Origin of the sequence: Streptomonospora sp. PA3 (assembly GCF_009728995.1) — a bacterium.
Taxonomy (GTDB): domain Bacteria; phylum Actinomycetota; class Actinomycetes; order Streptosporangiales; family Streptosporangiaceae; genus Streptomonospora.
Genome location: NZ_VTZW01000016.1, coordinates 476,074 through 533,744 on the forward strand (window position 1 = coordinate 476,074; position 57,671 = coordinate 533,744).

General features: G+C 70.7%; 45 protein-coding genes, 1 tRNA gene, 1 pseudogene and 2 riboswitches (1 of these 49 running past the window's edge). Of the genes and pseudogenes, 19 read left to right on the forward strand and 28 right to left on the reverse strand.

The window, feature by feature from the left end:
- Positions 1-56 precede the first annotated feature (56 nt).
- Both FZ103_RS18585 and FZ103_RS18590 read left to right on the forward strand, forming a co-directional pair.
- Positions 57-1,448 (forward strand): cobyrinate a,c-diamide synthase, encoded by a 1,392-nt coding sequence (locus FZ103_RS18585; protein ID WP_343233603.1) that lies wholly within the window; start codon positions 57-59, stop codon positions 1,446-1,448.
- Complete coding sequence (locus FZ103_RS18590; RefSeq protein WP_255430097.1) at positions 1,445-2,029, forward strand: GNAT family N-acetyltransferase; 585 nt, start codon at positions 1,445-1,447, stop codon at positions 2,027-2,029. The genes FZ103_RS18585 and FZ103_RS18590 overlap by 4 nt, the downstream gene beginning before the upstream one ends.
- A gap of 796 nt (positions 2,030-2,825) precedes the next feature.
- Here the strand turns inward: FZ103_RS18590 and cobO are convergent.
- Both cobO and FZ103_RS18600 read right to left on the reverse strand, forming a co-directional pair.
- The gene (cobO, locus tag FZ103_RS18595; RefSeq protein ID WP_156002838.1) at positions 2,826-3,428 is read right to left on the reverse strand and encodes a cob(I)yrinic acid a,c-diamide adenosyltransferase; all 603 of its coding nucleotides are present in this window, start codon (positions 3,426-3,428) and stop codon (positions 2,826-2,828) included.
- A 75-nt stretch (positions 3,429-3,503) separates the two neighbouring features.
- Positions 3,504-5,597, reverse strand: a complete 2,094-nt coding sequence (locus FZ103_RS18600) for a putative cobaltochelatase (RefSeq protein ID WP_186356499.1) — start codon at positions 5,595-5,597, stop codon at positions 3,504-3,506.
- 58 nt (positions 5,598-5,655) lie between these two features.
- Positions 5,656-5,785: riboswitch (cobalamin riboswitch) on the reverse strand.
- Positions 5,786-6,060: 275 nt separating this feature from the next.
- Here FZ103_RS18600 and FZ103_RS18605 point away from each other — a divergent pair.
- Positions 6,061-7,485, forward strand: a complete 1,425-nt coding sequence (locus tag FZ103_RS18605) for an amidase (RefSeq protein WP_156002839.1) — start codon at positions 6,061-6,063, stop codon at positions 7,483-7,485.
- 131 nt (positions 7,486-7,616) lie between these two features.
- Positions 7,617-8,960 carry an APC family permease gene (locus FZ103_RS18610; protein WP_156003006.1) on the forward strand — a complete coding sequence of 448 codons (1,344 nt, stop codon included), beginning with the start codon at positions 7,617-7,619 and terminating at the stop codon, positions 8,958-8,960.
- A gap of 28 nt (positions 8,961-8,988) precedes the next feature.
- Here FZ103_RS18610 and FZ103_RS18615 read toward each other — a convergent pair whose 3' ends face one another.
- Complete coding sequence (locus FZ103_RS18615) at positions 8,989-9,258, reverse strand: DUF6504 family protein (RefSeq protein ID WP_343233595.1); 270 nt, start codon at positions 9,256-9,258, stop codon at positions 8,989-8,991.
- 266 nt (positions 9,259-9,524) lie between these two features.
- Here FZ103_RS18615 and FZ103_RS18620 point away from each other — a divergent pair, with 266 nt between their 5' ends.
- Together FZ103_RS18620 and FZ103_RS18625 are read left to right on the forward strand one after the other, a co-directional pair.
- Complete coding sequence (locus FZ103_RS18620; RefSeq protein ID WP_343233596.1) at positions 9,525-11,810, forward strand: protein kinase; 2,286 nt, start codon at positions 9,525-9,527, stop codon at positions 11,808-11,810.
- Positions 11,811-12,124: 314 nt separating this feature from the next.
- The gene (locus tag FZ103_RS18625; RefSeq protein ID WP_156002841.1) at positions 12,125-13,090 is read left to right on the forward strand and encodes a quinone oxidoreductase; all 966 of its coding nucleotides are present in this window, start codon (positions 12,125-12,127) and stop codon (positions 13,088-13,090) included.
- A gap of 35 nt (positions 13,091-13,125) precedes the next feature.
- Here FZ103_RS18625 and FZ103_RS18630 read toward each other — a convergent pair whose 3' ends face one another.
- From FZ103_RS18630 to cobN, 3 genes are all read right to left on the reverse strand, one after another.
- The gene (locus FZ103_RS18630; protein ID WP_156002842.1) at positions 13,126-14,244 is read right to left on the reverse strand and encodes an SPFH domain-containing protein; all 1,119 of its coding nucleotides are present in this window, start codon (positions 14,242-14,244) and stop codon (positions 13,126-13,128) included.
- A gap of 70 nt (positions 14,245-14,314) precedes the next feature.
- Positions 14,315-14,755 (reverse strand): NfeD family protein, encoded by a 441-nt coding sequence (locus FZ103_RS18635; RefSeq protein WP_156002843.1) that lies wholly within the window; start codon positions 14,753-14,755, stop codon positions 14,315-14,317.
- A gap of 164 nt (positions 14,756-14,919) precedes the next feature.
- Entirely contained in the window at positions 14,920-18,729 is a 3,810-nt protein-coding gene (gene cobN, locus FZ103_RS18640) for a cobaltochelatase subunit CobN (RefSeq protein WP_186356500.1), read from the reverse strand.
- Positions 18,730-18,796: 67 nt separating this feature from the next.
- Positions 18,797-18,883: riboswitch (cobalamin riboswitch) on the reverse strand.
- A 173-nt stretch (positions 18,884-19,056) separates the two neighbouring features.
- Between cobN and FZ103_RS18645 the strand changes: the two genes are divergently transcribed.
- On the forward strand, positions 19,057-19,617 hold the full coding sequence (locus tag FZ103_RS18645; RefSeq protein WP_156002844.1) for a hypothetical protein: 561 nt from the start codon (positions 19,057-19,059) through the stop codon (positions 19,615-19,617).
- A 75-nt stretch (positions 19,618-19,692) separates the two neighbouring features.
- On the opposite strand, the gene paaK is transcribed toward FZ103_RS18645, so the two are convergent.
- From paaK to FZ103_RS18670, 5 genes are all read right to left on the reverse strand, one after another.
- A complete protein-coding gene (paaK, locus tag FZ103_RS18650; RefSeq protein ID WP_156002845.1) occupies positions 19,693-21,039 on the reverse strand; it encodes a phenylacetate--CoA ligase PaaK in 1,347 nt (448 codons plus the stop codon).
- Positions 21,036-21,485, reverse strand: coding sequence for a hydroxyphenylacetyl-CoA thioesterase PaaI (paaI, locus tag FZ103_RS18655; protein WP_394350120.1), 450 nt, complete (start codon positions 21,483-21,485; stop codon positions 21,036-21,038). The genes paaK and paaI overlap by 4 nt, the downstream gene beginning before the upstream one ends.
- Before the next feature lie 596 nt (positions 21,486-22,081).
- Positions 22,082-22,552 (reverse strand): hypothetical protein, encoded by a 471-nt coding sequence (locus tag FZ103_RS18660; RefSeq protein WP_156002846.1) that lies wholly within the window; start codon positions 22,550-22,552, stop codon positions 22,082-22,084.
- Positions 22,553-22,889: 337 nt separating this feature from the next.
- Complete coding sequence (locus FZ103_RS18665) at positions 22,890-24,422, reverse strand: cobyric acid synthase (RefSeq protein ID WP_156002847.1); 1,533 nt, start codon at positions 24,420-24,422, stop codon at positions 22,890-22,892.
- Entirely contained in the window at positions 24,422-25,429 is a 1,008-nt protein-coding gene (locus FZ103_RS18670) for a cobalamin biosynthesis protein (protein ID WP_156003009.1), read from the reverse strand. The genes FZ103_RS18665 and FZ103_RS18670 overlap by 1 nt, the downstream gene beginning before the upstream one ends.
- 648 nt (positions 25,430-26,077) lie before the next feature.
- Between FZ103_RS18670 and FZ103_RS18675 the strand changes: the two genes are divergently transcribed.
- Together FZ103_RS18675 and FZ103_RS25640 are read left to right on the forward strand one after the other, a co-directional pair.
- Positions 26,078-26,150, forward strand: a tRNA-Arg gene (locus FZ103_RS18675).
- Between the two features lie 70 nt (positions 26,151-26,220).
- Positions 26,221-26,352 (forward strand): hypothetical protein, encoded by a 132-nt coding sequence (locus FZ103_RS25640; RefSeq protein WP_255430098.1) that lies wholly within the window; start codon positions 26,221-26,223, stop codon positions 26,350-26,352.
- Here the strand turns inward: FZ103_RS25640 and FZ103_RS18680 are convergent.
- Complete coding sequence (locus FZ103_RS18680) at positions 26,345-28,549, reverse strand: AfsR/SARP family transcriptional regulator (RefSeq protein WP_222936782.1); 2,205 nt, start codon at positions 28,547-28,549, stop codon at positions 26,345-26,347. The genes FZ103_RS25640 and FZ103_RS18680 overlap by 8 nt on opposite strands.
- A gap of 581 nt (positions 28,550-29,130) precedes the next feature.
- Between FZ103_RS18680 and FZ103_RS18685 the strand changes: the two genes are divergently transcribed.
- Positions 29,131-29,547: a hypothetical protein gene (locus FZ103_RS18685; protein WP_156002849.1), complete on the forward strand. Its 417-nt coding sequence runs from the start codon at positions 29,131-29,133 to the stop codon at positions 29,545-29,547.
- 411 nt (positions 29,548-29,958) lie between these two features.
- On the opposite strand, the gene FZ103_RS25645 is transcribed toward FZ103_RS18685, so the two are convergent.
- Entirely contained in the window at positions 29,959-30,336 is a 378-nt protein-coding gene (locus FZ103_RS25645; RefSeq protein WP_255430153.1) for a hypothetical protein, read from the reverse strand.
- 13 nt (positions 30,337-30,349) lie between these two features.
- Between FZ103_RS25645 and FZ103_RS18695 the strand changes: the two genes are divergently transcribed.
- Positions 30,350-31,339 carry a hypothetical protein gene (locus FZ103_RS18695; RefSeq protein WP_343233597.1) on the forward strand — a complete coding sequence of 330 codons (990 nt, stop codon included), beginning with the start codon at positions 30,350-30,352 and terminating at the stop codon, positions 31,337-31,339.
- Here FZ103_RS18695 and FZ103_RS18700 read toward each other — a convergent pair.
- Positions 31,264-31,803: an IS3 family transposase gene (locus tag FZ103_RS18700; protein ID WP_156002852.1), complete on the reverse strand. Its 540-nt coding sequence runs from the start codon at positions 31,801-31,803 to the stop codon at positions 31,264-31,266. The two genes, FZ103_RS18695 and FZ103_RS18700, sit on opposite strands and share 76 nt — an antisense overlap.
- A gap of 1,129 nt (positions 31,804-32,932) precedes the next feature.
- Between FZ103_RS18700 and FZ103_RS18705 the strand changes: the two genes are divergently transcribed.
- Entirely contained in the window at positions 32,933-33,154 is a 222-nt protein-coding gene (locus FZ103_RS18705) for a DUF2188 domain-containing protein (RefSeq protein WP_156002853.1), read from the forward strand.
- A gap of 96 nt (positions 33,155-33,250) precedes the next feature.
- Here FZ103_RS18705 and FZ103_RS18710 read toward each other — a convergent pair.
- A pseudogene (locus FZ103_RS18710) lies at positions 33,251-33,635 on the reverse strand (tyrosine-type recombinase/integrase); the annotation flags it as partial.
- 213 nt (positions 33,636-33,848) lie between these two features.
- Here FZ103_RS18710 and FZ103_RS18715 point away from each other — a divergent pair.
- Together FZ103_RS18715 and FZ103_RS25650 are read left to right on the forward strand one after the other, a co-directional pair.
- Complete coding sequence (locus FZ103_RS18715; protein WP_156002854.1) at positions 33,849-37,232, forward strand: NACHT domain-containing protein; 3,384 nt, start codon at positions 33,849-33,851, stop codon at positions 37,230-37,232.
- A 227-nt stretch (positions 37,233-37,459) separates the two neighbouring features.
- Entirely contained in the window at positions 37,460-37,594 is a 135-nt protein-coding gene (locus FZ103_RS25650) for a hypothetical protein (RefSeq protein ID WP_255430099.1), read from the forward strand.
- 155 nt (positions 37,595-37,749) lie between these two features.
- Here FZ103_RS25650 and FZ103_RS18720 read toward each other — a convergent pair whose 3' ends face one another.
- Positions 37,750-38,862 carry an FAD-dependent monooxygenase gene (locus FZ103_RS18720; protein ID WP_156002855.1) on the reverse strand — a complete coding sequence of 371 codons (1,113 nt, stop codon included), beginning with the start codon at positions 38,860-38,862 and terminating at the stop codon, positions 37,750-37,752.
- Positions 38,863-38,952: 90 nt separating this feature from the next.
- On the opposite strand from FZ103_RS18720, the gene FZ103_RS18725 reads away from it, so the two are divergent.
- Positions 38,953-39,624, forward strand: a complete 672-nt coding sequence (locus FZ103_RS18725) for a TetR/AcrR family transcriptional regulator C-terminal domain-containing protein (RefSeq protein ID WP_222936783.1) — start codon at positions 38,953-38,955, stop codon at positions 39,622-39,624.
- Between the two features lie 1,384 nt (positions 39,625-41,008).
- Here the strand turns inward: FZ103_RS18725 and FZ103_RS18730 are convergent.
- Both FZ103_RS18730 and FZ103_RS18735 read right to left on the reverse strand, forming a co-directional pair.
- Positions 41,009-43,312, reverse strand: a complete 2,304-nt coding sequence (locus FZ103_RS18730) for an NACHT domain-containing protein (protein WP_186356501.1) — start codon at positions 43,310-43,312, stop codon at positions 41,009-41,011.
- Positions 43,313-43,691: 379 nt separating this feature from the next.
- Complete coding sequence (locus FZ103_RS18735) at positions 43,692-44,534, reverse strand: NAD(P)-dependent oxidoreductase (RefSeq protein WP_222936784.1); 843 nt, start codon at positions 44,532-44,534, stop codon at positions 43,692-43,694.
- 842 nt (positions 44,535-45,376) lie between these two features.
- Here FZ103_RS18735 and FZ103_RS18740 point away from each other — a divergent pair.
- The 3 genes from FZ103_RS18740 (at position 45,377) to FZ103_RS18750 (ending at position 47,578) form a co-directional block, all read left to right on the forward strand.
- Positions 45,377-46,624 (forward strand): Nramp family divalent metal transporter, encoded by a 1,248-nt coding sequence (locus tag FZ103_RS18740; protein WP_186356503.1) that lies wholly within the window; start codon positions 45,377-45,379, stop codon positions 46,622-46,624.
- Positions 46,625-46,875: 251 nt separating this feature from the next.
- Positions 46,876-47,100 (forward strand): hypothetical protein, encoded by a 225-nt coding sequence (locus tag FZ103_RS18745; RefSeq protein ID WP_155998804.1) that lies wholly within the window; start codon positions 46,876-46,878, stop codon positions 47,098-47,100.
- Positions 47,101-47,215: 115 nt separating this feature from the next.
- Positions 47,216-47,578 (forward strand): hypothetical protein, encoded by a 363-nt coding sequence (locus tag FZ103_RS18750; protein ID WP_156002858.1) that lies wholly within the window; start codon positions 47,216-47,218, stop codon positions 47,576-47,578.
- A 219-nt stretch (positions 47,579-47,797) separates the two neighbouring features.
- Here the strand turns inward: FZ103_RS18750 and FZ103_RS18755 are convergent, their stop codons facing one another.
- A complete protein-coding gene (locus FZ103_RS18755; protein ID WP_156002859.1) occupies positions 47,798-48,643 on the reverse strand; it encodes an MOSC domain-containing protein in 846 nt (281 codons plus the stop codon).
- Between the two features lie 195 nt (positions 48,644-48,838).
- On the opposite strand from FZ103_RS18755, the gene FZ103_RS18760 reads away from it, so the two are divergent.
- Complete coding sequence (locus FZ103_RS18760) at positions 48,839-49,198, forward strand: signal peptidase I (protein WP_343233598.1); 360 nt, start codon at positions 48,839-48,841, stop codon at positions 49,196-49,198.
- An 87-nt stretch (positions 49,199-49,285) separates the two neighbouring features.
- Here the strand turns inward: FZ103_RS18760 and FZ103_RS18765 are convergent, their stop codons facing one another.
- The 9 genes from FZ103_RS18765 to FZ103_RS18805 form a co-directional block, all read right to left on the reverse strand.
- Positions 49,286-50,302, reverse strand: coding sequence for a FomB family phosphonate monophosphate kinase (locus FZ103_RS18765; RefSeq protein WP_156002861.1), 1,017 nt, complete (start codon positions 50,300-50,302; stop codon positions 49,286-49,288).
- A gap of 8 nt (positions 50,303-50,310) precedes the next feature.
- On the reverse strand, positions 50,311-51,099 hold the full coding sequence (locus FZ103_RS18770; protein ID WP_156002862.1) for a hypothetical protein: 789 nt from the start codon (positions 51,097-51,099) through the stop codon (positions 50,311-50,313).
- A 386-nt stretch (positions 51,100-51,485) separates the two neighbouring features.
- Positions 51,486-52,082: a helix-turn-helix domain-containing protein gene (locus tag FZ103_RS18775; protein ID WP_156002863.1), complete on the reverse strand. Its 597-nt coding sequence runs from the start codon at positions 52,080-52,082 to the stop codon at positions 51,486-51,488.
- A 168-nt stretch (positions 52,083-52,250) separates the two neighbouring features.
- On the reverse strand, positions 52,251-53,489 hold the full coding sequence (gene pgk, locus FZ103_RS18780; protein WP_156002864.1) for a phosphoglycerate kinase: 1,239 nt from the start codon (positions 53,487-53,489) through the stop codon (positions 52,251-52,253).
- Positions 53,479-54,579, reverse strand: a complete 1,101-nt coding sequence (argC, locus tag FZ103_RS18785) for an N-acetyl-gamma-glutamyl-phosphate reductase (protein WP_186356505.1) — start codon at positions 54,577-54,579, stop codon at positions 53,479-53,481. Before argC ends, pgk begins: the two co-directional genes overlap by 11 nt.
- Positions 54,580-54,609: 30 nt before the next feature.
- On the reverse strand, positions 54,610-55,644 hold the full coding sequence (locus tag FZ103_RS18790) for an alcohol dehydrogenase catalytic domain-containing protein (RefSeq protein ID WP_186356506.1): 1,035 nt from the start codon (positions 55,642-55,644) through the stop codon (positions 54,610-54,612).
- Entirely contained in the window at positions 55,641-56,363 is a 723-nt protein-coding gene (locus FZ103_RS18795; RefSeq protein WP_186356507.1) for a thymidylate kinase, read from the reverse strand. The genes FZ103_RS18790 and FZ103_RS18795 overlap by 4 nt, the downstream gene beginning before the upstream one ends.
- Complete coding sequence (locus FZ103_RS18800) at positions 56,357-57,124, reverse strand: HAD-IA family hydrolase (protein WP_156002866.1); 768 nt, start codon at positions 57,122-57,124, stop codon at positions 56,357-56,359. Before FZ103_RS18800 ends, FZ103_RS18795 begins: the two co-directional genes overlap by 7 nt.
- Positions 57,121-57,671 carry the 3' portion of a glycosyltransferase family A protein gene (locus FZ103_RS18805; protein ID WP_186356508.1) on the reverse strand. It continues 424 nt past the right edge of the window, so 551 of the gene's 975 nt are visible here — the last part of the coding sequence; its start codon lies beyond the right edge, outside the window — the gene reads right to left on this strand; its stop codon occupies positions 57,121-57,123. The genes FZ103_RS18800 and FZ103_RS18805 overlap by 4 nt, the downstream gene beginning before the upstream one ends.

A 57,671-nucleotide genomic window follows, 5' to 3' on the forward strand; every position in this document is an offset into this window, starting at 1 on the left:
GGTCCGGTGATGCCGCGAGTGCGAGGAGGACGAGGCGCGTGCCCGTGATACCGCGTGTGGTGATCGCGGCTCCGGCGTCCAGCAGTGGGAAGACCACCGTCGCCACCGGCCTCATGGCCGCGCTGGCGGCGCGCGGCGACCGGGTGTCCGGGCACAAGGTGGGCCCCGACTACATCGACCCCGGCTACCACGCGCTGGCCACCGATCGGCCGCCGCGCAACCTGGACCCGGTGCTCTGCGGCGAGGAGCGCGTCGTGCCGCTGTTCCTGCACGGGGCGGCCGGCGCCGACATCGCGGTCGTCGAGGGCGTGATGGGGATGTTCGACGGCGCGGCCGACTCCGCCGGCTTCGCCGGCCCCGGGGACCCGGGCTCCACCGCGCATGTGGCCGCGCTGCTCGGCGCGCCCGTGGTGCTGGTGGTCGACGCCTCGCGCAGCGCCAGGTCGGTGGCGGCCCTGGTGCACGGCTTCTGCACCTACGACCCGCGCGTGCGCGTCGCGGGGGTCGTGCTCAACCGCGTGGGCTCCGACCGCCACGAGCGCATCCTGCGCACCGCGCTGGAGGACACGGGCACCGAGGTGCTTGGGGCGGTCCGGCGGCGTGCGGAGGTGCACACGCCCTCGCGCCACCTCGGTCTGATCCCCGCCGCCGAGCGGGCCGGCGAGGCGCGCCGGGCCGTGCGGGAGCTGGGCGCACTGGTGGCCGCGTCCTGCGATCTGGACGCCGTTGCGGCCGTGGCCCGCGCGGCCCCTCCCCTTGTCGGCGAGCCGTGGGATCCCGGCGCTGCGGCGGCGGAGGCCGCGGGCGCGGCGGAGGCGCGTGCGGGCTCGCGCGCGCCGCGCGTCGCCGTCTTCGGCGGTCCGGCCTTCACCTTCGGCTACACCGAGCAGGAGGAGCTGCTGCGCGCCGGCGGAGCCGAGGTGCGCACCGTCGACCCGCTGAGCGATGAATCGCTCCCCGAGCCGACGGACGCGCTTGTAGTCGGCGGCGGGTTCCCCGAGGTGCACGCCGCCGAGCTGTCGGCGAACGCGGCGCTGCGCTCCGAGGTCGCTGCGCTGGCCGCGCGCGGCGCCCCGGTCGCCGCCGAGTGCGCCGGGCTGCTCTACCTGTCGCGCAGCCTGGACGGGGCGCCGATGTGCGGCGTGCTGCCCGCCGACGCCACCATGAGCGGCTCCCTGACGCTGGGCTACCGCTCCGCCGTGGCGGTCGCCGACACCCTGCTGGCGCGGGCGGGCACCCGGGTGCGCGGCCACGAGTTCCACCGCACGGTGGTCGAGCCGCGTTCGGGGCCCCGGCCGGCGTGGCAATGGAATTCCCGTGGCGGCGAGGGGTTCGCCTCTGACACCATCAGCGCTTCCTATCTGCACGTCCACTGGGCCGGGAATCCCGCGATCGCCTCCCGGTTCCTGCGGGCGGCGCGCGCCCACAGCGAGGGGATGTCCCGATGAACGACGCGGCCGAATCGCCGATCATGCCTTCGGTGGTGCTGCGCACCGACCGGCTCCTGCTGCGGGCGCACACCCGCGACGACATCGAGGCGGTCTACCGCGGCATCACCGACCCCCAGGTGCAGCGCTGGCTGCCGCTGCCCCGCCCGGGAGCGCCCTACACCCGCGCCGACGCCGAGAACTGGTGCCTGGTGGGCGCGCCGCAGGCCCGGGTGGGCGGCGACGGCCAGCAGTGGGCCGTCATCGAGGCCGGGACCGGCTCCTACGCCGGCTCGATCGGCCTCACCCGCACCCTGTGGCGCGCCCGCTCGACCGAGGTCGGCTACTGGCTGGCGCCGTGGGCACGGGGACGCGGCCTGGCCACCGAGGCGGTCGTGGCCGTCTCCCGGTGGGCGCTCAACGACCAGAACTTCGAGCGGGTGGAGCTGAAGGCGGCCGCGCCCAACACCGCGTCGCGGCGCGTGGCCGAGAAGGCCGGGTTCACCTACGAGGGAACCGAACGCAACGCGATGCCCCTGCATGAAGGCCGCAGCGACCTGGCCGTCTACAGCCTCGTCCCCGCGGATCTGGCCGCCGGGTAGGCCGTGTTTCAGAACGGCGGGGGCGCGGCTTCCGGGAACCCACCGGATACCGCCTGGGGCGGCCGCCATCGAAGCCGTGCCACCGATGGCCGGCCTCCGCGACAAAGGTGCACCGTGCGCTCGGCGGCAAGCCGGCTCTGAATAGGTACGTGGCGCGAAGCGCCTCCGTTAGGTCGTGTTCATGACCGGCAGCGCCGCTTTCCAGGAACTCACCGGGTACCACGTGGGGCGGCCACCATCGGGGTTGCGGCAATGGGCGCGCCTCGCGTAGCGCGGCCCGCCCGTCAGCCCGCCACCACCCCAACGGAGACGCTTCGCGTCACGTGTTTTCTTGCCGCCGAGCGCACGCAGTCCCTCCCAGGTGGAGCCGCACCACCGGTGGCGGGCCTCCAGTACAAAAGTGCGCCGTGCGCTCGGCGGCAAGCTGGCGCCCAGCGCTGCGCGCATCACAGCCCCATTGCCGCAACCGCTGTGGTGACCGACTCCCTAAACAGGACGCAGGGGCAGTCACGGGCGACAGGCAGACAAGCACGCGGCGCGAAGCGCCTCCGTCAGGTGCGGCGGCGGGTGACGGGTGGGGTTCGCGCAACCCGGCCTCCATTGCCACAACCGCTGTGGTGACCGACTTCTTAAAGACGTAGGCGCGACGCCGTTCGGTCGACGCTGAGCGGTCGCGCCGAGCGTGGGCGGGCAGGCGCTCTCGACGGCGGAGCCGAGATCGGAACGCCGGCAACCGTGCCGCGGCGGTGGGGCGGGCGGCGGCATCCGGTACGGGCGGGACCGCCCCACCGCCACATCACCACTCGATGCCGCGCTGGCCCTTCTGCCCGGCGTCCATGGGGTGCTTGACCTTGGCCATCTCGGTGACGAGGTCGGCGGCCTCCAGCAAGCGCGGGTCGGCGTCGCGGCCGGTGATCACGACGTGCTGCTGCCCCGTGCGCCCGGTCAGAGTCTCGACCACATCGTCCACGTCCACCCAGCCCCACTTCATGGGATAGGTGAACTCGTCGAGGACGTAGAGCCGGTAGGACTCGGCGGCCAGGTCCCGCTTGATCTGGGCCCAGCCTTCGGCGGCGTCGGCGGCGTGGTCCTGCTCGGTACCCGGCCGCTGGATCCACGACCAGCCCTCGCCCATCTTGTGCCAGTCGACGCGGCCGCCCTCGCCGGACCCGCCGAGCACGCGCAGCGCGCGCTCCTCCCCGATGCGCCACTTGGCCGACTTGACGAACTGGAACACGCCGATGTCCCAGCCCTGCGACCAGCCGCGGGTGGCCAGTCCGAACGCGGCGGTCGACTTGCCCTTGCCAGGACCGGTGTGCACGATCAGCAGCGGCCGGTTGCGGCGCTGCCGGGTGGTCAGCCCGTCGTCGGGCACGTAGGCGGGTTTGCCCTGCGGCATGCGTTCTGTTCTCCTCGGTTCTCAGGTGATCGGCCGACGCGCGGCCGAGGGAGCGGGTCCTTTGCCCGCCGGTGTTCAGGCGGCGCGGCGGGTGGAGCGCACCAGGCCGCTCAGCGCGTCGGCGCCCAGCTCCTCCAGGCGCACCGACTCGCCGCCCATCTCGGCGGCCAGGCGCGCGGCCAGGCCCAGGCGCACCGGCCCGGACTCGCAGTCCACGACGATGCCGTGCACGCCGCGGGCGCCGATCCGCGCTCCGGCGCGCAGCGCGTCCTCCAGCCCCCCGCGGGTGGCGCGCCCGTCGGTCACCACCACCAGCAGGGGGCGGCGGCTGGGGTCGCGCAGCCGTTCGACGCGCAGCACGTCGGATGCGCGCATCAGGCCCGCCGCCAGCGGAGTGCGCCCTCCGGTGCGCAGCTCGCGCAGCCGGCGCGCGCCGGCCTCGACCGAGGAGGTCGGCGGCAGCTCCACCTGGGCGCCCGCGCCGCGGAAGGTGACCAGCCCGACCTTGTCGCGCCGCTGGTAGGCGTCCGTCAGCAGGCTCAGCACCGCGCCCTTGACGGCGCGCATCCGCTCCCGGGCGGCCATGGAGCCGCTGGCGTCCACGCAGAACAGCACGAGGTTGCCTTCGCGCCCCTCGCGTACCGCCTCGCGCAGGTCACCCGACCGCACGAGCAGGCCGGGATCGGTGCGGCCGCGGGCGCGCTGGTGGGGTGCCGCCGCGCGCAGGGTCGCCGTCAGGTGCAGGCCGTGCACCGCGGAGCGGGGCACGCGCGCGCCCGAGGTGCGGCCGTAGGGGGTCTCGGCGCGGGAGCGGCGGCCCGGCGCGCCCTGGCCGACGCCGCTGAGGCTGAACAGGCGCGGGCGGTAGGTCTCGCCGACCTCCGCGCGCCGCCCCTGGTCGGGGTCCTGCGGCCGCGGCTGCCGCTGCTCGCCGGTCCCGGTGTCCTCACCGGCCCCGCCCTCATGCGGCCGCTCGGGGCCGGCGGGGTCGTGCTCGGCTTCGCCGGGCCGCTCGCCGGGGGCCTGCTCGCCCGCGCCGGATTCGGTTCCCTCGGCCTCGGCGCCGCCGGAGCCCCGGCCGCCACCGCCGCCGGGGTCGTCGTCGGGGCCGTCACCCTCCGGCGGCTCCCCCTGGCCTTTTGGGTCGGCATCACCCGCCTGGTCCAGCGCCTCCTGGAGCCGGTCCTCGTCCAGGTCGGGCGCGTCGAAGGGATCGCGCCTGCGGCGGTGCGGCAGCGCCAGGCGGGCGGCGTCGCGCACGTCGTCGGCGGTGACCTCCGCGTGGTCGCGCCAGGCGGCCAGCGCCATGGCGGCCCGCGCGGTGACGATGTCGGCGCGCAGCCCGTCGACGTCGAAGGCCGCGCAGACCGCCGTGACCTGGCGGAGTGCGGCGTCGGTCAGCACCACACCGGGCAGGCGCTTGCGGGCGGCCAGGATGCGGCCGGCGAGCTCGGCCTCGTCCCGGGCGTAGCCGGCGGCGAATCCCTCGGGGTCGCTCTCGAAGGCGAGCCGGCGGCGCACCACGTCGGCGCGCAGCTGCGGGTCGCGGGTGGCGGCGACCTCCACGGTGAGCCCGAAGCGGTCCAGCAGCTGGGGCCGCAGTTCGCCCTCTTCGGGGTTCATGGTGCCCACCAGCAGGAACCGGGCGGCATGGCGCACCGAGACGCCCTCGCGCTCCACATGGGAGGTGCCCATGGCGGCGGCGTCCAGCAGCAGGTCGACGAGGTGGTCGTGCAGCAGGTTGACCTCGTCGACGTAGAGGACGCCGCGGTGGGCTTCGGCGAGCAGGCCCGGTTCGAACGCCTTGACGCCCTCGGTCAGCGCCCGCTCGATGTCCAGCGAGCCCACCAGCCGGTCCTCGCTGGCGCCGACCGGCAGCTCCACCAGCCGCGCCGGGCGTTCCGCGGGCACCGCGGAGTCGGCGTGCGGGCCGTCGGGGCACTCCGGGTCGGGGTCGGCGGGGTCGCAGCCGAACCGGCAGCCCTCGACGACGTCGAGGTCGGGCAGCAGCGCCGCCAGCGCGCGCACCACCGTCGACTTGGCGGTGCCCTTCTCGCCGCGGACCAGGACGCCCCCGACGGCCGGGGAGACGGCGTTGACCAGCAGCGCGAGTTTCAGGTCGTCCATGCCGACGACCGCACTGAACGGGTAGCGAGCAGGAGCGCTCACGCGGTTCACGATCCTTCCTCGGGAGTCCACGCCCATAGGGGTCTTGCCCGGTGCCGCGCAGTCTCCTGGCTTCCAGATCACCGCTTGCCCGCCGCCTTCCCACCGGAGTTCTCCGGCAGTGGCGCTCGTTGCGGGGCCGCTTCCTGGTCACAGTGGCGGGACCGCCCCGGATTCGCACCGGGTTCCTGCGTGCTGCGGCGGAGCCGGGAACACCCCGGCGTTCCGCTCTCGGCGTCGGCACCGCCCATAAGAGTCTCATACCGCGCCGAGGCCGCCCGCACCGCATGGGTCCGCCGCCGGCGCACCGCTGCGTCGGCGAGATCCGCCCACCGCCGCCGGCGTGTTCGGTGGACGATCACCCTTGCGGCGGCCGCCGGATCGGTATGGGATGGCCGCACCCGGCCACCAGGCCGTCCGCCTGCGCCGGTGGAGGGCACCGACGACCCGGAGGGCAGCGCCGCCGATGGACCACGACGACATCGCCGACATCACCTACCGACCGGCCCGCGAGCTCGCGCGGATGCTGCGCGAACGCGAGATCTCCGCCCGCGAGGTCGTGGAAGCGCACCTGGAGCGCATCGAGGCGGTGAACCCGCGCGTCAACGCCGTGGTCACCCTCTGCGGCGAGCGGGCCATGGACGAGGCCCGCGCCGCCGACGAGTTCCTCGCCGGCGGGGGTGAACCCCCGCCGCTGCACGGGCTGCCCGTCGCCCATAAGGACACCCACGAGACCGCCGGCGTGCGCACCACCTTCGGCTCCCCCGTCTTCGCCGGCAACGTGCCCGACCGCGACGAACTGGTGGTGGCGCGCATCCGCGCGGCCGGGGCGATCACCCTGGGCAAGACCAACACCCCCGAGTTCGCCGCCGGCTCCCACACCTTCAACCCGGTCTTCGGCCTGACCCGCAACCCCTACGACACCGGGCGCTCGGCGGGCGGCAGCAGCGGCGGCGCGGCCGCGGGGCTGGCGGCGGGCATGACGGCGCTGGCCGAAGGCTCGGACATGGGCGGCTCGCTGCGCAACCCCGCCGCGTTCAACAACGTGGTGGGGCTGCGGCCCTCGCCGGGGCGGGTGCCCCAGCACCCGGCTCCGCTGGGCTGGTCGGCGCTGTCGGTGCAGGGGCCGCTGGCCCGCGACACCGCCGACGCCGCTCTGCTGCTGTCGGTGCTCGCCGGACCCGATCCGCGCAGCCCCATCGCCCTGGAGGAGCCGGGGTCGGCGTTTCGGCTGCTGCCCGAGACGGACGTGCGCGGGCTGCGCCTGGCGTGGTCGCCGGATCTGGGCGGCTCGGCGCCCTGCGAGCGGGCCGTCGCCGACGCGCTGGAGCCCGCCCTGGAGGTCTTCGCGCAGCTCGGCTGCGAGGTGGCCGAGGACGCGCCGGACCTCTCCGGCGCCGACGACGTCTTCCGCACCCTGCGCGCCTGGCAGTTCGAGGCGACGCTGGGCGGCCTGCTGGACCGGGCGCGCGAGTGGATCAAACCGAGCCTGGTCTGGAACATCGAGGAGGGCCGCAAGCTCTCCGGCGCCGACGTGGCCCGCGCCGAGCTGGAGCGCACCCGCATCTTCCACCGGGTGCGGGAGTTCTTCGAGCGCTACGACGCCCTGCTGCTGCCGGTCAGCCAGGTGGTGCCCTTCGACGCCGGCCTGGAGTACCCCGCCGACATCGACGGCGCGCAGCAGCAGACCTACCTGGACTGGATGCGCTCCTGCTACCACATCACCGTGACCGGCTGCCCGGCGCTGGCCGTTCCGGGCGGGTTCACCCCGGGCGGCCTGCCGGTGGGCCTGCAGATCGTCGGCCCGCACCACGCCGATCGGCGGGTGCTGCGGATCGGCCGCGCCTTCGAGCAGGCCACCGGCCACGGCCGGCGCCGCCCCGCCCTGTAAATCGGCGGCCCCACCCCCTTCACCCCCTCCTCCCCGACAAAGAAAGCGCAGGTGCACGAAAAGTGACGGCTGACAGCGGTTTCCTGCGGGTCCTCGGGCGCGGAGACGTCCTCGCCCTGGCGTTCGGCGCCATGATCGGGTTCGGCTGGATCGTGCTCACCGGCGAGTTCATCGACGGCGCCGGCACCCTGGGCGCGGCACTGGCCTTCGTCATCGGCGGCACCGTCGTCGCCCTCGTGGGCCTGACCTACGCCGAACTGACCTCGGCGATCCCTCACGCCGGCGGCGAGCACCACTACGCACTGCGCGCCCTGGGCGCGCGGGGTGCGTTCGTGGCCTCGTGGGCGATGGTGCTGGGCTATGTCTCGGTGGTGGCCTTCGAGGCGGTCGCGCTGCCCCACACCGTGGCCTACCTGGTGCCCGACATGCAGGCGGGCCACCTGTGGACGGTCGCCGGCTACGACGTCCACGCCACCTGGGCGGCGGTGGGCGTGGCCGGCGCGATCGCGGTGACGGCGGTCAACTACCTGGGGATCCGCCCGGCGGCCGTCTTCCAGATCATCGCCGTGGCGTTCCTGCTGGCGGCGGGCGCGGTCCTCATCGCGGGCGCCTTCACCGGCGGCTCGGCCCAGGACATGCGCCCGCTGTTCACCGGCGGGGCAGCGGGCCTGGTGGGGGTTCTGGTGGCGGTGCCGTTCCTGTTCGTGGGCTTCGACGTGATCCCGCAGTCGGCCGACGAGATCCGGGTGCCCTACCGGCAGGCCGGGGTGCTGCTGGTGATCTCGGTGGCCTGCGCCGCCGCCTGGTACGCCATGATCATGCTGACAGTGGGCTCGGGGCTGCCGGCGGAGCGGCTTGTGGAGTCCGAGCTGGCCTCGGCCGATGCCATGGCGGCGCTGTGGAACAGCCAGGCGGTGGGCAACCTGCTGGTCCTCGGCGGGATCGCGGGCATCATGACCAGCTGGAACGCCTTCCTCATCGGCGGCAGCCGGCTGCTCTACGCCATGGCGGTGTCGCGGATGGTCCCGGCCTGGTTCGGCCGGCTCCACCCCCGCTACCGCACGCCCGCCAACGCGGTGCTGTTCATCGGCGCGCTGTCGGTGGCGGCGCCCATGTTCGGCCGCCCGATGCTGGTGTGGCTGGTGGATGCGGGGGGCGTCAACATCGTCGTCGCCTATGTCACGGTGGTGCTGTCCTTCCTGGTGCTGCGCAGGCGCGAGCCCGACATGGCGCGCCCGTTCCGCGCACCGGCCGGTACGGCGGTGGGCACGCTGGCGCTCGTGTGCTCGCTCGGACTGGGTGTGCTCTACCTGCCCGGTATGCCCGCGGCGCTGATATGGCCCTACGAATGGATCATCGTGGGCGCGTGGTGGGTCGTGGGGGCGGTGTTCCTGTGGCGGCTGCCGCGGGTCGGGCCGGGCGCAGACGCCGAGGAGCGCCTCGTCTCGGCCGTGCGTCAGCGGCGCGGCGCCTAGGCGCGCACGCGCCCGCCGCCGCGCAGGCTCAATCCCAGACGCGGGCCAGCAGCCACTGGCCCGAGACGGAGTCGTGCTGCAGCTCGTAGACCCCTCGCGCGCCCGGTGAACCGGCCTCGACCCGCCAGTGGGCGCGCTGGGGCAGTTCCTCGTGGACCTCGGGCGACCAGTCGGCGCGCAGGGTGATCCAGTGGTCGATGATGTGCCGGACGTTGTAGACCCGTCGCTCCCAGACGAAACGCACCGGGCGCCCCTCGTGCGCTGTGACGGCGACCGGCACGCCATAGACGTGGCCCACTGGCGACACTCCCCTCAGCTGCGGCTTTCCTGGTGGCGGAAGACCTCGGCCTGCGGGGAAGAACAGGACCGTCGTTCGAACGTGTGTACTAATCGTAGCGGATCCCCGGACCGATCGGAACCGGGACGCGGTCCCGCCGGTCTGAGATCCCGGGACGCCCGCCCTCCGGCAACGGCAAAGCCCTGCGAATCGGACCCATGCGGCCGTCTCCGGGGCGTCTGTACGCTATGAGCGCGAATCCACGCCGGCCTAAGGAAAACAGCACTGTGACGGACAACGGGCACGAGCGCGCCAGACCCCTCCGCACCGGCGACCCCCGCGAGCTCGGCGACTACCGGATCGAAGGCCGGCTGGGGCGCGGCGGCATGGGCACCGTCTACCTCGCCCGCGACCCCGCGGACCGCCTGGTCGCCGTCAAGCTCATCCACCCCGACCTCAGCGACGACCCCGACTTCCGCCGGCGCTTCGCGCGCGAGGTCGCATCCGCGCGCAAGGTCGCGCGGTTCTCCACCGCCGGAGTGCTCGACGCCCGCCTGGAGGGCGACCCCCTGTTCATCGTCTCCGAGTACGTGCCCGGCCCCAATCTCGCCCAGGCCATCAGCGCCGAGGGGCCGATGAGCGGCGGCACCCTGGAGAGCCTGGCCATGGGCGTGGCGGCGGCGCTGACCGCCATCCACCGCGCCGGGGTCATCCACCGCGACCTCAAACCGGGCAACGTGCTGCTCTCGGCGGTGGGGCCCAAGGTCATCGACTTCGGCATCGCCCGGGCCATGGACGACGACAGCGCCGTCACCCGATCCAGCCAGCTGATGGGCACGCCGTCCTACCTCGCCCCCGAGCTGATCGCCGGCGGCCCGATCACCGCGGCCTCCGACATCTTCTCCTGGGGCTGCCTGGTGGCCTACGCCGGCACGGGCAAGGCGCCCTTCGACGCCCAGACGGTGCCGGCCGTGCTGCAGTTGATCAGTTCGGGCGAGGCCGACCTGCAGGGCCTTGACCCCCAGCTGGCCGACCTGGTGCGCAGCGCGCTGGAGAAGGACCCCCGCAACCGGCCCACCGCCCAGCAGCTGCTCAACATGCTGGTGGGCCAGGAGGACCCGGCCGAGGCGATCGTGGACAGCACGGTGATCGAGTCCTGGACGCCGCCGTCCACCGCCGCCGCGGCGGGTGCGGCCGCGGGCGCCGCCGGGGCGGGCGAGGGCGCCGACGGGACGGCGGCCGGGCCCCCACCGGGACCGGATGAGATCGCGACCGAGCAGTCCACCCGCGCGGTACCGCCCGAGGCCGCCGCGTCCACGCCGACCCGGCCCTACACCGGGGCGGCCGCGGCCCCGCACTCCCCCGACGCATCCGGATCCGGACCGCAGGCGCCGTTCGACCGGGGCCCTTCCTCCGGACCGCCGCCGACCGCGAACCCCGGGTACGCACCGCCCGGCCACGCGGGCTTCCCCCCGCCCGGCGGCCCGCCACCTCCCACCCACGGGTCCTCACCCGGCCCGCACCCCGCATACGGCCCCCCGCCGGGTCCCCAGCCCGCCTACGGCCCGCCCTCGGGTCCGCAGCCGCCCTACTCGGCGGGCCCGGGCCCGCAGCGACCGCCGCACGATCCCGCAGCGGCGGCCTCCCCGCCCTACGGGCAGCCCGGCTACCGGGATCCCGGCCGCCCCGACGGGCCGATCGGGCCCGACGGGCGGGTCCACACCCCCTCGGCGCCGCACAAGCGCCGCCGCACCGTTCTGCTCGCCGGCGCCGGCGCGGGCGTGCTGCTCCTGCTGGTGGGGGGCGTGCTCGGCTCCGTGCTGCTGCTCGGCGGCCGGCCGCCCGAGGGCACCCTCGTCTACCAGGACGACTTCGCGGGCGGCGCCTGGGAGCACGACCCCTACGAGCCCGACGACGAGTTCCAGGAGTACGCCTACCACGCCGACCACGGACTGGTGCTGCGTGTGTCGGAGTACAACGACTTCGGCGGAAGCATCGGCGACTACCCCCCGTACGAGGGCGAGTACCCCGAGGCCGTCCTGGTCCGCGCCGAGGCCGAGGCGCTGTACGGCCCGCCCTACAGCGAGTACGGCATCCGCTGCTACCACCAGGAGTCCGACGACGAGGGGGTCGTCACCCACTACGAGGGCCTGGTGCGCTTCGACGGCCGCAGCGCGCAGATCCGGCGCGCCGGCGGCGAATCCGGGGACGCCGCGCTGGCCACCACCGGGGACGTCGGCGGATACACGCAGCCTCCGGACAAGCTGCCCATGCAGAAGGGCGGCGGCAGCGCCGAAACCGTCACCAACACGCTGACCATGACCTGCGAGCCCGACGAGGACGCGGGAACCATGGTGCTCAACCTGTGGGTCAACGGCGAGCACGTCCTGGAGGCGGTCGACGACGAGCCGCTGCCCGACGACGCCACCGAGAACCAGACCCGCATGGCGGGGGTCACGGTCAAGCGGCGGGGCAGTGCGCAGGACTATCCCACGGTCGGCTTCCACCGCTTCGAGGTGCAGCGCCTCGGCGAGCCGGGCTCCACCGACGGCTCCGCAGGCGGCGACCGGTAGCCGGCTCTTGCCCGGTGGCCTCCGGGCCGGATCGGCGGTCGGGGGCCGGCCCGCGCCCGGCCGGACCGGTCCGCTCGCCGTTCCGCCGGTTGCGGGCCCTGTGGCGGCCCGCCGAACCGCCGCTCACTGCCCCGTTCCCGTACCCGCCACCGCCATGCCGCCTCCGGCCCCGCGGATCTAGGCTGGGCGATGCGGATCCGGGCTCTGGCGCGCCGGCCGGACCCCGGTCGGCGCGAACCGGAGCCGGGCGCCCCGCGGGCGGGCCCGCCGGAGGGCCCGCCGCCGCACGACGCAGAATCCAGGAGAGGTCAGGCATGCGCGCCATCGTCATCGAAGAGCAGGGCGGCCCCGAGGTCATGCGGCTCACACAGGCCCCCGATCCGCAACCGGGACCGGGCGAGGTGCTGATCGACATCGCGGCCCGCGGCGTCAACTTCATCGACGTCTATCAGCGCAGCGGCGCCTATTCGGTCTCCACGCCGTTCACGCCCGGCGTCGAGGCCGCCGGAAGCGTCGCCGCGGTGGGGTCCGGCGTCGCGGAGTTCTCTCCCGGCGACCGGGTGGCCTGGGCGATGCTGCCGGGCGGCTATGCCGATCGCGCCGCCGTGCCGGCCGATCGGGTGGTGCCCGTGCCCGACGGGGTCACGGCCGAGCAGGCCGCGGCGACCCTGCTGCAGGGGATGACGGCGCATTACCTGACGCACGCGACCTACCCGATCCAGCCCGGCGACACGGTGCTGGTCCACGCCGCCGCCGGCGGCACCGGGCTGCTGCTGGTCCAGCTCGCCAAGGCGCGCGGCGCCACCGTGATCGGCACCGCGTCCACCGAGGCCAAGCAGCGGCTCGCGCGCGAGGCCGGTGCCGACGAGATCATCGACTACACCGCCACCGACGTGGCTCCCGCGGTACGCGACCTGACCGAGGGCGCGGGCGTGGCGGCCGTCTACGACGGGGTGGGGGCGGACACCTTCGACGCGAGCCTGGCCTCGCTGCGTCCGCGCGGCGTGCTGGCGCTGTTCGGGCAGGCCAGCGGCGCGGTGCCGCCCGTGGACCCGCAGCGGTTGAACACGGCGGGCTCGGTGTACCTGACCCGGCCGTCGCTGGCGCACTACGTCGCCGCGCGGGCGGAGCTGCTGGAGCGGGCCTCGGACGTGTTCGGGCTGGTGGCCGCGAAGCGGCTGGACGTGCGCGTGGGCGGGCGCTACGCGCTGGCCGACGCGGGCCGCGCCCACGAGGACCTCGCGGCCCGCCGCACCACCGGCAAGCTGCTGCTGGTCTGACCGCACGGGGCCGGCGGCGCCGGCCCCGCCCGGCACTACTCCCGACCGCGGCGCGGACGCGGCTCGGGCACCTGGCCTGCTGCGGCGCCCGCGGCCGCCTCGGCCTCCTGGCGGGCGCTGGCCACCGCCTCGGCGGCGATCTCGGCGGCGTGGTCGGCGGCCTCGGCCGCCGACCCGCCCCCGTGCTGCTGGCCCGTGGTCAGCTCCGCCGGGGACTCCTCGTCGCGGGCGCCCTCACCGTCTCCGCCCTCCTGCTCCTGCGCCGGGCCGGCGGGCGCCGCGGCTCCGGTGTCGGCGGAGAAGGCCCGGGAGACGTTCTGCACCGCCTGGCTGAGCTCGCCGGGGATGACCCAGAACGTGTTGCCCTCGCCGTTGGCCAGGTGCGGCAGGGTCTCCAGGTACTTGTAGGCGAGCAGCTTGGGGTCGGCGTTGTTGGCGTGCACCGCCTGGAAGACGCGCTCGATGGCCTGGGCCTCGCCGTCGGCCCGCAGGATGCGCGCCTGCTGGTCGCCCTGGGCCTCCAGGATGGCCTGCTGGCGCGCGCCCTCGGCGGTGAGGATGCGCGACTGCCGCTCGCCTTCGGCGTGCAGCACCACGGCGCGCTTGTCGCGCTCGGCGCGCATCTGCTTCTCCATCGCCTCCTTGATGGAGGGCGGCGGGTCGATCGCCTTGATCTCGACGCGGTTGACGCGGATCCCCCACTTGCCGGTGGCGTCGTCGAGGACACCGCGCAGCAGCGAGTTGATCTCCTCGCGCGAGGTGAGCGTGCGCTCCAGGTCCATGCCGCCGATGACGTTGCGCAGGGTGGTGACGGTGAGCTGGTCTATGGCGGCCAGGTAGTTGGCGACCTCGTAGGCGGCGGCCCGCGGATCGGTGATCTGGTAGTAGAGCACCGTGTCGATGTTGACGACGAGGTTGTCCTCGGTGATGACCGGCTGCGGCTTGGAGGAGAACACCTGTTCGCGCAGGTCGTACTTGGTGTTGACGCGGTCGACGACCGGGATGATGAAGTTCAGCCCCGGCTGGAGCGTGCGCTGGTAGCGGCCGAACCGCTCGATGTTGTACGCGCGCGCCTGCGGCACGATCCGCACGGTGGACACGACGGCGAGCACCACCAGGACGGCGATGACGATGAAGAGGATGTCGATCCCCATGGCTACCTCCTGGATCCCCGCCTGCGCGGGGCCGAGCGGATGGTGGGGGAAACCGCGGCGCGTCGAGCGGTCACGGCAGCGCCTCCCGTGGGTAGACCACCGCTGTGGCGCCGTCGATCTCCATGACGTCGACCCGCGTGCCCGGCGGGATCACCGTGTCCTCGTCGATGCAGCGGGCGGTCCATTCCTCGCCCGAGAGCTTGATGAGCCCGTGCTCGCCGGTGACCTCGTCGACCACGACCGCGGACTGGCCGATCAGCCGGTCGGTGCCCGATCTCAGCGGCGGGGGCTGCTGCAGGTGGCGCTTGGCGATGGGGCGCACGACCAGGAGCCCTGCGGCCGAGGCGATGACGAACGCGGCGACCTGGACGGCGAAGCCCATGCCGACGGCCCCGACGATGCCGGCGATCAGCGCGGCCACGGCGAGCAGCCCCAGGGCCAGGGTGAGGGTGAAGACCTCGGCGACGCCCAGGGCGGCGGCCGCGATCAGCCAGAGGACCCAAATCGGCATCGGTACCGACCTCCCGTCCGCACGCGGCTTGGTCTAAAAGTACCCCGTAGTAGTGACCAACGACACAGCAGCGGACGACATTCCGCACAGGTGCGGAACCCGCGGCGGGACGGGGGCGGACCGCCCCGCCGGCCGGTCGGGAAGGCGGCGGAGCGCGGCCGGGCTCAGTCCTGGTCCTCCAGGTCGCCCTCCAGGGCCAGGTAGGTCTCGCGCAGCTGCTCCAACACCCGGGGATCGGGGTTCTCCCAGAGCTTCCGGTCGGCGGCCTCCAGCAGCCGCTCGGTCATCCCGCGCAGCGCCCACGGGTTCGACTGCTCCAGGAACTCGCGGTTCTCGGGGTCGAACACGTAGCTCTCGGCGAGCTTGGCGTACATCCAGTCGTCGACGACGCCGGCGGTGGCGTCGTAGCCGAACAGGTAGTCGACGGTGGCCGCGAGCTCGAACGCGCCCTTGTAGCCGTGCCGCCGCATCGCCGCGATCCAGCGCGGGTTGACCACGCGGGCGCGGAAGACCCGGCGGGTCTCCTCGCCCAGGGTGCGGGTCTTGACCTGGTCGGGAACCGCGGAGTCGCCGACGTAGGCGGCGGGGTTGGCGCCGGTGAGCCTGCGCACCATGGCGACCATGCCGCCGTGGTACTGGAAGTAGTCGTCGGAGTCGACGATGTCGTGCTCGCGGGTGTCCTGGTTCTTGGCGGCGACCGAGATGCGCCGGAAGGAGGCCTCCATGTCGGACCGGGCTTCGCGGCCGTCGAGCCCGCGGCCGTAGGCGTAGCCGCCCCACACGGCGTAGACCTCGGCGAGGTCGGCGTCGTCGCGCCAGTTGCGGGCGTCGATCAGCGGGAGCAGGCCGGCCCCGTAGGCGCCGGGGCGCGAGCCGAAGATGCGCGTGGTGGCGCGCCGCCAGTCGCCGTGCTCGTCGTGGTCGGCAAGGGCGTGGGCGCGCGGGAAGTTGCGCTCGGCGGGTTCGTCGAGTCCGGCGACCGCTGCGATGGCGTCGTCGACCATCCCGATGACGTGCGGGAACGCGTCGCGGAAGAAGCCGGAGATGCGCAGGGTGACGTCGATGCGGGGCCGGCCCAGCTCCTCCAGCGGCACGATCTCGAAGCCGGTGACCCGGCGCGAGGCGTCGTCCCAGGTGGGCCGCACCCCCAGCAGGGCCAGTACCTCGGCGATGTCGTCGCCCTGGGTGCGCATGGCCGCGGTGCCCCACACGGTCAGGCCCACCGAGCGGGGGTAGTCGCCGGTGTCGTCGAGGTGGCGGCGCACCAGCGAGTCGGCCAGCGCCTGGCCCACGTCCCAGGAGTTGCGGGAGGGCACGGCTTTGGGATCGACGGAGTAGAAGTTGCGGCCGGTGGGCAGTACGTTGACCAGCCCGCGCGTGGGCGAGCCGGAGGGGCCGGCGGGGATGTGGCCACCGTCCAGGGCGTGCAGCACGGCGCCGATCTCGTCGCCGGTGGCCGCCAGGCGCGGCACCACCTCCTCAGCCGCGAAGCGCAGCACGCGCACCGCCTGCCGGGTGGCCTCCCCCTCGGGCACGGCACCGCCGAGGACCCGGGCGAGCGCCGGCTCGGCCTCGGCGGGCGCCCAGCCGCGCTCCTCCATCGCCTCGACCAGGCGGCGGGCCAGCGCGTCGATGAGGTCGAGGGCGTCGGAGGCGGTGCGTGCGGGGCCCTCCACCAGGGCGGTGAGCGCTTCGGGGACGGTGGCGCGCGCGCCGGGCTCGGCCAGCAGCTCCTTCTCGTCGAGGCCGAACGCGCCCGCCAGCGCCGCGCGCAGCCCCGGCAGGGCGCCGGCCCGGCCGGCCCACACCTGCGAGGCGCGCAGGACGGCCAGGACCAGGTTGACGCGGGGCTCGCCCTCGGGTGCGCGGCCCAGGATGTGCAGGCCGTCGCGGATCTGCACGTCCTTGATCTCGCAGAGGTAGCCGTCGACGTGCATGACGAAGTCGTCGAACTCCTCCTCGCCGGGCATCTCGTCGCGGTGCAGGTCGTGGTGGAGCTCGGCGGACTTGATCAGCGTCCAGATCTGGGCGCGCAGCGCCGGGGCCTTGTCCGGGTCGAGGTCGTTGACCATGGCGTACTCGTCGAGCAGCTGCTCGAGCTTGGCGATGTCGCCGTAGGTGTCGGCGCGCGCCATGGGCGGGACCAGGTGGTCGACGACGGTGGCATGGCCGCGCCGCTTGGCCTGGGTGCCCTCGCCGGGGTCGTTGACGATGAAGGGGTAGACGAGCGGGAGGTCGCCCAGCACCGCGTCGGGGGCGTCCTCGGCGGCCAGGCCCAGGCCCTTGCCGGGCAGCCACTCCAGGGTGCCGTGCTTGCCCAGGTGGATGAGTGCGTGGGCGCCGAAGCCCGTGCCGGCCGCGCCGCCGGCGGTTTCGGCGGGGGCCTCCAGCCAGCGGTAGGCGGCCAGGTAGTGGTGGGACGGCGGCAGGTCGGGGTCGTGGTAGATCGCGATCGGGTTCTCGCCGAAGCCGCGGGGCGGCTGGATCATCAGCATCACGTTGCCGAACCGCAGGGAGGCCAGCACGATCTCGGGGCGGCCGCGGGAATCGTCGACGTAGAGGTCGCCGGGGGGCTGCCCCCAGTGCTCGGTGACGTCCTCGCGCAGCCGCGCCGGCAGCGCCTCGAACCAGCGGAGGTAGTCGTCCAGGGGGACGCGGGTGGCGGCCGCGGCGAGCTGCTCCTCGCTGAGCCACTCCACGTCGTGGCCGCCGGCGCTGATCAGCGCGTGGATGAGCGGGTCGCCGTCGTCCTCGCGGCGGTCCTCGCCGGGGCCGGGCACCCGCCACAGCGAGTCGTCGGCGCCCAGGTCGTAGCCGCGTTCGGCGAGTTCGCGGAAGAGCCGCACCGCCGAGGCGGGGGTGTCCAGGCCCACCGCGTTGCCCACGCGGGCGTGCTTGGTGGGGTAGGAGGACAGCACCACGCCCAGGCGGCGCGCAGACGGCGGCACCGAGCGCAGGCGGGCGTGGCGCACCGCGATCCCGGCGATGCGTGCGGCGCGTTCGGGGTCGGCGGCGTAGACGGGGATACCGCTGTCGTCGGCGATCTCCTTGAAGGAGAACGGGACGGTGATCAGGCGGCCGTCGAACTCGGGGATGGCCACCTGCATGCCGGCGTCCATGGGGGTCAACGCGGCGTCGGAGGCATGCCAGCGCTCGCGGCTGGAGGTCAGCACCAGCCCCTGGAGGATGGGCACGTCCAGGGCGGCGAGCGCACCGGCGTCCCAGGCGTCCTCGTCGCCGCCGCCGCTGGCGTCGGCGGCCACCGCGCCGCCCGCGGCGAGCACGGTGGTGATGACGGCGTCGGCGCGGTCCAGGATCTCGAACAGGCCGGGATGGGTCCGGCGGGTGAGGCCGCGCAGCGAGCCGGAGAAGACGGGCAGCGGTGCGCCGCCGGCGTCCTCGATCGCATGGCAGAGCGTGTCGATGAAGGCGGTGTTGCCCGACAGCTCGTGGGCGCGGTAGAAGACGACGGCGACCGTGGGGCGCTCGGCGCCGGGCTCGGCCGGGCCGGGAGCCGCGGCGGGCCGGCCGCCGCCGCGCGGGGCGATCTCGTGCACGCCGTACTCCGGCATGGGCTCGGGCGGCTGAAAGCCCTCGCCGGTCAGCAGCACCGTGTCGGAGAGGAACCGGGCGAGTTCGCGCATGTTGCCGATTCCGCCCTCGCGCAGGTAGGCGTGGGCGTCGGTGGCGACGCCGGAGGGCACGGTGGAGTGCGCGATCATCTCGGCGTCGGGCGCGGCCTCGCCGCCCAGGGCCACCAGGGGGACGCCGGCGGCGCGCAGCCGTTCCAGGCCTGCCGGCCAGGCCTCGCTGCCGCCGAGCAGCCGCACGACGGCGACGTCGACGCCCTCCAGCAGGCCGTCGAGGTCCGCGGGCTCGGTGCGGGCGGGGTTGGCGGTGCGGTAGCCGGATTCGGCGGCCCGGGCCGCCAGCAACTCGGTGTCGGCCGTGGACAGCAGCAGAATGGTAGCCACGCGTGGTCGTCCTTCGTTGGCAGAGCCGGGGTCCTCGCCCCGTGACCGGACATGGGCGCGACGGACGAAGTTCCTGGCTCGGGCGGCGCTCCGGCGGGGCGGAGGCCGGGCCCTGACAGTTGCGGGACAGCCGCGGACTCGCACCGCGTTCCTTCGTGCCGTCGCCGACCATCTTGGCAGACGGATGCCGCGGTCCCCGGCGGTGGCCGGTGCACGGGGTTCCCGGCCGGTCGCGGCCGGACCGTCTCGGTGGTCGGCGGTCCGCAGGCGGCCGCACTCGGGCAAACCGGTTCCGGAGGTGCCCGGCCTTTGAAACAATCGACCACCATGAGCTACCCCCAGCCTCCACCGGATCCGGGCGACCCCTACAACAGGCCGGCCCAAAGCGATCCGTATGCGCAGCCGGATTCGCCCATGGGCGGCTACCCGGCCGATCCCTCCTCCGGCCCGATGGTCCCCTACGGCCAGGACCCCCAGACCGGAGGCTGGCAGGCTCCCTACGCGCCGGTGCCCGAGAACGATGCCGTTCTCACCACGATCGGCGACATCGCCATCACCCGGACCGCGGTCATCACCCCGGCGGGCCGCATCCCGATCAAGGCCAGCACCTGGACGGTGACCGACCTGACGCACACGACGCAGGGCATCGCGACGGTGGGCATCGTGCTGGCGGTCGTCACCGTGGTCCTGTTCATCTCCGCCTGCGGCCTGGGGCTGCTGGGCCTGCTCTTCCTGTTGATGAAGGAGGAGAAGACCACCGGCAACGTGCAGGTAACCGTGCAGGGAAACGGGGTCTTCCACTCCACCATGATCCCGGCGCACAGCCCGCAGACGATCACGCAGGTCACGCAGTCGGTGAACTACGCCCGCTCCCTCGGCGCGATGTGACCCGCCGGGGCGGTCGGGCGCCCGGCCGCCCCGCACCGGCCGCAGTGAGCGGGGCGGAGAACGCCGCGGGCGGCCTCAGTCCTTCGGCCGTTCGTCGATCACCCGGCGGATCTTGCCGACGGAGCGTTCGAGCGCTTCGGGGTCGACGACCTCCACGTCGACGCTCACACCGATCCCGTCCTTGACCCGTGCGGCGATCTCGACCGCGGCGGTGCTGCGGCGATCGGCCGCGGTATCGGCGAGCGCCTCGACCAGGACGGTCAGGTGGTCCAGCCGATCCCTGCGGGTCAGCCGCAGCTGGAAGTGCGGGGCCAGCCCGTCGGTGCCCAGCACCACCTCCTCGATCTGGGTGGGGAACACGTTGACACCGCGCAGGATGATCATGTCGTCGCTGCGGCCCGTGACCTTGTCCATGCGCCGAAACGCCGGGCGCGCGGTGCCGGGGCGCAGCGCGGTGAGGTCACGGGTGCGGTAGCGGATGATCGGCAGCGCCTGCTTGGTCAGCGACGTGAACAGCAGTTCGCCCGTCTCCCCCTCGGGCAGCACGTGGTCGTCGAGCGGGTGGACCACCTCGGGGTAGAAGTGGTCCTCCCAGATGTGCAGGCCGTCCTTGGTCTCGACGCACTCCTGGGACACTCCGGGCCCCATCACCTCGGACAGGCCGTAGATGTCGACCGCGTCGATGTCGGCGCGCTCCTCGATCTCGCGGCGCATCTGCTCGGTCCAGGGCTCCGCGCCGAAGATGCCCGTCTTCAGCGAGGTCGTGCGCGGGTCGATGCCCTGGCGCTCGAACTCGTCGAGCAGGGTGAGCATGTACGACGGCGTCACCATGATGATCTCGGGACCGAAGTCGTCGATGATCTGCACCTGCCGGGCCGTCATGCCGCCGGAAGCCGGGACGACGGTGCAGCCGAGCCTCTCGGCGCCGTAGTGGGCGCCGAGGCCGCCGGTGAACAGGCCGTAGCCGTAGGAGACGTGCACCATGTGTCCGGGGCGGCCGCCGGCCGCGTGGATGGACCTGGCCATCGTCTCCGACCACACGTCGAGGTCCGCCTCGGTGTAGCCGACGACCGTCGGCTTGCCCGTGGTGCCGCTGGAGGCGTGGATGCGCCGCACCTCGCGGCGCGGAACGGCGAACATGCCGAAGGGGTAGCCGTCGCGGAGGTCCTGCTTGGTGGTGAAGGGGAACTTCGCGAGGTCCTCCAACCGCCGGCAGTCGTCGGGGTGCACGCCGGCGTCGTCGAACTTCCGCCGGTAGAGCGGAACGTTCTCGTAGGCGTGGCGCAGTGTCCACTGCAGCCGCCGCAGTTGCCGCGCGCGCAGCTCGTCGACGCTGAGCCGCTCGGCCGGCGAAAGGTCGTCGGCGGCCGGCGCGGTGCCCGGCCGCCGGGCACTCGGCACTCCGCCGTGCGTGATGGTCATGGTGGAGACTCCTCGGTGCTCGGCCTTGCGACGGTGCGGCTGCGGCCGCGGAACTCGGCGACGACGTCGCCGGCGGAGCCGGTGCGGTGCACCGTGACGTCGTAGATGCCGTTGCGGCCGTAACGTGTGCGCTCCTGGGCGGTGGCGACCAGTTCGTCGCCCAGACGGGCACTGGCGACGAACGAGATCTCGGCCCCGGCCGCGACGGTGACGGGACCGTGGCTGTTGCATGCGGCGGCGAAGGCCGTGTCCGCCAGGAGGAAGACGAACCCGCCGTGTGCGATGCCGTGGCCGTTGACCATCCGCTCGGTCACGCGCATCCGGGCCACCGAGCGGCCGTCCCGCGCCGCCGTGACGTCGATGCCCAGCGAGGCCGATGCGGTGTCGGCGTCGAGCATGGCGCGGGCGGCGTCGGTGACCTCCGTGGACGGGTGTGGCACGAGCATCCACCGCCTTACTTACTGACCGGGCGGACGGTAAATAATTGCGGCCAATTCAAAGCCAGTCCGCGAACGGCTGTCAAGGCCCGGCGACCCGCACAGACCGGCGGAGGAGGGCGCGGGCCGCGGTACCGGCGGCCACCGGTACCGGGATCGAAGGCGGCATCCTCTCCTCCCCCTTCCTGGGCGAATGGCGGGTGAGAACATCTTCCGCTGCATGATCGGCGCCGCGGCCGAGAGCGTGGCCGGCACATCCGTGCCCCAGACTCCGGGCTAGCTGCTCCGGGCTACCTGCCGACCGCGCCGGCCGCGGTGGTCATCACCGTCCGGCTGGTCCTGTTCATCGGCACGGCGATGGCGGTGTTCCATCGCCGAGACGTGTGAAGGCGCGAGAGACCCGCCGCGGGGCGGCCGCGGACGGCCCGATGGACGGACGCCCCGCGACCGTACGTTCCGCACCGGCCGGGGTGGACGAACCGGGCACTTTGTGGCTGCGAGCAGGCACCTGCCTCCCTTCGGTCGGCGCCCATCCCGGGCGCGCACACCGCCCCGGCGGTATTCCGGCGCCGGGGCGGTGCCGGGAGGACCGCCCGCACAGCAAGCTAGCCGGTGTGCTCTCCCCCGCCCTCGTCCGATGCGCGACCGCCGTCGTTGCGCGCCGGACACAGGTGTTCGGCCAGCAGTTCACGCAGGTAGTCGGCCACCGGCCGCTCCCCGGCCGCGTCACTGAGCGCGCCGAACTCGGCGTCGCTGAAGCTGACGGACACCGACCGGGTGCCGCCGCGGCGGCGCGGCAGGCCGAGCATCTGCCGGTGGATGCGCTCCAGCGCTTCGGGCGGCAGCGGACCGTATGCGGCCTCCAGCTGCGCCAGCCATTCGCGCAGCTCGTTCCAGCGCGCGTAGCGCCCGGCGAGCACGTACAGGTAGGAGGCCACGTCGCGGTGGCCGGCGGCGCGCTGCAACTCCTCGTGGGTGACGGGATCGAGGGCGAGGCTCACCCGGCGCGCCACCGGAGCCGCAGCGGTCGCAGCGGACTCCCGATCGGGGTAGCCGGAGCAAGGCGTCTCGGGCACGGGCGCCTCCGCGCATTCCGGCGCGGACGGGGCGGGCGTGATCATAGCGGTGTTCACCTGAACCTCCCAGATGGTGGGTGAAAGCGGACTCGGCCGCGCACGGCGCGGCCCGCGGCCGCCTTCGCGATGGGCTCGGGACATTCCGGGCGCCCATGACCCACTGGCCGCTTCGACTCCTCCAAGGTAACCCGCCGACGACCGGCCGCAGCGGTTTTCCACAGCCCGTGCCTACGAGAGCAAACCGGTTGCGCAGACACGCCCGCGCATCGAGCCCCTCACCCCCGGCACGAACGAAGCCGCAACGCCCCCTCAGATGACCAGGTGGCCACCGGCCCGGTCACCCACCCGAAACCCCCGCAGGCGGTATCACCGGCAGGCCCTCGGGAGCCCCCTCCTCCAGCAGACGCAGCAAGGCGCCGGTGTCCATGTGCTGCTCGACCAGATCCCCGAGCGCGTCCAGGCGGGCCGTCCGCTCCGCGGCGAAGTCGGTATCGGGGGCGGGCACGAAGTCACGGCCGGCGCAGCGCGCGACGTCGGCGAGGAACGCGCGTCGGAAGCCGTCGTTCTCCAGCGCCCCGTGCCAGGTGGTCCCCCACACGGCCCCCTGGCGCCAGCCGTCCAGGAACGGCTCGGCGCCTTCTTCCGCACCATGCTCGAGCACGCTGTGGCCGTGGTGGATCTCGTAGCCTTCCACCGGCTGGCCGTAGGCCGAACCCACGGGCCGCCCCAGCGTCTTCTCCGCGGCGAAGACGACGGAGGTGGGCAGCAGTCCCAGCCCGGGAACGGCACCGGCCTTGGACTCGACCTCGTCGCGGATGCGGCGCGCCAGCATCTGGTAACCGCCGCAGATGCCCAGCACGGGGCGGCCGTGGCGGGCACGCTCCAGCACCGCGGCGTCGAGGCCGCGCTCGCGGATCCAGGCCAGGTCGGCGACCGTGGCGCGGCTGCCGGGGAGCACCACCAGGTCGGCGTCGTCCAACTCGTGGGGGGATGCAGCGAAACGCACGTCGACACCGGGTTCCACGGCGAGCGCGTCGATGTCGGTGAAGTTGCTGATCCGAGGAGTGCGCACGACGGCCACGCGCAAGGTCCTGCCCCGCAGCGGGGCGCGGGCGGGTGTGGACTCGGCGCTCAGCGCCAGCGAGTCCTCCACGTCGATCGCCCGGCCCTCCAGCCACGGCAGGACGCCGTAGACCGGGCGGCCGGTGAGGCGGCGCAGCATGTCCAGCCCCGGCTCCAGCAACTCGGGGGCGCCGCGGAACTTGTTCACGACGAACCCGGCGATCAGGGCCTGGTCCGCGGGCTCCAGCAGTGCGAGGGTGCCGTGCAGCGCGGCGAAGACCCCGCCGCGGTCGATGTCGCCGACGACCAGCACCGGCAGGTCGGCCGCGCGCGCCAACCCCATGTTGGCGATGTCGCCCGGACGCAGGTTGATCTCGGCGGGGCTGCCCGCCCCCTCGCAGACCACCGCGTCGTATTCGGCGCGCAGCTCGGCCAGGCTCTCCGCCGCGACCGCGCGCAGCCGGTCCTTGAACCCGCGGTACCCCAGCGCGTCGGTCTCCCCGACGGGACGCCCGCGGACAACGACCTGGCTGCTGCGGTCGCTGCCGGGCTTGAGCAGCACCGGGTTCATCGCCGCCGTCGGCTCGACGCCCGCGGCTGCGGCCTGGGCGGCCTGGGCCCGGCCGATCTCGGCTCCGTCGGCGGTGACCACCGAGTTCAGCGACATGTTCTGCGCCTTGAACGGGGCCACCTTGACGCCTTGGCGGGCGAGCCAGCGGCAGATGCCGGTGACGATGACGCTCTTGCCCGCATCGGAGGTGGTACCGGCCACCAGCAGAGCGGGCGCGCCGGCAGGGCCGCGGCGCATCACGACACCCTCCCCGGCACGGATCCCCATCGCGCGAACGCACCGGCGGCGCGGCGGGAGAAGCTCTCCGGTCGGACCGACCGAGCCGGCCGGAGGCGGCCGCGTGCGGCGAGGGCCCCCGCCAGGGCGGCGGTGACGCCGGCGGCGGCACCGTTGACCGCCCGCGCCAGACGCACCGCCCGCCGGATGTCGGCGGCTTCGGGATGGCGCCCCTCCCCCAGTTCCGGACGGTGTTCGACCCGGGTTCCGTACACGTTCCTCCCTCCCAGGCGCAGCTCCAGCGCGCCGGCGAACGCCGCCTCGCAGTGCCCGGCGTTGGGGCTGGGGTGGCGGCGGCCGAAGCGCCGCCGAATGCGCCGGACCCGCGCCGGAGAGCCGCCAACGACGGGGGCGGCGACCGCCGCAAGTGCCGCGGTCAGCCTGGCCGGCGCCCAGTTCAATGCGTCGTCGAGCCGGGCGGAGGCCCAGCCGAATCGTTCGTATCGGGCATTGCGGTGGCCGACCATCGCGTCCAGGGTGTTGGCGGCGCGGTAGCCGAGGAGTCCGGGCACGCCCAGCAGAGCCCCCCACAGCAGCGGGGCGACGACGGCGTCCGAGGTGTTCTCCGCGACCGACTCGACGGTCGCGCGGGCGATCCCCTTCTCGTCCAGGGCGTCGGGGTCGCGTCCGCAGAGCCCCGGCAGGCGGCGCCGCGCTTCGGCCAGATCGCCCGCCTCCAGAGCGTCGGCGATCAACTCCGCCTCCCGGCCGAGCATCGCCCCGCCTACGACCGCCCATGTCGCCGCGCAGGTCAGCGCGGCGCGCCCCAGACCGGTGGTCCGGGCCTGCAGAAGCCCACCGGCTGCGGCCACCGGACCGACCGCGAGCAGCACGAAGGCTGTGCCCCGCCTGCGCGACGGCCGGTAGAGCACCCGCTCCAGCCGTGCGGCGGCCTGACCGTAGACGGCGACCGGATGACCGCGTCGGGGATCGGCCAGTACGCGGTCCAGCCCCGCGCCGCACAGCATCCCCAGACCGACCGGCCATCCCGAGCGTCGATCGAGCGTCTTCACCCGCTCAACGGTAGTGCGCGGCCGACCAGCGCCTGACGTGTCCCCCGGAACACACCCACGATCGTCACTCTCAGTATCAATTGATCACTTACAGTTACCAAATCTGTGCACAACAGCCCCACCCGGCAGCAGACCGCGGCGACCGGACAACCCGGCCGGCGACAGCAAGCAGCGGAGGGCAGCGTCCATGACGACCGTCACGGCCATCACCCTCCTGCTGATCCAGGGCAGCTGGTGGGTGTTCTAGCCGGCAGCCGAGCACCCCGCAGCACCGAACCGCACTCGGCCCGTCTTGGCGAAACGCCAGCAACGAGCCCCCCACCTGCGGTTAATCACGGGTAACGTGTTCCAAGAGGCCGGTAGAGACCGATTTGGTGGAGCGCGTGTGCTAACGAGACGCAACTACGAATGTCCGTAGTTACTATTGTTTTGCCCGGCGATGGGTGACATCTTCCGAATACCCTAGAATGTCACCGCCCCCACGCACGAGCATCCCACCCCACCCGTCCCGAGCCCACCGCCTCCCCCATCAACGACACGCCATGCCAACACGCAGGTCACAATGTCGTTACAGCCAGGGGATCCCGGCCACAATTGAACCAAGCACCTGTAGCTCAGTGGAAAGAGCATCGGACTTCTAATCCGACGGTCGCAGGTTCGAATCCTGCCAGGTGCGCCGAGTCTTCGCAGGTCAGAGCACTGCGGTGTGCTGCTCCCGGCCCTACTCCCCGCCTGCTGGGACCAGGGTGGGACCATGCTGGGACCAGGCCCACTTCGAGGAACTGGTCGCCGAGCTGATGGCCAAGGCCAAAGCCGAGGGAGGCGCGACCAACAGCTCCGGTTTTGATACGAACCAGCTACAGATCAGCGTCAAGTGAGGCTCGACGGCGTCCAGAGGTGAGGCTGATCTGAGGTCTCTTTCCTCTCTATGGGGCTGGCCTCCTCGGAGGGGGCGTCGACGTGGGCGATAGCGGCATTCGCGGTCGAGGCACGATGTTCCGTGGGGCGCAGATTCAGTGCGCGGGTGAGGGCCGGTGATTGCTCGCCGCGGTCCGTCGCGAGGTCCACAGCGCTGCGCACCCGGTCGGCCAACTGCCAGGCGATCTCGCGGGGGCCGGTTTCGGTGATGCGCCGGATGAGCGCAACGAGGACTGCGCGTTCGGCCGCCAGCCAGGCCACAGCATAACGCTGGTCGTCGAATCGGCGAGAGGCGTGGCGTGTCCGGGGGAGGCGGGCGCTGCCGGTGTCTTCGAAGGCGGTGGCGGCGTCGACCGTGGCGAGGTACCAGTCGCACAGCCGCCGCCAAGCGATCGCCCGCTCAGGATCGGTTGCGGCGTGCTCGGCGGCGTACAGCCGCAGCAGATCGTGGAATCGGAACCGGTCAGTGCCCGTGTGCTGTACGAGTCCGGCAGCGGCGAGCCGATCGAGGAGATGTTCGGCGACGTGGAGGTCGGAGTCGAGCAGAGCCGCGGTCGCCTCGGGGGTGAAGTCGGGGCCGGGGTGTAGGCAGAGGAGGCGGAACAGCCGGGCCGCGGCTGGATCCAGGGCGGTGTAGGAGTGGTCGAAGGCGGTGCGGACGGCAGCTTGTCGGTCGCCGGCGACCGACAGCATGGAGAGCCTATCGTCGCGGGCAAGCTCGTCGGCATACGACGCGAGGGGCCGGTCCGGCCGTGCGATGAGGTTGGCGGCCGAGATCCGCAGTGCGAGGGGCAGGCGGGCGCAGAGTTCAATCAGTCGTCCGGCCGCCTCCGGCTCTTCGGTGACCCGTTCCGCACCCAGCGCACCGGCGAGCAGCGTGTGGGCCTCGTCCCGCGGCAGCACGTCCAGGGACACGGTGTCGGCGGTGTGGCTGGCGGCTAGTCCGCGCAGGTCGGACCGGCTGGTGACGAGCACCGCGACACTGCCGGTTCCGGGTAGCAACGGTCGCACCTGCTCCGCGTCGACCGCGTTGTCCAAGACGAGCAGCACTTTGCGGTCGGCGAGCCTGCTGCGGTACGCGGCAGCGCGGTCCGCCAGAGTGTCGGGGATGACGCTGGGGCTCAGCCCGGAGGCGCGCAATAGTGCAGAGAGGACTTCGGACGGAGAGCGGGGCGGCCGTTCACCGTTGTCTGACAGCGACACGTGCCACTGGCCGTCAGGGAATGCCGGGCGCAGCCGGTGACCGATGTGTATCGCGAGGGCTGTCTTGCCGACTCCGGGAGGGCCAGACACGACGACGGGCACGGCTACCGGGGCGGTCAGTTTCTGCTCCAGACACCGGATCGCTTGGGCTCGGCCGACAAACCCGGGGATGTCGAGAGGTAGTTGGCACTGGACGCTCCAGGGGGGCGCGGAGGCTGTCCGCGCTGGGGTAGCCATAGTTGTCACCGAAGTGGGCGCGGAGCGTGTGTCATCGTCCGGTCCCGGGTCTCCCGCGAGGATCGCCTCGTGTAATCGCTGCAGGTCCCGGGCAGGTTCGATCCCCAGCTCCTCGCCGAGAGTGGCGCGGATGTGCCGATAGTGGGCGAGGGCCTCTGCCTGCTGGCCGCAGTGGTACAGGGCCAGCATGTATTGGGCGGCGATCCGTTCGTCCAGGGGATGGGCCGCACTGCGCTCGGACAGCGCCGGTAGCAGCGCAGCGTGATCGCCCAGTCGTAACCGCCGTTCACAGCAGTCCAATTCGGCGGCGAAGCGCTCCTTGGCGAGCGCCTCGCGCGCCGTGTTGAACCATGGAGTATCGATTCCTGCGAACGGCTCCTCGCGCCACAGTCCCAAGGCCTGCCGGAACAGGTTGACCGCGGTTTCGTCGTCGGCTGCGTTCCAGGCTCGGCCGAGCAGATCGCGGAATCTGTGCACGTCCACGGTGAGCTCGTCTGCGGTGACTGCGTAACCGCCGCGTAGCCGCCGCACCACCGCCGGTGACGTGGGCAGCAGTCTCCGCAGCCGTGAAAGGTAGGTGTAGAGGGTGTCCTTGGCGCGCTGCGGCGGACGGTCGCCCCAGATCCGGAGCACGAGCTGGTCTGCGGAGACGGCGCGGTCGAGGTCCATGAGGAGTGCGGCGAGGACGGTCTGCTGGCGCGCCGGCCCCAGGTCCACGGGACCAGCGCCGGACCGCGCCTCGACTCTGCCTAGAAGTCGAAACTCCATTCCACGCCCTCATAACCTTGCTTCCGGCGGCCAGCCGCCCGTCTGCCAGCGTTCAGTGAGTGGATTTCTCCGGTCGGAACCGCTTCTACCTGATTCTGGATTTTGCCTCACCTCGGGGATCGAGATGAAAAAGACGGCTGCTGTTCTCCGAGAAGGACTGTACCGACGTAAGAACGGCGGGGAGGTGTCCACGATGCCCGGCAGGGAGGCGAGTAATGGCCACGTTGCACTGTCCGTTTATGCTTCCGCAGGAAGGCGCAGGTAGGCCATTAGCTGCGCACGCGAGAACGGCCGGATGCGGCCGGAAGCGCGCGGCGGCGGCACCCTGATCGCCGACGACCGCGTGGTCGGGTGCCTCAGTCAAGTGAAGCATGATGAAAAGGGTCAGTGGAGCCACGCCAACAGCGGATTCAAGGTTTGTGCAGCGTCGGCTCAGGGTTCATTGCGCAGGGTGAGCTACACCAGGCGGTCCGGGAACGACCGGAACGGCCGCCGTGGCACGCGGTAACGAACTCACGTAAGGAGACATTATGCGCATCGACCTTGGAGAAACCCTGAGTGCTCCGCCGGGGCGGCGGACGCTGCTGCAGAGGTTCGCCGCGATCACGGCCGCCGCGGGGCTCTTAATAGGGGCTGCGGCGGGGACGGCTGCAGCCGACGTGAGCTGGGTGACCATCAAGCAGGGAGCCGATTGGGCTAAGTTCGACGCCAACGGCTACGTCACCATCTGCGATGAGGAGGCAGACGGTCACGGGGTTTACATTTACCTCAAATGGGAAACAGGTGAGGATCGTTCCTACACCGACCCGGGCGGCGCCGACGGTGTCTGCGCTGGCACGGACGCCACCGGTGACGTGCCAGGTGTCGAGTACATCAAGGTGTGCGAGCGCATCAACAACTGGCCCGACAAGTGCAGCCACAGGTCATACATCACCTGGGGGGACTAGGTAGTGCTTCACTGACCTGTATCCTGGAATGCTGCTGTGCTAGGTCCGATGGAAGCATGGCACTCGCCAGTCCAGTCGGCGTCCCGTTGAATACCTGGTACAGGCGTGAACCAGCGCCAGTTTCCGAGGAATCTTCCCGCGGTGTGAGGAATGCCTAAGCAGAGTGAGCGCTTGTCGGTGACGTCCGATACCTCAGGCCGGACACCAGGTTCGCCCGCGAGCTGTCCTTAGGGACAGCCCTCTTCGGAGGGCGAGGGAACTTCTTGAACGACCGGGAACGGGTCGGGCGGTAGGAGTCGGGCGGCCCCACAGGACAATCCTTGCGCATCCAGCCGGTGTCTCCACCGGCTGGATGCAAGCCGGTTCATGGGGCGGCGAACCCGCTTGAACCGACGGCATCGAGGCGGCCGATCAGGGCGGCAAGGTAATACCGAAAGCGGCGCCGTGGGTTCCGGCCGACCAGCCCAGATCGTCCTCGGCGAGTGCGGTGGCCGACTCCAGCGTCCCCGGAGACAAGGTGAGGACCGTGACGGTGCCGGAGGCGTTTCCCGGGGCGCCGACCAGGGGCTTGACCCGGCCGTCTCCGTCGGTGTCCAGCGCACCCACGGTCCAGCCGAAGTGGTCGGAGGCGGCGACCACCCCCGGGATGCCCTCGGTGTCCTGGTGCAGCCAAAACGCGTCGGTGGGCGAGATGCCGCCGGCGGCGTTGCCGAACAGCACATTGGCTGCCCCGGCGCGCGATTCCGAGCCGATCGCTTCGCTGCGCATACCGACGATCAGGTCGTCCACGCGCGACCTCACGGTGCGCGGAACCGGCCTGGACCTCTCCCTTAACAGCTTCTACGACTCCAACACATGGGACCGGGAGTGGCTGCTCTCCCACGGGCGGGACGTGGGTCTGGAGGTCGACCACTCCGACGGGCTACTCTTCCACGGCCCCTCGGGCTACTGCGTCAACTTCGACGAGAACGACGACGGCGAATTCGAATCGCCCACCGGCCTCAACGCCGACCTCGTGGAGAACGAGAACGGCACCTACTCGTTGACCTTCGAGCGCGGCGAGTACGCCGACCAGATCTGGACCTTCACCGCCGACGGCTGGTGGATCTCCCAGACCGACCGCAACGGCAACGTCAACCGGCTGCGCTACAACTCCGACGACAAGCTCGCCTCGATTGTCGACTCCCAGGACCGGGCCACCCGTTCCACCCACGACGACCAGGGCCGACTCACGAAGATCACCGACCCGGTCGGTGCGACCGCGGCCGCCTACACCTACACCGACGACGGCCAGGTCGCCACTCTCACCGACCGGGCCGGCCAGGTACTCAAATTCGGCTACGACGGGTCGAACCTGACCTCGATCACCGACGCCACCGGCAACGAATGGACCCTGTCCGACAACGACGCCGGCAAGGTCGCCTCACTGTCGGAACCCACCGAGGACGGGCCCGCCACTACCGAGTACTCCTACGACGGCGACCAGACCACCGTGACCGACCCCAACGGCGGTGAATCGACCTTCACCTTCGATAACCAGGGGCGCCAAACCAGCGTGGAAGACCAGCTCGGCCACACCCGATCCCAAGAGTGGACCGCCAACTCCGACGTGGCCGCCACCACCGACGCGCTCAACGCCTCGGTCACCTACGACTACGACGAATTCAACAACCTCATCGGCACCGAACTGCCCACCGGCGCGACAACCTCAGTCGGCTACGCAGACTCGGCCAATCCCAACAAACCCACCTCCATCACCGACCCGCAGGGCGACGAAACTGGAGCGGCATAGGCCCACCCCGAAAAGGTGCGGACATAGGTGATGTCGGCGACCCACAGCCGGTTCGGCGCGGAGGCGGTGAAGGAGCGCACCACCAGGTCCTCGACTCCGGAGGCCGGCGCTGCGTCCAGCGTCGTCCTCGGCCGCCTCCCGCGCCGCAGGCCCCGCAGACCCGAGGCGCGCATGAGCCGCTCGACGGTGCAGCGCGCCACGCGGATTCCCTCGCGGTTGAGCACCGCATGCACCTTCCGCGCACCGTAGACCCCGTAATTCTCGCCGAACACGCGCATGATCTCCTTTTTGAGTTCCCCGTCGCGCACGGTGCGCGCCGCGGGCGCGCGCGTCTTCGACGCGTAATAGGTTCTCGGAGCGATCCGCATGCCCGCGTCGTTCAGGACTGCGCAGATCGGCTCGACTCCGAGCTTCTTACCCTCCACGACGCGATCGCGGTAGGCGTCGATGTAGTCGATGACCACAGCGACCGGGACCTCGCGGTCGTGTGATCCGCCTCGGGTCACTTCGTTTTGCGTTGCGTGGACTCTGCCGTTGAGCGATAGCAAGTCTGGAGTTCTCCGTGGCACCAGCTCGCCTCATCCGGATTCTTCAAGCGAGCGCGTGTGCTCCGTCGGTGCTCGGCTGTCACGGACGCGGACAACACACGGCGTCACGGCGCGGCATTGACGGCAGAGGTCCGGCGGACAAAATGGTAGGTAGCGGCATTATTCGGCGCTGGCCGACACTTTTAGAATGCATTTCTAATCCGACGGTCGCAGGTTCGAATCCTGCCAGGTGCGCCGAGTCTTCGCAGGTCAACGGCCTGCACGACTAATCGGGCGCCATCGATTCGCCCGTTTTGTCTTCCGAATTTGCTCCGTGCTCGCTCCCCAGCTCGGATCCAGCGCAAAGATCCCCATCGGATTAGCTGATCACACCCCCAACCGGGCCACCCGCCGCCACCCGCCCCGCGGCACCCCCTGCGCCCGCCACAGGCCCCACACACCGCCCCGCGCCCCCCATCCCGGCGACGACCGCCAGCAGTCCCGTGTGCGCCGCCACGGGCCCCGCCAGGGCCGAAAGCCAGCGCGGACCTCAGCCCCGTCCGGAACGACGACCCTCCCTCCAACTCGGGGTGACTCTTCCCGCGCCACGAAGGACAACGCTGCACCTCGGGACAACAGCGGCTCGGGCGATTCTCCGGTGTTGCTCGGGCCGAGCTTGACGTGCTGAATCCCCCGATCGCTGCGTCAGCACGCCCAATCCGGCTCATCCGAGCCCCGCCCATGGCCCAGCATGTGAACGCAGTTCGCAGCACTCAAAGTGAAAACATCGTTTGACAGACAATTGTCCGTAAGCGTAGCCTCCGCATGGATGGTTCAGTACCAGCCAACCCGCGGCGCGTCGGACCCGATGCGTACGGCCAGCGAACGCCACACGGCCCCGAGGCCGCAGAAGGCATCGGCGTTGGCCCATCCCCACCGAAAGCGGGCCCCACTCCGCGAACGCGACTTCGGGCCAAGCGGGACAGCGCTACTGGACGATCCACCGACATCAGCAGGGGGGCGGACGCCTCCGGACATCCGCCGCGAGCGCAAAGGAACGCTAGTCATGGCGCGAAACATCTACTGGGCAGTGCCGAGCGGTTCACAGTGGCAGGTCAAACACGAACAGCGCGTGCTGTCGACCCACCCCACCAAGGACAAGGCGGTCGAGGAAGGCCAGCGTGTGGCTAAGGCGAACCAGCCGAGCCAGCTCAGAGTCATGCGTGCCGACGGAACGTTCGAGTACGAGTACACCTACGGCAGCGACCCATTCCCGCCGGTTGGGTAGCGCACCCACCGGACGACTGACCGAGCAACGACCGTGCGGCTTCGCTCCAACATGGCTCGGGGGTGAAGCCGCACGAGGTGGCGGCAGTTCGAGGGGCTACTTTCCGCCCCCGCTCCTGCGGTGGGATGGCAGCGGCACCAGCGCGGCGGTGGCTTCGGCCGCCGCCTTGGCCACGTCGGGGAACACGCTCTGATACGTGTCCTGAGTGAAGGCGGTCGTGGAGTGGCCCAGTTCGGCCGAGACCACCTTCACGTCCACTCCGGCGGCCAGACTCAATGAGGCGGCGCCGTGGCGCAGTCCGTGCAGGCTGATCGGGGGCAGACCGGCCTCGGCGGCGATGCGGGAGAACAACCCGCTCACCCACCCGGGATGGAGACCGGTGCCGTCCGAATGGGTGAACACCCGGCCCGACTCGGTCCACTTCTCCGGCTTTGAGGCGTTCCTGGCGCTGGCGGGCCCGCCACGCCTTCAGCACGTTCAGGTGGTATGAGCGCGCCAAGGCGTTGACTGCCCCGCGCATTCCACATGCCGTCCAGGAGGGAGGGTGCACCGGCGAGCGAGAGAATCCCATAGGACGCAACAAGGCGGCGCCTCACCGGCCGGATGCGGCCATGCGCGGGTTTCGCCGACGCCGGCGTACGAGGATGCAATCTCCGCGATACTGGGCTTTCCCAAGCACGAGGGAGAGCAGTGCATGGCCCTGGACTCGCTGGCGATCGAAGCGGGATCGCTGCTGGTGCAGCACGCGGTCCGAAACTGGACAGGCAATCGGGAACATGCGGTCAGCCGTCAGGCCCAGCTCGTCGAACTTATCCCGACCACGGTGACCGACCGGATCCTGCGCCGTGACCTGGACCGCCAACTCGGCCGCATCGCCGACACCGTCGCCGAGCGCTTGATGGAGTTGTGCGGACACGAGTTCCGCGGAATGTCCGAGGGGGACAAGGCCGCAGCCCTGGCCGAGGTGGTCGACACGCTGGCCGGGGCCGACCTCAGCGATGCCGCGCTGTTCGCGGACGACCTCGACGAAGAGCGGCTGACGGCCCGGCTCGGTAAGCGGATGCCGCGGCGCGGGCTGGAGCACGAGCTGGGACAAGCGGGAGCGGCGTTCTACGGCGCGCTTCTGCAGGAGTGCTGCGGCTGCCTGGTGCGGCTTGTCGTGCAGCGCCCGGAGTTCCTGGCGCGGGCGCAGAGGGAGACGCTGCAGCGGGTGGGCGGTGTCGCCGCTCAGGTCTCGGCTTTGGGGGAGCAGGTGGCGGCGGCCCTGGAGCGGATGCCGGTCCGCACGCTGGATGCCCCGGAGGGCACCGCGGAGGACGCCGAATTCACCCGCCGCTACGCCGAGCACCTGAGCACGGCTCTGGACTACGTGGAGTTGTTCGGAGTGTCGTTGCACCACCTGCGCTCGCGCACGGCGCTCAGCATGGCCTACATCAGCCTGCAGGTTTCCGCGCGCACGGATCAGGAGCTGGTCGCACACCGGGCCGGCTGGGACCCGTTGGAGTCCGCCGGGCAGGAGCCGCACGAGTACACCGCACGGGTGCAGGTGGAGGCGGCCCTGGCCCACCAGCGTCTCAGCTTGGTACGCGGCGAGGCCGGCTCGGGTAAAAGCACGCTGTTGCGCTGGCTGGCTATCACCGCGGTCCGCGGCGGGTTCACCGGCGAGCTACGGGACTGGAACGGCCTCACCCCGTTTCTAGTGAAGCTGCGAAGCCACGCTGAGGGTGAGCTGCCGGTGCCGGAGGATTTTCCCCGGGCGACGGCGCCGCCGCTGGCCGGGCAGATGCCGCGGGGCTGGGCACACAGAAGGCTTGGCTCCGGGCAGGCGCTCGTGCTGGTCGATGGGGTGGATGAACTGCCCCAGCGGCGGCGTGAGGCGGTGCGCGCCTGGCTGCGCGAGCTGGTCGTCGCCTTCCCAAAAGTGCGCGTGGTGGTGACGAGCCGCCCGGCCGCGGCTGCGGAGCGCTGGCTGTCCGCGGAAGGTTTCATGCCGGTGTTCTTGGAGGCGCTGAGTCCGCACCAGACCGCGGAGCTGGTCCGGCATTGGCATGCGGCGATGCGCGATGCCCCTGGCCGCCCCTGCGGGGTGGAGGACCTCGACGTGCATGCCGCGCGGCTTCTGGGCCGGCTGGAGGCCGCGCCGCACCTGCGCCATCTCGCGTCCTCGCCGCTGCTGGCCGCGATGCTGTGTGCGCTGAACCTGGACCGCAACCGGCTGCCGCACAACCGGATGGATCTCTACGCCGAGACCTTGGACATGCTGTTGGAGCGGCGGGACACCCAGCGCGGTATCCCTGGCCACATCGAGGTCGGGCTGGACCGGCGGGAGAAGTTGCGGGTGCTGCAGGACCTCGCCTTCCGGCTGTCCAGCACCGGCCGCGCCGAGCTGCCCCGGGAGGCGGCGCGGTCCAGGATCGCCCAGCAGCTGCCGAGCATGCCGAAGGTCACCGCCGAGCCGGAGCAGGTGCTGTGCGCGCTGCTGGAACGCAGCGGGGTGCTGCGAGAGCCGGCGGTGGATCGGGTGGACTTCGTGCACCGCACGGTTCAGGAGTATCTGACCGCCAAACAGGTCGTCCACGACGACGATGTGGATTACCTCGTGGATCAGGCGCACAAGGACACCTGGCGCGAGACGGTGATCATGGCCGCCGGGCATGCCAACGGCCCGCAGGCCCGCGCTCTCATCCGCGGGTTGCGCGAGCGCATGGCAGTCGGCGGCCCCCATCGCCGCCGGCTGAAGCTGCTGCTCGCCGCCTGTCTGGAAACATTGGACGAGGTGCCGCCCGACATCCGCGTGGCCATCGACGCCTGCCTGGACGATCTGGTGCCCCCACGGGATTTGCGCTCCGCGCGCAGTCTGGCCGCGGTCGGCGAACCGGTGCTGGATCGGCTGCCCGACAGCCTCGAGCACCTTACCGCGAAGCAAGCCCGCGCGGCGGTCCGCACCGCTTGGCTGGTCAATGGACCCCGTGCCATCAATGTTCTCACGCGGTATGCCACCGACCCCCGCCAGGAGGTACAGCGGGAGCTATGCGGGGCGTGGAGCTATTTCCATCCGGAGGAATACGCAAGGCGTGTCCTGGCCGACGCCCCACTGGAGCGCCACGGAAACCTGTTCATCCGAAATTCTCGCCTGCTTCCCGCGGCGCGGCACCTAACACACATGCGCTGGCTCCAGTGTATCAACACAGATATCCCAGACCTCGATTTCCTGTGGGACACCGCACTGCTGAATCTCCTCGATCTGCGGACCGTTCAATCGGGGAATCTCAATCCGCTGCTCGCCCACGCAGAAACCCTCAGCACGCTTGTCCTGCACTCAGCTGTGCCCTTCGACACCCTGACACCATTGGCCGCGCTCTCCCACCTCCACCATCTCGATCTCCACACTCCGCCACTTACAAATCTAAATTTCCTATACGAGACCCCGAACATTACCACCCTCGGCCTGAGCAATGACAGCCTGACTGGAATCCAGGATCTCTCCCCGATTACCTCACTCTCCGGACTGAAAAACCTAGACCTGCCCTCCAACCTAGGTGAGCCCCACTCCCTACTGACACTCCTCGAAAGTTTCCCACTTCTGCGACGACTCGATCTCACCGGCGAAATAACCGACTCGACACTACAAGAAATTGTCGAGCGTACTCCGCAACTGCATAGCCTCTTTCTTTGGAATGCAAAACAGATCACCGACCTGAAACCAATCTCCAAACTGCCGCTGCACTCCCTTGGAATTATGGGGTGTTCGCGAGTCTTCGATATTTCCCCAGTCGCCGAGATATCCGAACTCAGCTTCCTCAACATTGGAGGAACTGCGGTCGCGGACCTGTCCCCGGTGGCCAAACTCCACACGCTCGAAACACTGAACCTCACGGACTGCCACGCGATCCTGAACCTAAACCCTCTGGCCGAGCTAGCGCACCTGGAAAGGCTAGTCCTCGGCGGCGCCCGCCCCGGGCTGGACCTCGCTCCGCTCGCGAGGCACCGCACACTGACGGTCTCAATCCGCAAGGGCCAAGAGGTGAATAACCGCCGCGCGCTGGGCCCTGGCGTGCGCGTAAAGGAACCTTTGTAAAAGGAAGCCTTGCAATCTGTCTCGCGTCAATATTTGTCTCACTACGGGACGATATGGAAAGTTCAGCTCGCCATCAATCGCTCCGGCACCTTGCGGAGAGGAACGGCACCGCCTCCCTCGGGTAAGGCCGTGCGCTCCATCGTCGCTCGGCTGTCATGGACGCGGGCGGCATACGGTGTCACGGCGCGGCATTGACTGCGGAGAGCCGGCGGATAAAATGGCAGGTAGTGGCACTATTCGGCGGCGGTCGGAATCAAACCGCCACCGGACTGCCCGGAGCCCTCGACTCGAATCTGGACGGCACGGCCACCCAGCGGCACCTGGCCACCCAAATCCGCGGCGCCCACCGGTTCCTGAACTGACCCCGAGCAGCCGCGCAGCCCGTCGGTTGTGTCTTGGATCCGCGCGCTCGGGGGCGGCACCGGATCCAGGGGGTCTTGCACGCTGGTCCTGCCGACCTCAGCGAGTTCGGCGGGTCGGTTCTCGCGTGCGGTCATCGTGTGCCAGGGACGGCCGCCTAGAGGGACTGCGCCGCCCGCAGCCGGGTGTTGCGCGCCTCGATGGCCTCCCATGAGGCGGGCACCACAAGGTCAGCCCCGCTGAGCGCGAACTCCTGGGCTGCCGCCGCGTGGGGGCGCTGACGCTGCTCATAGGCGCTGAAGGCCGCCTCAAGGTCATCGCCCTGGTTTCCAAGCTCCTCGGTGAGGATCCACGCCCCCAGCAGGGCCAGCGAGGCGCCGCGCCCGGCCATCGGGGTCGCGCAGTGCGCGGCGTCCCCGATAAGCACGATCCGTCCACGGTGCCAGGTCGACATGTGAATCTGGGCGACCGCGTCGAAGTAGAGCTCGGGATCGTCCTGGGCGGCCTTGAGCAGCTCGGGGACCTTCCAGTCATCGACGCCGGCGAAGGCCTCGGCCAGAATGCGCTTCTGCGCCTCCAGATCACGGTAGTCGTAATCGATCGGTTCGGACCGGAACTGGAAGAGTGCCAGAGCCTTGTCGCGGTAGCGAGCCAGGCCGGCCATGCGGCCCGGAAGGTTGAGGACCTCCGTCGTGCGGTTGCCGGGTGTTGCCTGGCCGGGTGCGTCCCCGAGTGCGACGTACATCCCGAGGTGTTTGGTGAACTCCTTCTCCGGGCCGAACACCAAACGACGCACGGCCGAGTGCACCCCGTCGGCGCCGACGACGAGGTCGTAGGCGGCCTCGCGGCCGGAGGCGAACGTGACCGCGACCCGGTCCCCGGCATCGTCCAGCGTCGCGATGGACTCCCTGAAGCGCAGGCCGACCTGATCGGGCAGGGCCTGGCGCAGGATGTTCATCAGATCTTCACGGGGGATCTCGATGTCATCGGAGGATTCTTCGATCTCCTGCCGGACCAAGGGGGCGACGGGCGCGCCGGATCGGTCGATGAACTTCGTCTGCTCGGTCATTGTGATCCGGTGTTCTTGCACCGCGTCGAGGATGCCCATATTGCGCGCGGTGCCGATGGCCTCACCACGCACATCGATGGGTGAGCCGTTGGTGCGCAGGTGATTCGCCCGCTCGACGATCTCCACTTCGTGCCCGACCCTCGCCAGGTCGATCCCGGCGCCCAACCCGGCCACTCCTGCACCACTGATCAGGATTCGCATGGTCGCTCCTTCGTACCGTCGGTGCCTAGATCTCTCCCAGTCGGAACGCTGGCACTCCTAAAATACTTGGTCGGTGACCAAGTCTCAATCGTGGAGCAGCGTGCGGCCGATTACTGTGGAACACACGTACCCGTCGACGGAGAGGAACGCGTGGTTCAGAAACGGCGCAACAGGGAGGAGGTGGTCCAGGCGGCCCTAGAGCTGCTGGACGAAGAGGGCATTGAGAAGGTCACCCTGCGCGGCGTGGCCAAACGGCTCGATGCCCACCTGAACACCGTCTCTTACCAGGTGGGCACCAAGGCGCACCTGTTCGAGCTGATGGCAGACGCTGTCCTCGGCGACCTTGACCTCGATACCCTGCCTGATGACCCGCGGCAGCGAGTCCACGCCTTGGCCGCGGGACTGCGCACCGTCATGCTCTCCCGGCGGGACGGGGCTCGACTGGTGGCCGGCACCGACGCCTTCCAGGCGAATACGTTGCGTGCCGCGGACATCCTTGCCGCCGCCACCCTGCAGCTCGCCGCCGACGAGGCAACCGCTGTACGAACCGTCTGGAGCATTCACTACCTGGTGCTAGGGCTGACTCAGGAGGAGCAGGCCGGGCGCAGCCACATGCCTTCAGATGGACAACTCGGCTTCTCCGAGCAGGATTACCCGGCCCTACACCGCCTGGGCGCCCGAGCCGTCAACGAGCCCTTCGAAGAACGCCTGCGCTTCGGTGTGGAGGCCATGATCGCTGCCGCGGTGGACCCACCCACCTGAAGCGGTGGCACCGCGCAACGCACCGGGCGCAGGAGCCATCCCCGATGAAGCCGTGCGAACCCCGACCGGGGGCGCGGCGGTCCAGCCCCGGTGAGCGTGACGGCAAGTGACAGACCTCCCGCACCCAGAATGCGGGGCATACGGGGCGGACTTCCCCGCTCACACCACGCCTGACTCGGATTCCTCGGTACCGGGGCGCGCGGTCGTCACGGCGCATGCCTTCGGTGGCGGACAGGTTTGCGGTGATCGCTTCGGAGAACGCGACCACGGGGTACTCCCCCGACGGCCGGCACTCGAACTCCAGGTTGGTGGTCTCCCAGCCGCGGTGTTCTCCCGCCGCTCGTGCGATCTCATCGATACAGGAGAGCGTCAGGGACGGGATGCGGGTGCGTGACGGGTCACCGGGCAGGACGTAACAGGCCATGCTCGAGTGCCGATCCGGTGCGACCGTGGCGGCCACGACCGCCCGGGTCCATCCCTGCGGCGCGTCCGCGACGACCCGTTCGGCCATGCGCCGCGCGGCCCGCTCGATCATGTCCTGCTCCATCCGGTCGGCTTCGCCGATCATCGTCGCAGCAGGAGACGACACTGTGAGGGAGTCCTCGGCCGGCCATCCGGATCCGAACATCGGCTGGTGCTGCGTCGCCTCCGCTGTCCCCGATTCTGCGCCCCACAGGCCGTTCCGACACGGGATCCGGGTTCCCGCTCGCGCTGTGACCGATGGTGGCGAGGCCGCAAGTCGCCCCGCTCCCGCCGGCAGGCGCGGGAAGCCCCCGCCAAGCGGAGTTCGCCCGCGCTCGGGCGCCAGCACATTCAGCCTCAGGAGGCCAGCGGCATGCATCAGCGTCTCTCCCCCTTCGGTGAGGCGTCCATAACGCCCACCACCGAAGAAGGCCCCCTCAACAGAGGATACTCAGGCCGCTATTGACCAAAATACAGCACAGTAGACCTTGCCGCCATCAGAATAAACAAGAAAGCAAGAAACAAACTCACAAAAACCCTGTTCAGTTGATCAATCGACCGCCCTTTGATTTCTTCGTAATTTCTATGGAAATATGGAATTCTGGATACCGGGAACCGCTGCAATTTATGCCAGTGTTTAAAACTCAAAAAAGAAAGATATAGAAATACCAGCGCCACTGCCAGTGTGGCAAGGTAGTTAGTAGTGCTCAACTAACTTCCAACCCTGTCTTCCATTCGGGGATCATACCTCAGGTTCAAATACGCCAAGGGCCGATCGTCGACGAGGTCGAACACCGCATCCGAAAACTCCTGGCGCGGTGGCCGGCCATGTCGGCCACCGTCGGCGCCGCCTCCCCGGGCGCGGCTTCATCGGGTGGCCAGAATGCAAGCCGGGTTTACGTCTGTCCTGTATGCGCGCCCGCTATCGGCGGGTCGGTTCCTCGGATGTCACCGGCACCGCCGTGAAGGACGCCTGCCCTTGGGTTGCCGCCGAGCTTTCCCCGTAGGTGCGGGCGAGGTGGTCTTGCAGTTCGGCGTGGCGGAACTGGTAGATCGGTCCCACAGCACGCAATAGCCCCAACCGGTGGGCATCGTCGAGGAACGGCACCAACCGCCGCGGCAGGCGTTTCTTCCACCCAAGGTAGAAGGTGGCCACCAGGTAGACCGGCCACGCGTGGTGACGGCCCACCGAGAACCCGACTGCGGGCGCGAAGCCGAGCCCGACCAGAAATCCGCCGGCGATGCCGAACAGGAGCGTGCCCTCGTGCTCGGCCAGGGATGTCGCCACAAGCCCAATGGGGAGTACGGCTCCGATCATCCGCAGAAGGTTCAGGGAGCGGTCCGCTCGCCAGGTGGCGAGCGGAGTGCTCGCTGAACCCGTCTGGGCCGGGGACGCGGCCAGCTCCGTGAGTCCGAGCAGGAGCCCGCACACCAGCGCTACCGGGAGGACGCCCAGCAGTACGACTATGGACCAGATCACGAAACCCGCTAACGCGAATAATGTCACCCATGGGGCAAGCCCGAGCACGGAGTCGAACTCGCGATACCCGACGATAAGCCATGGCGTAAGCCCGAGCACGATCGAGAGTGGGATCCAGCACGCGAGTGTGTATTTTGCGACTAAGGAGAGGAGCCGGTGTTTTCGTTTTTTGATCCGGAAGTCGGCGAACGCCGGCGAGTCCGCCATCAGGGACGGGAACCTGATCGTGCCCCCGAACCCGGTGATAAGTCCGAGCAGGAGCCCGAAAAACAGTAAGAACATGGGCCGGGTCATCATGAACGCAGCCACGAGCCAAGTAACGAGTCCGCCTGTGAGCCCCGTAAGGATCCCGACCATAGGACCGGCGCTGCGGGGCAGTGTGTGGCGGGCCAGTTCCCACCATGCGAAGTCACGGGTGCCGTGACGGCCCTCGCCGGTGGGGATGGTGTCCAGGTGGTGAGCGAGGGAGGACAACCAATCCCGGACCTGTTCGGGGTTGTGGTGTTTGCGGGGGCGGAAGGGCTCGGTCGGCGGGTCGGTGCTGGGCGTGCGGGTCTGGATGGTTGCGGGGATGAGCTGGTCCCACAAGTGCTTACGGAGCAGTTCGGGGGTGGGGAAGCGACCGGGGTCCAGCAGCGGGCGCGGATCGGCGTGGGTCTCGAGGTAGACGGTGCGCAACAGCCACAGCCCCACGGGAGTCGCCACCATCTCGCGCAGCGGCGCTGAGGCGGGGGAAGCGGGCCCGGCGCGCAGTTCGGTCAGGACCGGTGCCCAGCGTTGCCGGAGCCGATGGCGCGTGCGCAGACACTGGTCGAGGTAATCGGCGGCTTCGGCACGGCGCAGCCGGTGCGGAACGACGACCGCGGAAGAGGACAGCACCTCATCGGCCTCGCGGACCGTTTGGGCGAACTCCGCGCTGCGACTGGTCAGGATCAGCGGGCCATCACCCAGCGAGCGGTTCAACGCGCCGACCACGGCGACGCGGTTTGGGGCGGAGAGTTCGTCCAGGCCATCCAGCACGGGCAGAATGCACCCGCTGTGGGCCAATCGTTCCGGGGCGCGCTCGCCCAGCGAGGTCGCCCGCAAAGCGGGGTAGTCCTGGCGCAGCCGCTGGGCCATCCAATCGCGCCAGTCGGGATGGGTGGCGGTGTTCCAGTGCGCCACCGACAACAGCACCGGCACCGGCTCGGCAGAGTCCCGTGCGCGCACGAGGTGCCGCAGCAGTTGCACGGCCAGCGTCGTCTTGCCCGTACCCGGCCCGCCGAGGAGGACGAGCCGCCGACGATGAAGGGCGCGGTATTTTGCGGACAGACCGGCGATCTCGTTGCTGGTGCCCTCCAACGTCAGCGCCTCCTCGGACAGCGCCGCTTCGGGCAGGTCCATCAGTGCTGGACGGTCGGTAAGGCGCCACCGCACCGGCATGGGCTCAGGGTCGTGCAGCGAGCGCAGTTCCGCCTCCTGCTCCCACTGGGCAGCGACCATCTCGGCCAGCGCATCGGCGGCCTGCTCGATATCTTCGCGGGTGGGTGCCGTCTCCGGGCCGGGCGGGCGCCGCCACCACGCCAGGATTCCCACCGCAACTGAGGCGAGCGTCAAACCCACGGCCACCAGTTGCGCGACATCCGCGGTGGTGTCCGGGCCTCGTTCCCAAAGGACCACCGCGAGCGCCGCGGCCGCTCCCGCCAGGCCTAGAAGCCCTGCCCCGGCCGCACCGGCGCGCCACCACAACCCGGTTCTGTTCGCCACGCCCGCCATTGTGGCGGATTCTCATATCGCCGTGGGAGCTGTGCCTCTGCGCCGCAATCAGGCCGGGCGACTCCGGACGTTCTGCCGCAAGGGACACGTCAACGGCAACCCACCTGGGAATGGCCGGGTCCAACCGGAATCCACACGTGCCGCGGGCCGCCGGAAGCCCATCAGCGGCGGACTGTAATACTTCGAGGGCACCGGCTCGATGCGGGCCGCATTTCCCGTGGAAGGGGCGTTGAGGATAATCCGCCCGGCCGCCGCTTCCAAGGCGACACCCACATCGTCAGCCCTCCCGTTTCAGGACGCACGGGAATCGCCTCGGCGTCTTGCGTGGCCCGGCGCCGGGGAAGGGGCGACGGCTTCGGCGGGCCCGGACTCAGTATCCGCGGTCCGGGTCGACGACACCGACAAGCTCCTCGCCCGCCCTCCAACGCCGGACGTTCTCGGCCAGCCGCCGGCGGAACCCCCGCAGCGTCATCGCCGCGTCGGCCACGTGCGGCGTCACGATGACCCTGGGGTGCCCCCACAGCGGATGCGCGGCCGGGAGCGGCTCCGGGTCGGTCACATCGAGGCCCGCGCCGGCGATACCGGCGCTGTCGAGCACCCGGACGAGCGCATCGGTGTCCACGATGGTCCCGCGCGCGACGTTGACGAGCCAGGCGGTCGGCTTCATCGCATCGAGCTCGGCCGCGCCGACCAGGTGACGCGTGTCGGGGGTGTCCGGGGCGGCCAGAACCACGTGGTCCACCGCCTCCCAGAAGTCGCCGACCGCGGCTATCGGCCGGGTCTGGGCGGCTCCGGGCACCGCACGACCGCTGCGGTTCACGACGCGGGCCTCTGCGCCCACAGCGGTGAGCAGCGGGATCAGGGCGCGGGCGATGCTTCCGCCGCCGACGATCCCCACCGCGGCCCCGTCCAGAGTCCCCACCCGGGGCAGCACCTCCGTCCTGGCCCATTCCCTGCACCGCAGGCATTCCGGAAGCATCCGGACGCCCGCCAGCAGCAGCGCCAGCGCGTGTTCGGCCACCGGGGCCGCGCAGACCCCCGCGGCCGACGTCCACACGCGCGCCCGGTCGATGATCCCCGCCTCCACCCACCGCTCGACGCCGGCGGAGGGAAGCTGCACCCACTCGATGCCGGCAGGAAGCGGCTGCGGGAAACTCGCCAGATCGGTCCATGCGGTCCAGGCGAGCGCCCGGGCGTCGGCGAGGTCGACCACGACAGCTCCCGCCCGGCGGACCGCCTCGGCAACAGCCTCGTCCGCGTCCGGCGCGACGGCCAGGCGCAACGGTTCCGACCGTTCCGACCCCACGCGCTACGCTCCCCTTCTCCACCGACCGCGTCTGCTGGTGCACCTGCCACTGTGACACGCCGAGCCGGGTGATCGCCGCCCCGGGCTCTGCCCGTCCCGGCCGCTGTCGCGGCGGGGGCGGAGTTCGTCAACCGGTTCGTCGGTGCGGGCAGCAAAGGAGCCCCAGCTCGTCCCGCGCCGCAGATGCCGAGGCAATCCGGTGCACGGCTGGTCTCGTCCGCGGCCAATGACCGCACGTCCTAGCGGCGGCGACGACGCGGTGCCCAGGGAAACGGCCCGTGGCCGGGGCGTCCTCGACGCAGGCGAAGAGCGCCCGGCCACAGGCGGGGCCACGGAACCGGCGGCTGCCGGGCTGCTCAGGGCAGGACCGAGTCGACGTAGCCGCCGTCGACGCGCAGAGCGCCCCGCCCGCGCCGACTCGACTCCGCTCGGACAGCGACGGCCGCCGCGCCTCGGTGTCCGCCCTCGCCCCTACACGCGACCCCGCTGAGCCCGCTCCTCGCCTCAGCGCAGCGGTTCGGCACTGGAGCGGCCGACCGACGGTGCAGGAAGAAACTTCTCCCTTTCTGCGCCGATCTCTACCGTGACACGGGAATCGACCGGCGGCATCGCTGTCTTCACGGCGAGGCCACCAGCGGGGAGCGGTGCCCGTGACCCGGGAGGGCCGCGACTCGCACGGCACTGCGGACACGCGGACGGCCGCCGGCACGGGGCCGATCCCACCGTACGACCATGCCTAAGGGGCGCATGTGCTTCGAGCAGAGCAACGCACGACCAGTTGGAAACTCATCGGCCCCGGCATCGTCGTCGCCGCGACCGGTGTCGGCGCCGGGGACATGGTCGCCAGCCTCGTCGCGGGTGAGAGATTCGGATACGCCCTGCTCTGGGCGGTGCTCGTCGGCTGCCTGGTGAAGGTGGCCCTCGCCGAGGCCACCGGCCGCTGGCACCTGGCCACCGAGCAGACCATCTTCGACGGCTGGCGCAGTCTCGGCGGCTGGACCTTCGTCTTCTTCGGGCCCTACATCGTGCTGTGGGGGTTCGTCTACGGGGCCTCGGCGATGTCCGCGGCGGCTCTGCCCCTCGCCGCGCTGTTCCCCTCCGTGCCCCTTTCGGTGTTCGCGGTCCTCGCTGGTCTCACCGGCCTCGTGTTCGTCTGGTTCAACCAGTACGCCGTCTTCGAGAAGGTCGTGACCGTCCTTGTCGGCGTCATGTTCGTCACCGTCGTCGGCCTGGCGGTCTACCTTGTGCCCGACCTGGGGGCGCTGGCGGCCGGGCTGGTGCCGTCCAACCCCGACGGATCGCTGTTCAACACCCTGGGATTGATCGGCGGCGTCGGCGGCACGATCACCATGGCCTGCTACGGCTTCTGGGTCAACGCCAAGGGGTGGCGCAACGCGACCTGGATCACGATGATGCGCTTGGACAACCGGGTCGCCTACATCACGACCGGCGTCTTCGTCGTGGCGATGCTCATCGTCGGCGCGGAGCTTCTCGGCGCCGGCCAGGTGGCCCTGGCCGAGGGCAGCAAGGGACTGGTGAGCCTCGCCGACGTGCTGGAGGAGCGGTTCGGCCGGTTCGTCTCGGTGGTGTTCCTCATCGGGTTCTTCGCCGCCGCCTACACCTCGATCATCGGCGTGTGGCACGGCGTCAGCCTGATGTTCGCCGACTTCGTCGGCAACATCCGCGGCCGGGCCAACCGGCCGGTGGAGGAGCGCGAGACCAGTGTGGAGTTCCGTGCCTACCTGCTCTGGCTGACCTTCCCGCCGATGCTGCTGCTGGCAGTGGGAAAACCGATCCAGCTCGTCATCGCCTACGGCGTTCTGGGCTCGGCGTTCATGCCGTTCCTCGCGTTCACCCTGATGTGGCTGCTGAATTCCAAACGCACGCCACCGCAGTGGCGCAACGGCGCCGTCAGCAACGCCGGACTCGCCCTCGCGGGCGGACTGTTCCTGCTGCTCTGCGGCCAGGAGGTGCTAAGCCGCATCGGCGCCATCTGAACGGGACCCCTCGCGCCGGCGCCCATTCGGACGCGAAACCCGATAACACGCCAACCCCGTGCGGCCGAGCGGTTTCCGAGCAATCCTTCGCACCGCCCGGACGCCGATCCGCCATGCCATTCTCTACACCCGGAAAACCAATTCCATTTATCCCGAACAACCCCGCACACCCCCTTGACCGCGGCACCGGAAATGGTAATTTCGTGCCGCACCGCCAGATACACGGAAAACCAGGAAAGGAAAATAGTTCGATGGCGATCATGAGCGCTGTTTCCCGGATCGGCGACCGGATGCTGGAGAGCGTCGTCCCCCAGACCACGGCTCGGGCCGACCAGTACGAGTGCACCTGGCAGCAGTCGTGCCGACTCCCCTACTGCGGCTCCAACGTGTTCCTCACCCTGTGGAACCGGCAGGTCTGCGCCGGCCACAGCGAGCCCAGCTACAGCGACTGGGAGCGCGTCGGCTGCTACTGCTAGCCGGTAGCCGACCCCGACCCCGCCGCCGCCGGGCATGCGAAACGGCCCCCTCCGCCCGGCGGCGGCCCCCATCGATGCCACAGCACGCGGTTACGCCAGTTTTTAGGAGTGCATTATGAAAGATGGGTTCTTGAAGTCGTCCGTGCTCGTCGCTTCGTTCGCTGCCGCGCTGTCTCTTTCAGCAGTGCCGGCGTCGGCCTCGGCAGCCCATTCAGTGCAAGAGGTGCCGAGTTCCGCCGCAGCCGACACGGAGCAAGTGCAGGCGCAGAGCATCAAGATCATTGCGGCCAGGGAGGCTCCCGTTCGCACCAGGCCCTATCGGAGCAGCCACAAGGTCGGCAGCGTCCAAGCCGGCGGCCACATCTACATTCAGTGCCGATACGTCAACAGCTACGGCAACTACTGGTACCGCACCGGGTCGTGGCACTACACCTACAGTGCCCACTACCTCTCCTACCCGGGGATTCCTGCCTGCTGATGCGCCGGTTGTAGATCCGGTCCGCCTCGGCTCTGCTCGTTTTCCCGGGGCTGCGAGATCGACAAGCCCCTGACCGGGTATTCTCCGGACGCGCAGACGGCCACCGCCTGGTTATCGATGCCTGCGAAGACAACGAAGCCCTCGGCGGTGGCCGCTGAACTCGGCGCGGCGACGTCACCGTCTCCCTATCCCGGGTGACGGTGCTCTCGCCGGCCGCGCTCACGGGCGTGGTGCCGACGGGGCCTCGGCCGAGTCTCCCCACCCGACCGCGACCTCGTCGCCGACCGCGACCGCGCCCGGCGAGAGCACCGCGAACTTCGCACCGAAGGCGACGCCGCCCGCGGATGTGCGCCGGTAGCGGGCCAGGGTGGCCAGCGGCTCGGGCCCCGCCTTGGCTCCGGTGGCCTGGTCGACGGTGGTCACCGCGCAACGGATCGCGGGTTTCGCATAGCCCAGTTCCGCGCCGCCGACCGCCAGGATGCGCATGGCGTCTTCTGTGTAGGGCGCCTCGTCACCGCCCAGGATGATGTTGGGCCGGAACCGGTCCGCCGGCACCGGCGTGCGGCCGCGCTCGGCGATGCGCCGGCCGAGGTCGGCCAGTGATGCGCGCGAGACCACCAGTACGGCGCAACTGTCGGCGTAGCCGCTGGTGCCCGGGGTGTGCCCGCTGGTGCGTCGGTCGTGGTCGGGCGGCACGCGCACCAGCCGACTGGGGGCACCCACGACCTCACTGAGCCACCGTGCCGCCTCCTCACCCTGATCGAGACCGGTGTAGGCGGTGCCGAACAGTTCGACACGGCGCCGGTCGCCGTCGGTGCGGACCGCGATCGCCACACTGCCGTGGCCCGGCGCCCGCAGCCGCAGTTTCCGACCCGAATCGGTGATCTCCGGGCGGATCACCGCCAGCCGCGGCGTACCGCGCTGGCTGCGGAACACGCCGTCGGCATCGACGACCATGAAGCTGCGGTCGTAGCAGAGCCCGGCCGGACCGATCCCGGACTCCGTGAGCACGGTGGCCCCGCACCCTTTCACGGGATAGCACAGTAGAGCGTCGACATAGGGCATCGCTGTTACCGTACGCCTCGGCGGATCGCCGACCGAAACGGATCGGGCGGGGTCTCCGCCCGGAAGGCGCCGTGCCCGGCCGCCCCCGTCCGTTCGCCTTCTGCTCGGAACGGGCGCGCACCGCTGCAAGCCCGCTGCCGCGGAGGCTCCCCGCGGCCGGGCCACCTGCTAGCGTCCGGCCTTGTGGAAGAGGGCGTGTACGTAGGCAACGCAGGCAAAGACGCGGCACTGGACAGCGGGTGGATCCTCGGGCATTTCAAGGACGGCGCCGATCCCCGCCACAGTGAGGCGGTGGAGGTCAAGTGGGGTGTCCACCCGCGGGGTGACCGGCGAGCGCAGTGGGTCACGGGTGAGGAGCGGACGGCTCTATTGGTGCTCATCAGCGGTCGCTTCCATGTCGAGTTCCCTGGCCGGGTGGTGGTCCTTGAGCAGCAAGGCGACTACGTCGTCTGGGGCCGCGGGACCGAGCATTCGTGGGTCGCGGAGGAGGAGTCCGTGGTCATGACGGTCCGGTGGCCCTCCGTACCCGGTTACGCGGTGACAGCGGAATCCTGATCCACTCGGGCGCGTGCGGCCTGCGCCGCCCGCTGGGGCGCGCATGCGCGCGCCCGAGTCGCCTCCATGCAGCTCCGGCCGCGGTCGCTACTCCCCTCCCGCGAGCGTCCGCAGCACGGATTCACGCACGGAACCGTCGAGCATGTCCACGTTCGCGCGCAGGCAGCGCACCGACCGCGTCAACCGGCGGGCCTTGTCCTTGGTGTCCCGCAACGCGGCCGCGAAGCGGTGCACGTCGTAGTCGTAGTGTGCGAACAGGTCGTCCTTCAGGCCGTACATGGTCACGGCGAGCGAGAACTGGTCGAGGAAGGCTTCGGCGACGTCGGCCGAAATCTCCTCGATCCCCTGTGCCCGCTCCGGGTTGTAGTCGACCAGCACGAGATTGCGAATGGGCGCCGCCGCGGGCGCGTTCCGCCCGAACAGCAGGTGCGGGCTCGCGAGGTAATCGCCGGATTCCATGTGGGGCGGCAGGTCGTACCGGTCGATCAGGTCGCCGAAGGAGGCGTCGCGGCGGATGCGCAACGATGAGGGGATCCCGTAGGCGTAGCCGTCGCGGACGAGCGCGTGGGTGTTGGTCAAGAAGTCGGCGCCGTGCAGGCAGGCCTGCGTCAGCAGAACGGTCTTTCCGCCGCCGTTGCGGCCCACCACGAGACTCGCACCGCCACCTGGTTGGACGAATGCACCCGCTTTGAGGTGCAGGTACCCGTTGTCGGCTGCGTGCATGGTCAGGATGTGCTTGATGAAGTACGGCCAGACGGTCCGCTCCAGAGCCGTCCCGTACACGTAGAAAGTGCGTCCGCGGGTGATCAAGAGGGCAGGATCGCCGAAATAGTGGACCAGGTAGTATCCAGCGGCAAATCGTTTTGCGCGGAACGTCCGGTCGACGCGGTCCGCGGCCTTCTCCAGGTCGAATTTGTCCCGGTCGACGTCCATGCAGATCACTTCGTAGTCGAATGCACCTTCATCCGGCAGCACATCGGCGAAGTAGTTGAATGCGGGAAACTCCTCCAGGTTGGTGGCGATCCGCACGCGGACCACGTTCAAGTCGATGATGGCCGAGATTCTGACCTGCGTTTCCGGGCACTCGTAGTCCGCGCTTTGCATACCTGTCCCTACGCGATTCTCGTATACGGCAGACCGTCCGGCCAGTCTTCCAGGGGCGCAAAAAGGAAATCCAAATCCTGGACGTACGGGTCTATCCGCATAATGAAGCACTCGGCCCCCAGCAAGGCGCAGGCGACGAGCGCGCCGAACTTCTCGTGCATGGCGCCGGTGGAGTCCCATTCCCCCCGCGTCCAGAGCTCGCGGTAGACGCTCTCCGGATTGCGAGCGTCCACTTCGCGGATGACCTCCCCGTTGGCGTGTCCGCCTCGCAGGATCCCCGGGACATCGGTGAGTACCACGACCCGCGTCGGCCGGGGCACGGCGGCCAGAAGGATCTCCGGAACCCTGTCGCTGGATACGGCCTTGACTTCGCCTTCCTCTGTCAGCAGGCAGTCGCCTGCAAGGACCGGAAGGATGCCGTGTCCCAGAAAGGATTCCAGCACCTGCGACTGAACCCGGAAGCCGTCCCCGGCCGCCAGGCACATGGCAGACAGCTGCAGCGGGAACGCCTCGGCGCCGACCCGGGCCAACGCCTCCACCCACGCCCACTTCACGGTGAACGTCGCGTGCGTGAGCCCGGCGAGGGAAAGCCGGCCGGATGCGGGGCGATCGCGGATGGCCCCGTGGCCGAAGGCACCGCCGCCGGTTATCAGCGCGACCTTTCCAGGGTGGCGGACGGCCAGATCCGCGCATCTCTTGGAGAACGCCTCGACCTTTGCGGTGTCGAGGCTACCGGGAACGTTCTTCGCCGAGAACAGGCTGCCGCCGATCTTCAACGACAGGAAACCAGGAACCACTAACCCACCTTATTCCGTCTTGACCCAGCGGCTCGCCGATGCCCGCTCGAAATCTGAAACGGCGGAGATCGAACGACCGCGCCGCTGCTTCCGGCGACGGATGCGGCCGCCCGAATTCAGCATACCGAGTGCCCAGAATTTCCGATTCGCTGCACCAATCGGACCTCTCGGACCATTCCCCAGCCGACCCGAAGCAGAGTTCGGGACGTGTGGCCGGATCTTACCACGGTCCACAGGCAGCACCGCTGATCCGGAAAACCGCATTACCCGCGGCGGCGACGCGGAGACCGACCCGCAATACCTCCCTCGCTGCCGGCACGGCACAGTGGAGTTCCGGCAGCGAGGGATGCTGACGCTAACGCCGGATTTCCCGGCGGCCCGGCGGACTAGAAGTTGACCGCGAGGAGGCGGGCCCCGCCAGAGCCCTCGGTCGCAGTGAAAGCGTGGCGCACGTAGGGCTCCAGATACAGGCTGGAGCCCGTCGGGAGAACGGTCTCGTTCGGATTCTCCGGATCGCCCCACATCATGTGGACCTCGCCTTCGAGCACGAAGATGAATTCGCTTCCCGCGTGCCCGTCGTTGAACTTCGCCTCCTTCGGGTCGTCCACCAGTACATCCACCACCAACGGCACCATCGACGGCGCGGTGCGCGTCCGCACCAGGCAGTGGTAGACGTAGTAGTCGGTTCCCCCGCGCACACCCTTCAGCACGGACCTCTGGTCCGGGAGCTGATAGAGGGCACCGTTCTCGAGGTCGTTCTCGGCCTCCGGTGCGAGCGCTCCGATGCTCGTTCCGAGAGTCTCGGCGAGCCGACTCATCTCCTGCAGGGTGAGGTTCTCCAGGCCCCGGCCGTTCTCCCAGTCCGCCAGTCGGTCGGTACTGATTTCGAGCAGGTCCGCAAGCGCGGATCGGTCCATCTTGACCTGCTCCCTGCGCTCCTTCAAGTTGAGCGCGAACTCGCGCTCCGCCACTACTTCCGCCATTTCGATCCTTTCAAGTGAAATCCTGCCGGGACCTGCGCAGCCGCGTCTCATGCACACGGCCGGGTGCAATCGGGTCCCATCGGTGTATTCCGTATATTTGCGGGTGTTGGGTGCATGGGTGCCGGTCGGTCTTTGCGCCGCCGGTCGGCGGACGACGGGCCGGCTTCGTCAAGCGGATTGCGTTCGGCTCGCCCGGCTGCCGCGCAAGGCGTCCAGGACGGAGCAGGTGCCCCGGGCGAGGAATTGGAGGGCCGAGCCGCCTCCGGTGGAGGCGGGCCCCGACCACGGGAGTTCGGCGTTGGTGTCGCCCCCGAGCAGGAGTGCGTCGACCGCCGGAGCGGCGAACGCGTCGAGGACGCGGTCGGTCGAGTGTGTGTACCCGCCGCGGTAGTAGGACAGCGGACCGGCGAGCACCGCACGGCCGCCGCGTGATGCCAGCTTGTCCAGCGCGGTCAGCGCCCAGGGACGCCAGGCGAAATCGACGATGGCGTAGCCGGCGGGCACCCCGTCCCGCACCCGCACCCTCTTGGGCGGGCCGTTGCACTGCGGAGTACGCGCCACGTCCACTTCCTCGGGGATGTGGACCCGGTCGCGGCCGCGGCCGCGCAGGAACCGCGAGGCCGCCTGTGCCGCCCGGTCGGGCTCGGTTCCCAGAGTGGAGCCGCCGATGTCGTATCCCATGCCTGCCAGCAGCGCGTTCAGCACGGCTCCGCCCGGGAGGACGAGGTCGTAGGAGCCGGCTAATTCGGCCAGGCCTATCTCGATCTTCTCCGGCTTGCGGCCGCCGACGGCGGCGATGGAGAAGCGCTCGGTGTCGGCGCCCGCCCAAGGCGCGAGCCGGGCGAGTTCGGCGGCGACGCCGTCGGTCAGGTACCCGGGGCGCCAAGCCAGCAGCCCGGCGTTCGAGGCATGGGACCGGTGGGCCTTGCTGAAGCCGCCCACGGCCACCGCGTCGCCCAGAAGGGCCAGATGTTGCGCGAACCCGGGGTCGTTGGCCTGTTCGCCGGGGTGGAACCGGGTGTTGCCGAACAGGACGATCTCCCCGTCCGCCATCTCGCGAGCCCGGTTCACCGCGGCGGGCGACGCCACCTCGGGGAAGTAGTCGACGCGGCGGTCCAAGCGCCGCGACAGGTAGTCGGCGACGTAGTGCAGGTGCTGTGCGCTGCCGTCGCCGTGGTTCCCCTGGTGGGAGAGGAGGGCCACCCGGCAGCCGTGGTCCGCGAGCCGCGCCAGGTCGCCGCACTCGGCGTCCGCACGCGCCGTGCCGACCAGATCCGGACGGATGTTGAACCCCGCGGAGTGGATCCAGCGCTGCCCGGGCCCCAAAGCGGCCTCACTCAGCAGCGGGACGCGAGCGCCCCAAGGCTGTTCGCCGTCCCTTCGTCCGGGCGGCGGCTCAGAAGCCATGGCTGCGCAGCCCTTCCCGCTCGTCGAGGCCGAGCATGAGGTTCATGTTCTGAATGGCCGAGCCGGCCGCCCCTTTCACGAGGTTGTCGGTGACCGCGACCGCCTTCGCGAACCCCCGCTCGGGGTCGACGTCGAGCCCGATGTGGCAGAAGTTCGACCCCACCACTCCCCGCAACCGCGGATAGAGGTCGTACTCCTTCTCGTTCTTCGCTCCCGTCTTGGGATGGTCCAGCAAACGCACGAAGTACTCGCCGTCGGATCCGCGCCCGTAGCGCTTGCGATAGAGCTCCAGCAGGTCGTCGCGAGTGCAGGTCGTCGCCCGGTCGCTTCGGAGGGTGGCGGTGGCCTGGATGTGGATTCCCCGCGCGAACGCGCCGTGCGCCGTGTTGAGCGCGATCTTGACCGGTCCCCCGGCCGGACCGGCCAACCGGTCCTCCAATTCGGGACCGTGCCGATGGCCTTCGAGGCTGTAGGCGAGCACGTCTCGGTCCGCGTCGGCGTGCATCACCTCGCGGCGGGGAGAGTTGCCCGCCCCGGAGGTGCCGTTGAGGGCGTGGATGTGTATCGGCTCGCGCCGGGCGAGGAGGCCGCTCTCAACGAGCGGAGTGAGCGCGAGGAGCGCAGTGATGGCATAGCAGCCCGGATTCGCGACCAACCGGGCCCTGCGGACGCTGTCCCGGTACAGTTCGGTCGCTCCGTAGACGGCTTCTTCGAGCAGCTGCGCCGACTCGTGCCGACGGCCGTAGACCCGCTGGTAGTCGCCGGCGTCGCGGAAGCGGAAGTCCGCGCTGAGGTCGATGACCTTCGCTCCGTTCTCCAGGAACCGCGGCGCGAGTCGCGCCGCCTCGCCAGAGGGGGTGCACAGGAAGACCACGTCCCACTCGCCGGCGCGGTTCTGCGCCTCTTCCACGGGGATGCAGCGGATCCCCGTACCGAGCAGGTTGGGGTGCATCCGCTCCAGGTCGACGTTCTCGCGGGACGTCGGAACGATCCGTCCGACCCGGGGGTGCGCCGCGAGCAGGCGGCACATCTCCACACCCGCGTATCCGGTCCCGCCGATCACCGCGGCGGCGATATCGGAGCCGCTCACCGGGTGGTCTCCTGACGGACGGCGCCGCACCTACGAACTGGCATCGAGCATCACCTTTCCGGTGGTCCGGTCGGAGGCCAGCAGCTCCATGCCGCGCTGCGCCTCGGAGAGCGGGAGGATGTGGGTCACGATGGGTGCCGGGTCGAGGCTGCCCGCGGCGATACCGGCGATGACGGCTTCGAAGTCGGCCGGGGTGGCCAGGGCCGATCCAGCGAGCGAGATCTCGCGCGCCACCAGGTCGTTGGCATCGAGGACGGCCGGCCCGGCGAAGTAGCTGACCACCACCGCGGTTCCGCCCCGGGCCGTGCTCCCCACTGCGTCGGCCACCGCACGCTCGTACCCCGCTGCGACGATGGCGGCGTCCGCGGGGCCGCCGAGGCGCGCGTCCACCGCGGCGGCGAGCGGTTCGGACTCGGCGTCGATGTAGTAGTCCGCTCCCAGTCCCGTTGCCAGGGCCGCCTTACCCGGCCCCCGGTCGACGCACGCGATCTCCTCGATGCCGCGCCCGCGCGCGGCGAGGACACAGCCCAGGCCGATCGTGCCGCTGCCGACCACAAGAAGGCTCCGTGGCCGCCGGGTCGGCAGCAGCGATACGGCGTGGACGGCCGTCGCGAGCGGCTCGACGAGCGCGCCCACGGCCGGGGCGGTGCCGGGGGGCAGCACGAAGGCCATGTTCTGCTCCAGGACCGCGTACTCCCCGAATGTCCCCGGCCAACCGCGATCGCCGATGTTGCGCCTGCCGGTGCAGCGGTTGACGGTCCCCTCGAGGCAGTAGCCGCACTTCCCGCAATGCGAGTACGCCGCGGAGCACACCAGGTCGCCCACCGCGAATCCGGACACCTCGGTCCCGACCTGCACCACCGTTCCGCACATCTCGTGGCCGGGCACCATGGGAGGCCGCTTGTAGGGGTGGCTTCCGTTGAACGCGGCCAGATCTGAGCCGCAGATCCCGGTCGCCGCCACGCGTACCAGGAGCTGCCCGCCCTCGGGAGCGGGCACGGCGATCTCCTCTTCGCGCAGCAGTCCGGTCCTGCGCAGCACCATGGCCTTCATCCGCGCGGTCACCGCGTACGCCCGTCGGCGCCGGAATGCACTGCCAGCGGCGGTGCCGGCGCGGACCCGTCCGGGTCGGCGCCGCCGGGTCCCGCCTCGCCGTGCTCGACCGCGGCGGCCAGGTAGCGCGTGACATCGGCGACCACGTCCTCGTAGGGACGGTCCGCATCGATGACGGTCCATCCGCGCTGAGCGGCCCACCGGTCCAGCAGGTTCTGGATCCGCCGCTGGTGGGCCAGGAAGCTCTCCTCGGCGCAGGAGGGGTCCATACCGCACTCGTAGGGCACGATGTCCCCGGTCTTGCGCGCCCATGCGACCTCCGGAGACACCCGGAGGTAGAGGGTGACCGAAGCCTGCGGCAGCCGGTCGACGACGCCCTCGACCCAGCCCTGGTCGAGGCCGTAGGCGACCTCGCTGGCGGCGTGCTTCATCCAGTAGCCGTCGACGAGCAGGGCGCCGGTGCGTGCGTCCCCCTCCCACGCTTCCAGGGCCATGTCGATCAGCCACATCAGGAACAGCAGTCTGGCGGTGGGTGGCATGTCCGCCACCCGGTGGCGGATATAGGTGACGTCGGACGCCAGGAAGCCGGCCGCCGGATAGTGGGGGTTGTCCACGACGTCCCACCGATCGACGTGGTGCACGGCGCAGCCCGAGCCGGCGAGGAACTCGGCTACCGCCCGGGTGACGGTGGATTTTCCGGCGCCGTCTGTTCCGGCTACGGCCACTAGCACGAATTCCCGTCCTCTCCTCGGATCCCGTTGAGCTCGGCCACCGGCCGGGGGCGCGCCGGCTGATGCGTTCCTCCCGGTCCGCCGCCGATCCTGACGACCAGGCCGCCGGTGTCGGCATCGACGGCGGCCCGCACCTGCCGCAGATCCCGGACGCTCGCGGTCACCCGCGGATCCTCGGTCGCCTGCCCCACCGCGACACAGGCCATGCCGCCTCTGCGTGCCGCCTCCCACCCGCTCGGCGCGTCCTCGACCACCACGCAGTCCCAGGCTTCGACGCCCAGGCGTGCCGCGGCGATCCGGTACCCCTGGGCGTCGGGCTTGCCGCGCTCGACGGAGTCGGCCGTGACCAGGTTCGAGGGTTCGGGAAGGCCCGCTGCGGCGAGCCGTGCGCGAGCGATCCGGCTGCTTCCCGAAGTGACGATCGCCCATCTGTCCTGCGGCAGCGCGGCGATCAGCGCCGCGGCTCCGGGCACCGGCCGCAGCGAGGGCATCTCGCGCTCGTCGTGCTCTTGGATCCGCAGCGCCTCGCGCTGCGGATCCAGGTGCGGAGCGACCGAGGCGATGAGGTCCACGTCGCGCTTGCCGTGGGACAGCCGCACCACGGTGTCGGGATCGAGTCCGCGCTCCGCCGCCCATGCGCTCATCGCCCGGATGATGGCGGCCAGCGAGTCGACGAGGACCCCGTCCAGGTCGAAGAGGAGGGCGCCGCAGGCCAGCACGGTCTCGTGGTCGGTTCCGTCTACCGGAACGTGCTGCTTCATGGTGCCGCCTCCCCGTTCCGTGCCGGGTCCATGAACGTATGGGCCAGCGAGCGGCAGGTCTCGGCCGCGTCGTCTTGGCCTTCGGCGGCCATGGTCTCGGCCTGCTTCAGGTGGAACCGGCGTAGCAGCTCCGGCACCTCTTCGGCGCCGATCCGACCGCGGGCCACGGACAACGCAGCGGCGCGGACGAACCCGTCCAGGTCGAGCTGGAGCATGCGCCAGTAGAAGGACTCGCCCATGCGCGCCCGACTCGCGGACCCCTCGGTGTCGCGCGCGACGCGGTAGCGGGCCACGACATCCTTCAGGAAGCCCAGTTCACCGCCTCCGGCCAGCATCCGCAGCCACGCGTGGGTGTCCTCGCTGGCGTGCCCGCTGGGAAACGGATGAGCGACCGCGACCGTTGTCCGAACGGCGACCGTGCTGGTCAGAGTCGTGTATCCGGTCGCGGTCGCGATCGGGATCCACGCGTCGGGCCCCTCGACGGGTCCCGCCGCGTGGGAGTCGACGATCTCCGCGACCGAGGGGGTGATGTCCCCGTACGGCACGG

Excerpts from the sequence above, each read along its gene's own strand:
- FZ103_RS18755 (WP_156002859.1), bottom strand. The coding sequence starts at position 48,643 with ATGCCCTATGTCGACGCTCTACTGTGCTATCCCGTGAAAGGGTGCGGG.
- FZ103_RS18610 (WP_156003006.1), top strand. The coding sequence starts at position 7,617 with ATGATCGGGTTCGGCTGGATCGTGCTCACCGGCGAGTTCATCGACGGC.
- FZ103_RS18605 (WP_156002839.1), top strand. The coding sequence starts at position 6,061 with ATGGACCACGACGACATCGCCGACATCACCTACCGACCGGCCCGCGAG.
- FZ103_RS18750 (WP_156002858.1), top strand. The coding sequence starts at position 47,216 with ATGAAAGATGGGTTCTTGAAGTCGTCCGTGCTCGTCGCTTCGTTCGCT.
- FZ103_RS18630 (WP_156002842.1), bottom strand. The coding sequence starts at position 14,244 with ATGGGGATCGACATCCTCTTCATCGTCATCGCCGTCCTGGTGGTGCTC.
- FZ103_RS18800 (WP_156002866.1), bottom strand. The coding sequence starts at position 57,124 with ATGAAGCAGCACGTTCCGGTAGACGGAACCGACCACGAGACCGTGCTG.
- FZ103_RS18665 (WP_156002847.1), bottom strand. The coding sequence starts at position 24,422 with ATGCGCCGCGGCCCTGCCGGCGCGCCCGCTCTGCTGGTGGCCGGTACC.
- FZ103_RS18590 (WP_255430097.1), top strand. The coding sequence starts at position 1,445 with ATGAACGACGCGGCCGAATCGCCGATCATGCCTTCGGTGGTGCTGCGC.
- paaK (WP_156002845.1), bottom strand. The coding sequence starts at position 21,039 with ATGACCATCACGCACGGCGGAGTGCCGAGTGCCCGGCGGCCGGGCACC.
- FZ103_RS18705 (WP_156002853.1), top strand. The coding sequence starts at position 32,933 with ATGGCGCGAAACATCTACTGGGCAGTGCCGAGCGGTTCACAGTGGCAG.
- FZ103_RS18720 (WP_156002855.1), bottom strand. The coding sequence starts at position 38,862 with ATGCGAATCCTGATCAGTGGTGCAGGAGTGGCCGGGTTGGGCGCCGGG.
- FZ103_RS18775 (WP_156002863.1), bottom strand. The coding sequence starts at position 52,082 with ATGGCGGAAGTAGTGGCGGAGCGCGAGTTCGCGCTCAACTTGAAGGAG.
- FZ103_RS18635 (WP_156002843.1), bottom strand. The coding sequence starts at position 14,755 with ATGCCGATTTGGGTCCTCTGGCTGATCGCGGCCGCCGCCCTGGGCGTC.
- FZ103_RS18685 (WP_156002849.1), top strand. The coding sequence starts at position 29,131 with ATGCGCATCGACCTTGGAGAAACCCTGAGTGCTCCGCCGGGGCGGCGG.
- FZ103_RS18625 (WP_156002841.1), top strand. The coding sequence starts at position 12,125 with ATGCGCGCCATCGTCATCGAAGAGCAGGGCGGCCCCGAGGTCATGCGG.
- FZ103_RS18670 (WP_156003009.1), bottom strand. The coding sequence starts at position 25,429 with ATGCTGTGCGGCGCGGGGCTGGACCGCGTACTGGCCGATCCCCGACGC.
- pgk (WP_156002864.1), bottom strand. The coding sequence starts at position 53,489 with ATGGCTTCTGAGCCGCCGCCCGGACGAAGGGACGGCGAACAGCCTTGG.
- FZ103_RS18745 (WP_155998804.1), top strand. The coding sequence starts at position 46,876 with ATGGCGATCATGAGCGCTGTTTCCCGGATCGGCGACCGGATGCTGGAG.
- FZ103_RS18765 (WP_156002861.1), bottom strand. The coding sequence starts at position 50,302 with ATGCAAAGCGCGGACTACGAGTGCCCGGAAACGCAGGTCAGAATCTCG.
- FZ103_RS18645 (WP_156002844.1), top strand. The coding sequence starts at position 19,057 with ATGAGCTACCCCCAGCCTCCACCGGATCCGGGCGACCCCTACAACAGG.
- cobO (WP_156002838.1), bottom strand. The coding sequence starts at position 3,428 with ATGCCGCAGGGCAAACCCGCCTACGTGCCCGACGACGGGCTGACCACC.
- FZ103_RS18715 (WP_156002854.1), top strand. The coding sequence starts at position 33,849 with ATGGCCCTGGACTCGCTGGCGATCGAAGCGGGATCGCTGCTGGTGCAG.
- paaI (WP_394350120.1), bottom strand. The coding sequence starts at position 21,485 with ATGCTCGTGCCACACCCGTCCACGGAGGTCACCGACGCCGCCCGCGCC.